The 57,671-nt window shown below is 70.1% G+C and carries 47 protein-coding genes and 1 pseudogene (1 of these 48 running past the window's edge); 15 read left to right on the forward strand and 33 right to left on the reverse strand.

Annotated elements, in window-relative coordinates; all coding sequences use genetic code 11:
• Positions 1-145 precede the first annotated feature (145 nt).
• Both ACGFIO_RS15905 and ssd read right to left on the reverse strand, forming a co-directional pair.
• Positions 146-1,306, reverse strand: a pseudogene (locus tag ACGFIO_RS15905) (TadA family conjugal transfer-associated ATPase); the annotation flags it as partial.
• Complete coding sequence (gene ssd, locus ACGFIO_RS15910) at positions 1,303-2,355, reverse strand: septum site-determining protein Ssd (RefSeq protein WP_392826827.1); 1,053 nt, start codon at positions 2,353-2,355, stop codon at positions 1,303-1,305. The gene ssd and the pseudogene ACGFIO_RS15905, both read right to left, overlap by 4 nt.
• Positions 2,356-2,531: 176 nt before the next feature.
• On the opposite strand from ssd, the gene ACGFIO_RS15915 reads away from it, so the two are divergent.
• Together ACGFIO_RS15915 and ACGFIO_RS15920 are read left to right on the forward strand one after the other, a co-directional pair.
• Complete coding sequence (locus tag ACGFIO_RS15915) at positions 2,532-2,897, forward strand: STAS domain-containing protein (RefSeq protein ID WP_392826828.1); 366 nt, start codon at positions 2,532-2,534, stop codon at positions 2,895-2,897.
• A 293-nt stretch (positions 2,898-3,190) separates the two neighbouring features.
• On the forward strand, positions 3,191-4,042 hold the full coding sequence (locus tag ACGFIO_RS15920; protein ID WP_392826830.1) for an HAD family hydrolase: 852 nt from the start codon (positions 3,191-3,193) through the stop codon (positions 4,040-4,042).
• Positions 4,043-4,325: 283 nt separating this feature from the next.
• Here the strand turns inward: ACGFIO_RS15920 and ACGFIO_RS15925 are convergent, their stop codons facing one another.
• Together ACGFIO_RS15925 and ACGFIO_RS15930 are read right to left on the reverse strand one after the other, a co-directional pair.
• Positions 4,326-4,829 carry a PH domain-containing protein gene (locus ACGFIO_RS15925; RefSeq protein ID WP_392826831.1) on the reverse strand — a complete coding sequence of 168 codons (504 nt, stop codon included), beginning with the start codon at positions 4,827-4,829 and terminating at the stop codon, positions 4,326-4,328.
• A gap of 83 nt (positions 4,830-4,912) precedes the next feature.
• A complete protein-coding gene (locus ACGFIO_RS15930; RefSeq protein WP_392826833.1) occupies positions 4,913-5,650 on the reverse strand; it encodes an oxidoreductase in 738 nt (245 codons plus the stop codon).
• Between the two features lie 252 nt (positions 5,651-5,902).
• Between ACGFIO_RS15930 and acs the strand changes: the two genes are divergently transcribed.
• From acs to ACGFIO_RS15945, 3 genes are all read left to right on the forward strand, one after another.
• Complete coding sequence (acs, locus tag ACGFIO_RS15935; protein ID WP_392826835.1) at positions 5,903-7,954, forward strand: acetate--CoA ligase; 2,052 nt, start codon at positions 5,903-5,905, stop codon at positions 7,952-7,954.
• Between the two features lie 80 nt (positions 7,955-8,034).
• Entirely contained in the window at positions 8,035-10,353 is a 2,319-nt protein-coding gene (locus ACGFIO_RS15940; RefSeq protein WP_392826837.1) for an immune inhibitor A domain-containing protein, read from the forward strand.
• A 68-nt stretch (positions 10,354-10,421) separates the two neighbouring features.
• Positions 10,422-11,339, forward strand: a complete 918-nt coding sequence (locus tag ACGFIO_RS15945) for an alpha/beta fold hydrolase (protein WP_392826839.1) — start codon at positions 10,422-10,424, stop codon at positions 11,337-11,339.
• Here the strand turns inward: ACGFIO_RS15945 and ACGFIO_RS15950 are convergent.
• The 4 genes from ACGFIO_RS15950 to ACGFIO_RS15965 all read right to left on the reverse strand — a co-directional run bounded on the left by ACGFIO_RS15950 (position 11,336) and on the right by ACGFIO_RS15965 (position 16,085).
• Positions 11,336-11,701, reverse strand: a complete 366-nt coding sequence (locus tag ACGFIO_RS15950; protein ID WP_392826841.1) for a hypothetical protein — start codon at positions 11,699-11,701, stop codon at positions 11,336-11,338. The two genes, ACGFIO_RS15945 and ACGFIO_RS15950, sit on opposite strands and share 4 nt — an antisense overlap.
• Positions 11,698-15,180 (reverse strand): SseB family protein, encoded by a 3,483-nt coding sequence (locus ACGFIO_RS15955; protein ID WP_392826843.1) that lies wholly within the window; start codon positions 15,178-15,180, stop codon positions 11,698-11,700. The genes ACGFIO_RS15950 and ACGFIO_RS15955 overlap by 4 nt, the downstream gene beginning before the upstream one ends.
• A gap of 259 nt (positions 15,181-15,439) precedes the next feature.
• Positions 15,440-15,733, reverse strand: coding sequence for a WXG100 family type VII secretion target (locus ACGFIO_RS15960; RefSeq protein ID WP_392826845.1), 294 nt, complete (start codon positions 15,731-15,733; stop codon positions 15,440-15,442).
• A 19-nt stretch (positions 15,734-15,752) separates the two neighbouring features.
• The gene (locus ACGFIO_RS15965; RefSeq protein WP_392826847.1) at positions 15,753-16,085 is read right to left on the reverse strand and encodes a WXG100 family type VII secretion target; all 333 of its coding nucleotides are present in this window, start codon (positions 16,083-16,085) and stop codon (positions 15,753-15,755) included.
• Positions 16,086-16,416: 331 nt separating this feature from the next.
• Here ACGFIO_RS15965 and ACGFIO_RS15970 point away from each other — a divergent pair, with 331 nt between their 5' ends.
• From ACGFIO_RS15970 to rarD, 3 genes are all read left to right on the forward strand, one after another.
• The gene (locus ACGFIO_RS15970) at positions 16,417-18,282 is read left to right on the forward strand and encodes a type VII secretion protein EccE (protein WP_392826849.1); all 1,866 of its coding nucleotides are present in this window, start codon (positions 16,417-16,419) and stop codon (positions 18,280-18,282) included.
• A 290-nt stretch (positions 18,283-18,572) separates the two neighbouring features.
• Complete coding sequence (locus ACGFIO_RS15975) at positions 18,573-18,953, forward strand: phage holin family protein (RefSeq protein ID WP_392826851.1); 381 nt, start codon at positions 18,573-18,575, stop codon at positions 18,951-18,953.
• Between the two features lie 702 nt (positions 18,954-19,655).
• The gene (rarD, locus tag ACGFIO_RS15980; protein ID WP_392826853.1) at positions 19,656-20,606 is read left to right on the forward strand and encodes an EamA family transporter RarD; all 951 of its coding nucleotides are present in this window, start codon (positions 19,656-19,658) and stop codon (positions 20,604-20,606) included.
• Between the two features lie 34 nt (positions 20,607-20,640).
• Here rarD and ACGFIO_RS15985 read toward each other — a convergent pair whose 3' ends face one another.
• The 3 genes from ACGFIO_RS15985 to ACGFIO_RS15995 all read right to left on the reverse strand — a co-directional run bounded on the left by ACGFIO_RS15985 (position 20,641) and on the right by ACGFIO_RS15995 (position 22,731).
• A complete protein-coding gene (locus ACGFIO_RS15985) occupies positions 20,641-21,360 on the reverse strand; it encodes an anti-sigma factor family protein (RefSeq protein ID WP_392826855.1) in 720 nt (239 codons plus the stop codon).
• Positions 21,357-21,872, reverse strand: a complete 516-nt coding sequence (locus tag ACGFIO_RS15990; RefSeq protein WP_392826857.1) for a sigma-70 family RNA polymerase sigma factor — start codon at positions 21,870-21,872, stop codon at positions 21,357-21,359. Before ACGFIO_RS15990 ends, ACGFIO_RS15985 begins: the two co-directional genes overlap by 4 nt.
• 61 nt (positions 21,873-21,933) lie before the next feature.
• Entirely contained in the window at positions 21,934-22,731 is a 798-nt protein-coding gene (locus ACGFIO_RS15995) for an IclR family transcriptional regulator (protein ID WP_392826859.1), read from the reverse strand.
• 152 nt (positions 22,732-22,883) lie between these two features.
• Between ACGFIO_RS15995 and ACGFIO_RS16000 the strand changes: the two genes are divergently transcribed.
• Positions 22,884-24,050, forward strand: a complete 1,167-nt coding sequence (locus tag ACGFIO_RS16000; RefSeq protein WP_392826861.1) for an MFS transporter — start codon at positions 22,884-22,886, stop codon at positions 24,048-24,050.
• Here the strand turns inward: ACGFIO_RS16000 and ACGFIO_RS16005 are convergent.
• The gene (locus ACGFIO_RS16005) at positions 24,047-25,060 is read right to left on the reverse strand and encodes a polyprenyl synthetase family protein (RefSeq protein WP_392827085.1); all 1,014 of its coding nucleotides are present in this window, start codon (positions 25,058-25,060) and stop codon (positions 24,047-24,049) included. The genes ACGFIO_RS16000 and ACGFIO_RS16005 overlap by 4 nt on opposite strands.
• A 419-nt stretch (positions 25,061-25,479) precedes the next feature.
• Here ACGFIO_RS16005 and ACGFIO_RS16010 point away from each other — a divergent pair, with 419 nt between their 5' ends.
• The gene (locus tag ACGFIO_RS16010; protein ID WP_392826863.1) at positions 25,480-26,070 is read left to right on the forward strand and encodes a GrpB family protein; all 591 of its coding nucleotides are present in this window, start codon (positions 25,480-25,482) and stop codon (positions 26,068-26,070) included.
• A gap of 247 nt (positions 26,071-26,317) precedes the next feature.
• Here the strand turns inward: ACGFIO_RS16010 and nuoN are convergent, their stop codons facing one another.
• From nuoN to mqnC, 18 genes are all read right to left on the reverse strand, one after another.
• Complete coding sequence (gene nuoN / locus ACGFIO_RS16015) at positions 26,318-27,850, reverse strand: NADH-quinone oxidoreductase subunit NuoN (RefSeq protein WP_392826865.1); 1,533 nt, start codon at positions 27,848-27,850, stop codon at positions 26,318-26,320.
• A 2-nt stretch (positions 27,851-27,852) separates the two neighbouring features.
• Positions 27,853-29,391, reverse strand: a complete 1,539-nt coding sequence (locus tag ACGFIO_RS16020; protein WP_392826867.1) for an NADH-quinone oxidoreductase subunit M — start codon at positions 29,389-29,391, stop codon at positions 27,853-27,855.
• Between the two features lie 65 nt (positions 29,392-29,456).
• Complete coding sequence (nuoL, locus tag ACGFIO_RS16025) at positions 29,457-31,376, reverse strand: NADH-quinone oxidoreductase subunit L (RefSeq protein ID WP_392826869.1); 1,920 nt, start codon at positions 31,374-31,376, stop codon at positions 29,457-29,459.
• 13 nt (positions 31,377-31,389) lie between these two features.
• On the reverse strand, positions 31,390-31,689 hold the full coding sequence (nuoK, locus tag ACGFIO_RS16030; RefSeq protein WP_392826871.1) for an NADH-quinone oxidoreductase subunit NuoK: 300 nt from the start codon (positions 31,687-31,689) through the stop codon (positions 31,390-31,392).
• Positions 31,686-32,462: an NADH-quinone oxidoreductase subunit J gene (locus ACGFIO_RS16035; RefSeq protein WP_392826873.1), complete on the reverse strand. Its 777-nt coding sequence runs from the start codon at positions 32,460-32,462 to the stop codon at positions 31,686-31,688. The genes nuoK and ACGFIO_RS16035 overlap by 4 nt, the downstream gene beginning before the upstream one ends.
• Complete coding sequence (gene nuoI, locus ACGFIO_RS16040) at positions 32,459-33,058, reverse strand: NADH-quinone oxidoreductase subunit NuoI (RefSeq protein WP_392826875.1); 600 nt, start codon at positions 33,056-33,058, stop codon at positions 32,459-32,461. Before nuoI ends, ACGFIO_RS16035 begins: the two co-directional genes overlap by 4 nt.
• A 2-nt stretch (positions 33,059-33,060) precedes the next feature.
• Positions 33,061-34,431, reverse strand: a complete 1,371-nt coding sequence (nuoH, locus tag ACGFIO_RS16045) for an NADH-quinone oxidoreductase subunit NuoH (protein WP_392826877.1) — start codon at positions 34,429-34,431, stop codon at positions 33,061-33,063.
• Complete coding sequence (locus ACGFIO_RS16050) at positions 34,428-36,905, reverse strand: NADH-quinone oxidoreductase subunit G (RefSeq protein WP_392826879.1); 2,478 nt, start codon at positions 36,903-36,905, stop codon at positions 34,428-34,430. Before ACGFIO_RS16050 ends, nuoH begins: the two co-directional genes overlap by 4 nt.
• On the reverse strand, positions 36,905-38,221 hold the full coding sequence (gene nuoF, locus ACGFIO_RS16055) for an NADH-quinone oxidoreductase subunit NuoF (protein ID WP_392826880.1): 1,317 nt from the start codon (positions 38,219-38,221) through the stop codon (positions 36,905-36,907). The genes ACGFIO_RS16050 and nuoF overlap by 1 nt, the downstream gene beginning before the upstream one ends.
• Positions 38,218-39,345 (reverse strand): NADH-quinone oxidoreductase subunit NuoE, encoded by a 1,128-nt coding sequence (gene nuoE, locus ACGFIO_RS16060; protein WP_392827087.1) that lies wholly within the window; start codon positions 39,343-39,345, stop codon positions 38,218-38,220. Before nuoE ends, nuoF begins: the two co-directional genes overlap by 4 nt.
• A gap of 36 nt (positions 39,346-39,381) precedes the next feature.
• Positions 39,382-40,707 carry an NADH-quinone oxidoreductase subunit D gene (locus ACGFIO_RS16065; RefSeq protein WP_392826882.1) on the reverse strand — a complete coding sequence of 442 codons (1,326 nt, stop codon included), beginning with the start codon at positions 40,705-40,707 and terminating at the stop codon, positions 39,382-39,384.
• Positions 40,704-41,420, reverse strand: coding sequence for an NADH-quinone oxidoreductase subunit C (locus ACGFIO_RS16070; RefSeq protein WP_392826883.1), 717 nt, complete (start codon positions 41,418-41,420; stop codon positions 40,704-40,706). The genes ACGFIO_RS16065 and ACGFIO_RS16070 overlap by 4 nt, the downstream gene beginning before the upstream one ends.
• A complete protein-coding gene (locus ACGFIO_RS16075; protein WP_392826885.1) occupies positions 41,417-42,088 on the reverse strand; it encodes a NuoB/complex I 20 kDa subunit family protein in 672 nt (223 codons plus the stop codon). The genes ACGFIO_RS16070 and ACGFIO_RS16075 overlap by 4 nt, the downstream gene beginning before the upstream one ends.
• A 6-nt stretch (positions 42,089-42,094) precedes the next feature.
• On the reverse strand, positions 42,095-42,460 hold the full coding sequence (locus ACGFIO_RS16080) for an NADH-quinone oxidoreductase subunit A (RefSeq protein WP_392826886.1): 366 nt from the start codon (positions 42,458-42,460) through the stop codon (positions 42,095-42,097).
• A gap of 79 nt (positions 42,461-42,539) precedes the next feature.
• The gene (locus ACGFIO_RS16085) at positions 42,540-43,829 is read right to left on the reverse strand and encodes a geranylgeranyl reductase family protein (RefSeq protein WP_392826888.1); all 1,290 of its coding nucleotides are present in this window, start codon (positions 43,827-43,829) and stop codon (positions 42,540-42,542) included.
• Between the two features lie 109 nt (positions 43,830-43,938).
• Positions 43,939-44,196 carry a hypothetical protein gene (locus ACGFIO_RS16090; protein WP_392826889.1) on the reverse strand — a complete coding sequence of 86 codons (258 nt, stop codon included), beginning with the start codon at positions 44,194-44,196 and terminating at the stop codon, positions 43,939-43,941.
• Positions 44,197-44,256: 60 nt separating this feature from the next.
• Complete coding sequence (locus ACGFIO_RS16095; protein WP_392826890.1) at positions 44,257-44,952, reverse strand: demethylmenaquinone methyltransferase; 696 nt, start codon at positions 44,950-44,952, stop codon at positions 44,257-44,259.
• A gap of 317 nt (positions 44,953-45,269) precedes the next feature.
• The gene (gene mqnC, locus ACGFIO_RS16100) at positions 45,270-46,511 is read right to left on the reverse strand and encodes a cyclic dehypoxanthinyl futalosine synthase (RefSeq protein WP_392826891.1); all 1,242 of its coding nucleotides are present in this window, start codon (positions 46,509-46,511) and stop codon (positions 45,270-45,272) included.
• Between the two features lie 151 nt (positions 46,512-46,662).
• On the opposite strand from mqnC, the gene ACGFIO_RS16105 reads away from it, so the two are divergent.
• From ACGFIO_RS16105 to ACGFIO_RS16115, 3 genes are all read left to right on the forward strand, one after another.
• Positions 46,663-49,671 (forward strand): DEAD/DEAH box helicase, encoded by a 3,009-nt coding sequence (locus tag ACGFIO_RS16105; protein ID WP_392826892.1) that lies wholly within the window; start codon positions 46,663-46,665, stop codon positions 49,669-49,671.
• Position 49,672: 1 nt separating this feature from the next.
• Positions 49,673-50,494 carry an SWIM zinc finger family protein gene (locus tag ACGFIO_RS16110; protein ID WP_392826894.1) on the forward strand — a complete coding sequence of 274 codons (822 nt, stop codon included), beginning with the start codon at positions 49,673-49,675 and terminating at the stop codon, positions 50,492-50,494.
• Between the two features lie 123 nt (positions 50,495-50,617).
• The gene (locus tag ACGFIO_RS16115; RefSeq protein ID WP_392826896.1) at positions 50,618-51,433 is read left to right on the forward strand and encodes an SGNH/GDSL hydrolase family protein; all 816 of its coding nucleotides are present in this window, start codon (positions 50,618-50,620) and stop codon (positions 51,431-51,433) included.
• Between the two features lie 125 nt (positions 51,434-51,558).
• Here ACGFIO_RS16115 and ACGFIO_RS16120 read toward each other — a convergent pair whose 3' ends face one another.
• Positions 51,559-53,145, reverse strand: a complete 1,587-nt coding sequence (locus ACGFIO_RS16120; RefSeq protein ID WP_392826898.1) for a beta-1,3-glucanase family protein — start codon at positions 53,143-53,145, stop codon at positions 51,559-51,561.
• A gap of 105 nt (positions 53,146-53,250) precedes the next feature.
• Between ACGFIO_RS16120 and ACGFIO_RS16125 the strand changes: the two genes are divergently transcribed.
• On the forward strand, positions 53,251-54,201 hold the full coding sequence (locus tag ACGFIO_RS16125; RefSeq protein WP_392826900.1) for an aldo/keto reductase: 951 nt from the start codon (positions 53,251-53,253) through the stop codon (positions 54,199-54,201).
• Positions 54,202-54,219: 18 nt separating this feature from the next.
• Here the strand turns inward: ACGFIO_RS16125 and ACGFIO_RS16130 are convergent, their stop codons facing one another.
• A complete protein-coding gene (locus ACGFIO_RS16130; RefSeq protein ID WP_392826902.1) occupies positions 54,220-55,068 on the reverse strand; it encodes a menaquinone biosynthetic enzyme MqnA/MqnD family protein in 849 nt (282 codons plus the stop codon).
• A gap of 168 nt (positions 55,069-55,236) precedes the next feature.
• Here ACGFIO_RS16130 and ACGFIO_RS16135 point away from each other — a divergent pair, with 168 nt between their 5' ends.
• Positions 55,237-57,246 carry a HelD family protein gene (locus tag ACGFIO_RS16135; RefSeq protein ID WP_392826904.1) on the forward strand — a complete coding sequence of 670 codons (2,010 nt, stop codon included), beginning with the start codon at positions 55,237-55,239 and terminating at the stop codon, positions 57,244-57,246.
• Between the two features lie 16 nt (positions 57,247-57,262).
• Here ACGFIO_RS16135 and ACGFIO_RS16140 read toward each other — a convergent pair whose 3' ends face one another.
• Positions 57,263-57,671 carry the 3' portion of an HIT family protein gene (locus ACGFIO_RS16140; RefSeq protein WP_392826906.1) on the reverse strand. 65 nt of this gene lie beyond the right edge of the window, so only the last 409 of its 474 coding nucleotides appear in the window; its start codon lies off the right edge, out of view — the gene reads right to left on this strand; the stop codon is at positions 57,263-57,265.

Here is a 57,671-nt window from a genome sequence, read left to right on the forward strand (position 1 = left end):
CGATCTGCCGCCGGGCGACCGGCCCAGCCTCCGAGTCGTCCGTGGTCTCGACCAGATCCGCCCAAGGTCGGGCCGGCCGACCGCCAGCCGCCGAAGAAGACCCACGCAAAGGAGGAGGAATCCGCGGGAGGGACGGAGCGGACGCGAGGAGGGGTGGGACCTTGACGCCGCGGGAGGTGAGGAGGTGGGACAAGGACTCGGCGGCCGGGCCTCGGCCGGTGGTGCGGTGCCAGGCCGGGACCACGGTGGCCAGGTGGTCGTCGCCCTTCGGGGCCAGGACACTGATCGATTCCAGGGTGCGGCCGGATTGCGTACGCCGGACCTGCAGCACCACCTGCAACGCGGCCAGAACCTGCGCGTGCAGCGCCACCCGCGGCAGCCCACCCAGCAGCCCCAGCGCCTCCAGTCGGGCCGGCACGTCGCCGGGCGCGTTGGCGTGCAGGGTGCCGGCGCCGCCCTCGTGGCCGGTGTTCAGCGCACCGAGCAGGTCGACGATCTCGGCGCCCCGGCACTCGCCGACGACCAGGCGATCGGGGCGCATGCGGAGTGCCTGCCGGACGAGATCGGTCAGGCCGACCGCGCCGGCTCCCTCGACGTTGGCCGTGCGCGCCTGCAACGTCACCACGTGCGGGTGGGTGGGCCGGAGCTCGGCCGCGTCCTCGACCAGCACGATGCGCTCGGTCGGCGGCACCAGGCCGAGCAACGTGCCGAGCAGCGTGGTCTTGCCGCTGCCGGTGCCGCCGGTGACCAGGTAGGCCAGGCGGGCGGCCACGATCGCGGCCAGCACCTCGGCCGGGCCGGGCGGCACGGTGCCGTCGGCGATCAGGTCGTCGAGGGTGAAGGGGCGCCGGCGGAAGGTCCGCAGCGAGAGGTACGGGCCGGCCGTCGCGACCGGCGGCAGCACCGCGTGCAGGCGGGTGCCGTCGGGCAGCCGGGCGTCGGCGAAGGGCTGGCCGTCGTCCAGGCGCCGGCCACACGCGGCCGCGAGGCGCTGGGCCAATCGGCGTACCTCATCGGGGGTTCCGACCGGCACCGCGGCCCGGACCAGCCCGGCACCGCGGTCGACCCACACCTCGGTGCCGTTGACCAGCACGTCGGTGACCGAGGGCTCGGCCAGCAGCGGGGCGAGCGGCCCGGCCCCGACCAGCTCGTCGTGGACTCGCCCGGCCAGCCGCCGCACCGTCGTGTCGCCGAGGACCGCGTGGGGCGTCTCCGACCGCACCGCCGTGACCACGGCGGCCGGTGTCGCCTCCGTACCCTCCAAGGCCAGCTGTTGCCGCACCCGGGCGGCCAGTTTCGCGCTCATGCCGCACCGATCAGGTCGCGGCACAGTGCGGCGAGCCGGCCTTTGCCGTTGAGCGCGGGTGGCTCGCCGCGTTCCAGCGCCGCGCACATCGCCGGTTCCGGATCGAGTGCCCCGGCCAGGGGCAACCCCACCGCCTGGGCCACGTCTTCCGGCCGGAGCCCGCCGGGCGCCGGGCCGCGCACCACCGCCGCCTGGTCGTCACAGTGGTGGCCGACCATGCTCCGGACCCGGCGGGCGGCGGCGGCCGCCCGCACCTCGGCCGGCACCACGAGCAGGGTCTGGTCGGCGGCGTCGAGGGCCAGCGCGGCAGCGTCGTCGAGATGCCGGGGCAGGTCGACGACGACCAGGTCACGACCCCGGCGGGCGGCGTCGAGCGCGGCCGCCATCGCCTCGGCCGGCACCTGGACCAGCGCGTCGTCCTGGGTGAAGGACAGCAGCACCAGGTCGCCCTGGCTGGGCAGGGCCCGCATCAGGGCGGGCGGGTCGACCGGTCCGTCGGCGCCGGCCAGGGCGGACCAGCGCAGGCCGGGCTCGTGTTCCCAGCCGAGCGCCAGGTCGAGCCCGCCGCCGAGCGGGTCGGCGTCGACCAGCAGGGCCCGCCGGCCGCAGCGCACGCCGGTGACGGCCAGCGCGGTGGCGAGGATGCTGGCGCCGGCACCGCCGCACCCGCCGATCACGGCCAGCACGCGGGCGCCCGGCGGTTCGTCGGACCGGGGTGCGGCGAACCGGTCGACCACCCACGGCTCGGCCGCCGGCAGGGCGGCGCCGTGCTCGGCGCCCAGCAGTTGAGCGTGCGTCCATGTCTCGGGCGGCATGCCGTGCGGCCCGACGACGACCACCCGGCGGCGGCGTGGGAGGTGGGCGCGCAGGCACGGCTGGAGCTGGTCGGCGCCGATCATGACGATCGACGCGGCGGAGTAGCGCGGACGGGCGGCGACCGGGTCGGTGGCGACCTCGACCTCGGTGCCGCCGGCGGCGGCGAGGCGCAGGAGATCGTCGAGCAGGCGGGGGTCGGCGGTGACCACGAGCGGAAGACGCGATGCGGGCATCGAGGGGCCTCCAGGTGAGCGGTGGGCTCACACGGTGGCTCGCCCGCGACGGGCACGGCGGGCGAAGATCATCTTCTTGTGGATAACTCCCAGGCCTGTGGATAACCCGTACGGGAAAGAGTGGAGTTCGCGGGTCTTGGGTATGTTGTTGCCGACCTGGAGCGATGGAGATTGGCATGGAGAACGCGATCCGGAGCGCCTCGGCCGGGGACGGCACGGCGACCGTCACCGTGATCGGCGAGGTCGACTTCGCGAACGCCGACGACGTCGCCACCGGCATTCGCGAGGCGGTCGCCAACCTGCGGCCGTCCGTTCTGTATGTCGACCTCGAGGGCGCGTCGTTCGTCGACTCGACCGGTTTGGGCGCGTTGATCGAGGGCTATCACGCCACCGCCGAGCGCGACTGCCGCCTCGTCGTGGTCAACCCGACCCACAGTTTTCGCCGGGTGCTGGCCGTGACCGGGCTGACCGAGTTGTTCGGCCTGTCCGAAAGCGATGACACCGCCGACGGGTTCGAGGCAACCGAGGCCACCGGCGCTTGAGCCGCAGAGAAGACGACCCCCGTCGGGGGAGACGGGGGTCGTCCCTGGATTCGGCTCCGGGGGGGTCGAGCCGAATCGACCCGGTGATCGCGGGGGGCGCAACCACCGAGAGTCTCAACGAGATGACTCAGCCAGGGATGCAACATGAATCTCTGTCGCAACACAAGTCTGCCTCAGCATAGGCCGACCGTCGAGTACCGCGTGTAACCGAGTAGGCCGTTCTTGCCAGTTTCTTTGCGTCAGCTGTGCGGGATGGCCGGCGTGGCCGACGCGAACCGTTACACTTTCGGCCCGTGGGGCGCAGCGCCGCGTTTTTCGACCTCGACAAGACCGTCATCGCCAAGTCCAGCGCGCTGGCCTTCGGACGGCCTTTCTATCGTGACGGCCTGATCAGCCGGCAGGATGTCGTCAAGAGCGCCTATTCGCAGTTGATCTTCCGGCTGGGCGGCACCGACGAGCAGACCATGGCCCGCATGCGCGACTATCTGGCCGCGCTGTGCAAGGGCTGGCGGGTCGAGCAGGTGCGCCAGATCGTCGCCGAGACCCTGGACGAGCTGATCAACCCCTATGTGTACGCCGAGGCCGCCACGCTCATCGGCGAGCACCAGGCCGCCGGCCGCGACGTGGTCCTGGTGTCCGCCTCGGGCGAGGAGATGGTCCGCCCGATCGGCGCGCTGCTCGGCATCACCGACATCATCGCCACCCGCATGGGTGTGGTCGACGGGCGCTACAGCGGCGAGATCGAGTTCTACGCGGCCGGGGAGAACAAGGCCGATGGGGTACGCGAGATGGCCGGCGACCGCGGCTACGACCTGTCCGAGTGTTACGCGTACTCCGATTCCAGCAGCGACCTCCCGCTGTTGCAGACGGTCGGCCACCCGAGCGCGGTCAACCCGAGCCGCAACCTGCGCAAGGTGGCGATCGAGCACTCGTGGCCGATCCTCGAGTTCCGCCACCCGATCCCGCTGGGCCGCCGTCTTCGCGAGCGCCCGGCCGTGCCGGTGGCCGCGGCCGCCCTCAGCCTCGGCGTCGGCGTGGCCATCGGCCTGGCCATCTACGGCCGCCACCGCAGGGCCCGCGCGGCCATGGCCGGACAGCCGCGGGCCCGCGCACGAGCAGCCGGACAGGCCCGGTCCGCTCGGTGACTCCGAAGTGTCTGACTGATTAGGGTAAGTCCAACTTTGCGGGCCGAACCCATGGCGATCATGCGGCGGCGGGCGTAGAAAGAACGAGCGGGAGTTGAGAGATCGGATCCCGTGCACGGCCACCGGGAACCCACGCGCGATCAGCCACGGCAGGCACGTTGCGGCGGGACCTCAGCCACCGAGAGGCGGCTTCAGGACTGCCGACAACGACCCAGGTGCACGCTTGATATCCCGGTCCGGACGCGCGAAAGAACGGCGCCCATCGAGGCGCCGTTCTTCAATTTCAGGGGCGAAGCGCTCGGGCGTTGACCGCGGCGAGGTGGCGGTTGCGGAGCTCGTGGTAGACGGCCTTGAAGACCTTCGGGCGCGAATGGAAGTCGACGCCCTGGGCCCACAGTTCGGTGTTGACCGTCGTGCCGTCCGGGCGTTCGATCAGCACGGTCATGCCGCTCTCGATCTCCCACGGGCCGAGGCGGTGGGTGGCCTTGTGCAGGCGTACGTGGGCGATCTCCTGCCAGGTCAGCGTCCGCGACCGCACCAGGCCCTGTATCCGCAGCCCGCGCGAGCTGACGTAGGCGCCCATCAGCAGGATCCGCCACGACCCGACGACCCAGACGATGGCCAGGACGGACGCCATGATCCTGATCCCGTGCCAGTCCAGGCCGAACGTATCGACGCTGGTCCAACCGAGGATCCCGAGCGCGATCACCTCCCAGCCGATGACCAGCCAGCGGCCGTTGCCGGGAGTGTACGGACGCACCCACGAATCGGATTCGGCAAAGTTCACGCGCGCAAGTATGCCAAGTCGATACACGATCGCCGGGAAAACGACGCAGAACGGCACCATCCGGGTGAGTGGCATCTAGCCTGTTAGGCCGTCGCGAGCACCCCATCACCGACGGCCACCAGTTCGTCCGCGCCGGCCCCCACGGCGGTCGTGTAGTGCCTCAGCCAGGAACGGAGGCCGTCCGGCGTACCCGTGGCGTAAGCGTTGGACGCACCCACGTACTCAGGCTCGCGGGAAGCGTGACCCACCTCGGCCGCGACCAGACCGCGGGGGTCGAAGCCGCGGGCGATGAGCGCGAGGCGCGCCGCGGCCCGGGCCACCACCCCGGCCGGGCCGGCGAACGGACGCACCGTGAGCAGTTCGGCGTGCACGATCGCGGCGAGCAACATCGGCGACGTGGTCTCGTTGCCGGCCACCAGGGCGGTGAGTGCGTCGATGCGGTCGGCGCCGGTGAGCGGGCGACCCAGGTCGGCGGGCGGCACGACGTCGCGGGCGGCCAGCACGTGCAGCCGCGCCAGCACCTGCCGGGGCGCCCTGGGCCAAAGGTCGACCAGGCCACCGAGTCCCTCGTAGACACGCAACGCGCCCTGCACGACGGGGTCGGTCACGGTTCCGGCGCGTACGTCCTCCAGGTCGTACCCGTGACCCTCGAGACCAGCGGAAGCCACCGCCGAGCGCAAGCTGATCTCGGCCGCGACCCGTCCGCCCTGGCGGCGCAGCGCCCGGTGCCGCATCGCGGCGTCCACCCGGGCCTGCGCCTCGGCCAGGGCGGGGGCGACGTCGGCGAGCTCGAGCAGGGGCGCGAGAGGATCGGTGGGCACGTGACCACGGTATAGGTGGGCCACCGGCCGGTTCGAGCTGCGGTTCAGGGCAAAACCAGCGCGGCGAACAGCCCGGATGATGCGCCGATGGGCTCGAATACGGCAGGATTCGAGCAGTAACACGCACCAACCCACCAACCGGCGCGCACGGCCAACCACAGGGCGCGTTATCCACAGCCACCCTCGCCGGGTCCGCCCGGCAGAACTAGTGTCGTACGAGAAATCCCCGGTCACGGCAGAGGAGCCGCCCTCATGAGCAAGAGCCTGGAGAATTTGTACTCGGAGACGCGGCAGTTCCCGCCGCCGGAGGCGCTCGCCGCGGAGGCCAACGTCAAAGCCGAAGCGTACGAGCGGGCCGCCGCCGACCGCATCGGTTTCTGGGAGGAGCAGGCCCGCCGGCTCACCTGGTCGAAGCAGTGGGACCAGGCGGTCGACTGGTCCAACCCGCCGTTCGCGAAGTGGTTCCTGGGCGGCGAGCTGAACGTCGCCTACAACTGCGTCGACCGGCACGTCGAGGCCGGTCACGGCGACAAGGTCGCGATCCACTGGGTCGGTGAGCCCGAGGACGACACCCGCACGGTCACCTACAACGACCTGCTCAAGAGCGTCAGCCAGGCGGCCAACGCGCTGACCGAGCTGGGCGTCACGGCCGGCGACCGGGTCGCGATCTACCTGCCGATGATCCCCGAGGCCGCGGTCGCGATGCTGGCCTGCGCCCGGATCGGCGCTCTGCACAGCGTGGTCTTCGGCGGCTTCTCGGTCGACGCGCTGTCCACCCGCATCCAGGACGCCGACGCCAAGCTGGTGATCACCGCCGACGGTGGCTACCGCCGCGGCAAGCCGTCAGCGCTCAAGCCGACCGTGGACGAGGCCGTGGCCCAGTGCCCGAGCATCGAGCACGTGCTGGTCGTCCGCCGCACCGGCCAGGACGTGACCTGGGGTGAAAAGGACCTGTGGTGGCACGACACGGTCGAGCAGGCCAGCCCGGAACACACCCCGCAGGCCTTCGACAGCGAGCACCCACTCTTCATTCTCTACACCTCGGGTACTACCGGAAAGCCCAAGGGCATCCTGCACACCACCGGCGGTTACCTGACTCAGGTCTCGTACACCCACAACGCCGTTTTCGATCTGAAGCCCGAGACCGACGTCTACTGGTGCACGGCCGACATCGGCTGGGTCACCGGCCACTCGTACATCGTCTACGGACCGCTCTCCAACGGCGCCACCCAGGTGATGTACGAGGGCACGCCGGACACCCCGCACAAGGGCCGCTTCTGGGACATCGTCGACAAGTACAAGGTGTCCATCATGTACACCGCACCGACGCTGATCCGCACCATGATGAAGTGGGGCGACGACATCCCGGCCAAATACGATCTGTCGTCGCTGCGCGTGCTCGGCAGCGTCGGCGAGCCGATCAACCCCGAGGCCTGGATGTGGTACAGGGAAAACGTCGGCCGGGAGAAGAGCCCGATCGTCGACACCTGGTGGCAGACCGAGACCGGCGGCATCATGATCTCACCGCTGCCCGGTGTCACCGCGTCCAAGCCCGGCTCGGCGATGACCCCGCTGCCCGGCGTCTCGGCCGACGTCGTCGACGACACGGCCGAGCCGGTGCCCAACGGCGGCGGTGGCTTCCTGGTGCTGACCGAGCCCTGGCCGTCGATGCTGCGCACGATCTGGGGCGACGACAAGCGGTTCATCGACACGTACTGGTCGCGCTTCGGCGCCGGCGCTGCGTCGCAACCGGCGCCTGGTCCTTCGGACGGCGCGGAGAACCAAAACCGCTCCGCGGCCCAAGGGCACGGCGACAAATGGATCTACTTCGCCGGTGACGGGGCCAAGAAGGACGATGACGGCGACCTGTGGCTGCTCGGCCGGGTCGACGACGTGATGCTGGTGTCCGGCCACAACATCTCGACCACCGAGGTCGAGTCGGCTCTGGTGTCGCACCCGTCGGTGGCCGAGGCGGCGGTGGTCGGCGCGACCGACCCGACGACCGGCCAGGCCATCGTGGCGTTCACCATTCCGCGCGGCAACGTGGACACCGCGGGCGACGCCGGCGAGGAGCTGATCAAGGAGCTGCGCAACCACGTGGCCAAGAAGCTCGGGCCGATCGCCAAGCCGCGACAGATCATGCTCGTACCGGAACTGCCCAAGACCCGATCCGGCAAGATCATGCGTCGCCTGCTCAAGGACGTGGCCGAGCACCGGTCCCTCGGCGACGTGACGACGCTGCAGGACTCCGCGGTGATGGAACTCATCTCTTCTGGCATGAAGGATCGCAAGTCGGAGGACTGACAGGTCTTCTTTTGATTGAGACATGCGCATACGTTGGCGGGAGCCCCTGACCGGGGGCTCCTGTCAACGGAGGTATAGACGTGCGCAAAGTGGTCGCAGGACTGCTTGGCGCCGCGGTGGTCACCGCGATCGGCGCAACCCTGCCGACCGTGGCCTCAGCGGCACCGCCGGACGGAACGGTCACGGCCGCCAAGCGGACCGGGGTCGACGATTACCCCAACGCCCTCGAGGAAAAGCGTCGCGACAAGCGCCAGAAGGCGATCAACGACGTCCTCAAGGGCAAGCTCAAGACTCAGAAACGTGGCGCCAGCACGGTGGCGAGGCTGGCCGACGGCACATATGTGGAGCTGGCCCGGGAGAAGACCGATCGGATCTTCGTGATCCTGGCCGAGTTCGGCAACGAGCGGCACCCGGACTTCCCCGATGTGGACACCGACCCGAACACGGCCGGCCCGGCCACCTTCGACGGCCCGACGCACAACAGCATCCCGGCCCCGGACCGCTCGGTCGACAACAAGACGATCTGGCAGGCCGACTACAACCGCGAGCACTACCAGCAGCTCTACTTCGGCTCCGGTGCCGGCGTCGAATCGCTGAAGACCTTCTACGAGGCCCAGTCGTCCGGGCGCTACAGCGTCGACGGCGAAGTCACCGACTGGGTCAAGGTGCGCTACAACGAGGCCCGGTACGGCCGCGACTGCGACGCCAACGGCGACTGCGGCACGTACACCTGGTTCCTCATCCAGGACGCGGCCAACCAGTGGGTGGCCGACCAGAAGGCCGCCGGTCGCACCGACGCGCAGATCAAGGCCGACCTGGCCTCGTTCGACACGTACGACCGCTACGACTACGACAACGACGGCGACTTCAACGAGCCGGACGGCTACCTCGACCACTTCCAGATCGTGCACGCCGGCGGTGACGAGGCCGACGGTGACCGCCAGCAGGGCGAGGACGCCATCTGGTCGCACCGCTCGTACGCGTTCCAGGACCTGCGCGGCGGCAGCACCGGCCCCGAGGGCAACCTGGACGGCGGCGCCCAGATCGGCGACACCGGCTTCTGGATCGGCGACTACACCGTGCAGCCGGAGAACGGCGGCCTGAGCGTCTTCGCCCACGAATACGGCCACGACCTGGGCCTGCCGGACGACTACGACACCTCCGGCGGCGCCAACAACAACACCGAGTACTGGTCGCTGATGGCTCAGAGCCGGCTCAACGCGGCCGGCGAGCCGGTCGGCAGCCGCCCCGGCGACCTCGGCGCCTGGAACAAGCTGCAGCTCGGCTGGCTGGCCTACGACGTCGTCCCGGCCGGCCGCAAGAAGACCATCGTCCTCGGCCCGGAGGAGTACAACACCGACAACGCGCAGGCCGCGGTGGTGGTGCTGCCCGACATCGTGCGGACCGAGGACCTCGGAGCGCCGTACGCCGGTGCCAAGCAGTGGTTCTCCGGCAACGACGACAACCTGCAGAACACCCTGACCAAGGCGGTCGACCTGACCTCCGCGACCAGCGCGTCGTTCGATCTCAAGGGCCGCTGGAACGTCGAGGACGGCTTCGACTACCTGTACGTCGAGGTGTCCACCAACGGCAAGAACTGGGCCCCGGTCGGCGGCACCATCGACGGGCAGCCATTCGGAAAGGACACCTCGAAGCGGCCGGCCATCACCGGTGAGCACCCGGCCTGGGCCAACCTGTCCGTACCGCTGGACGCCTTCCTCGGGCAGCAGATCCAGCTGCGCCTGCGCTACGCCACCGACCTCGGGGTGGCCGAGGGCGGCTTCTTCGGCGACGACCTGACCATCAAGGTCAACGGCGAGACGCAGTCCGTCGACGGCGCCGAAGGCCCCCTGACCTGGACGGCCAAGGGCTGGACAACGGTCGGCTCGACGACCACCGGCTCGTACGACAACTTCTACATCGCCGGTTACCGAACCCACACGTCGTTCGGCAAGTACCTGCTGACCGGTCCGTACAACTTCGGCTGGCCGGCCAAGCCGCTGTGGGCCGAGCACTTCGCGTACCAGAAGGGTCTGTTGATCTCGTACGCCAACTCGGCCTGGCGCGACAACAACGTCAACGTTCACCCCGGCTCCGGCCGCAACCTCTACGTGGACGCGCACCCCGACGCGATCTACAACATCGAGGGCAACCCGTGGCGGTCCCGGATCATGCTGTACGACGCACCGTTCAGCCTGACCAAGGCCGACTCGATGACCCTGCACGTCAACGGCAAGCCGTCGCTGATCCGGGGCAAGGCCGCCGTGCCGCTGTTCGACGACACGCGTTCCTACTTCGACCCGGCCATTCCGTACGCCGGAGTGAAGCTGCCTGCGGTCGGCGTCAAGATCCGCGTCGTGGAGCAGAACGACACCACCATGAAGATCCGCATCAGCTGACCGTTCGTTCCTGAGCGCCCGGGGGCTGCGGCCTCCGGGCGCTCTTCGCTGCGCGTAGCCTTCTCGGCATGGTCGACGACACGTCCGTGCTGATCGAGGGCCCCTGGACCCACCGGTTCGTCGGCGCCAACGGCAGCCGGTTCCACGTGGTCGAGGCCGGCACCGGGCCGCTCGTGCTTTTCCTGCACGGCTTCCCCGAGTTCTGGTGGGCCTGGCACGACATCATGACCGAGGTGGCCGACGCGGGCTTCCGGGCGGTCGCGATCGACCTGCGGGGTTACGGCGCAAGCGACAAACCGCCACGGGGGTACGACGGATACACGCTGGCCGCGGACATCACCGGACTGATCCGGGCCCTCGGCGAACGCTCGGCGATGCTGGTCGGGGCGGGCGCCGGCGGCATGATCGGCTGGGCCGCGGCCGCCTTCCACCCCAAGATGATCAGCCGGATGGTCGTCCTCGGCGCCGCCCATCCACTGCGCCTGCGGGCGGCACTCTTCGTCGACCCGCGCGGCCAGATGGCGGCCACCGCGCCGATCCTCAAATTCCAGGTGCCACGGTACGAGCACGCCCTGACCAAGGACGACGCGGCCGAGGTGGGCGAGCTGATGGAGCGATGGAGCGGCCCGGCCTGGACTGCGACGCCCGAGTACGCCGACTACGTGGCCAAGTGCCGGGTGGCGATGCAGATCCCGCAGGCGGCGTTCTGCGCGCTGGAGGCGTACCGCTGGGTCTTCCGGTCGACGCTGCGGCTGCAGGGATACCGGTTCGTCAAGGCGATGCAGACGCCGCTGACCACGCCGACCCTGCACCTGCACGGTGAACGGGACACGGCCATCCTGGCGCGCACGGCGCAGGGCTCGGGACGTTACGTGGTGGCGCCGTACGAGTGGCGCCTCGTCCCCGACGTCGGGCACTTCCTCCACCGGGAGGCCCCGTCCATGGTGACCGGCGAGATCCTCCGCTGGGTGAAGACGACGCCCTAGACCCGGTGCTCGTAAAGGTCAGTGACCTCGTGCTGCGGGGCCCACCCCTGGTAGACGCCGTAGTCGAACTCCTCCAGGCCGAGCTGGCGGGCGATCGGGGCGCGGCCGCCGGTGTATTCGACGCGCAGCCACTGCTCGGATTCGGCCAGCACGATGAACGGCTGGCCGCGCCACGAGCAGGTGGTGCGTACGTAGATCAGCTCGTCGAACTCGTGCGGCTGCAGCACCCGGGCGAAACGCCCCGGGCGCACCTCATGGAAGCCGTCGGCCGGCTCGGGCGCGTACACCCGCACGTTGTCGCCGTCCGGCACGGCCTCGAATTCCTGCCCCTGCCAGTTGACCACGTAGCCGTCCCGCATCACTGCTCACCGACCTTGCGCCACTGCGGGGCGTCCGCGTCGAAGATGGCGACCATCTTCTCGGTGCCGTCCGCGTCCATCCGCCACAGCTGCGCGCCGTGCGGCAGCCGGACACTGTCCACCTTGAACTCGGCGACCACATCGCGGCCCTCACCCGGGGCGAAACCGTTGCCCCGGAACGGCGGCCGCTCGATCACCCAGCCGTCCATCGCCCGCAGCGCCTGCTCACTCTGCCCGCCGTACGGGATCCGATACAGGCTCGGCCGGTACGCGGGCCAGCGCAGCACAAACGCCTCCTTGGCGTCCGGCGCGAACGGCGAACCCTCGTACACCAGCCCCAGCGCGGCAAACAGCTCACCCGGTGTCCGCAGATGCTCGACCTCGTTGGCCCGATGCACGAAGCCGGCCACCCGGTCGTACCCCCGGTCCATGAAGAAGTCGACCTGGCTGGGCGGAACCGTCTTCTGCATGACCGTGGCATGCTGGGCGGCGTCGCTGGCCCGCTGCGGAACCGGCGCCGCCTTCTCGGCCCGCTCCTCCGGCTCGACGCCCAGACCGGCCTCGTCGGCCCAGCTGGCCAGCGCGATGATCTGCGAACCCGGATACTTGGCGCCGACCGGCGAGCCCGGGTTGACGGCGAACGACCAGTTCGGGTCGGGCCAGTTGCGGATCAGCTCGAGGAACTTGGTCGGCGCCGTGCGCACCGGGTGATCATGGTGTTCGGCGATCCGGTCCCGGCTGGTGAACACCACCAGGAACGTGCCGCCGTCCATCTCCTCGGTGCGGAAGACGAAGCCCGACTCGCCCGGGGTGCTGCCCGGCCGCGAGTTGTCGGCCACCGGCACCAGCACGGTGGCCAGCAGCAACGTGGACAGGAAGGAGTCGGTGCTGTGCTCGTCGGCCGCGGCCAGCAGGTCACGCTCGACGGCGTTGGCCGGGGAGAAGTCCGAGTCCTGACCCTGCGCCGCCGGGCCGCCCTCCGGTGCCACGGATCCCGGTCGCGTCACGGCCGGTGACTCGAAGCGCGTCGTGACCGCGAGGTCCGGGCGCGGCGCGGACTGGGACGCCGGGCCCGTCGTGGGCTGGAATTCCGGGCGGGTCGTGTCTGGGCGGGTGCCGGCCTGGAACTCAGGCCGCGCCGTCCCTGGGCGCGCGCCGGCTTGGGCCTCCGGACTGATCGTGGCCTGGGACTCCGGGCGGGTGGCGGCGTGGGCTTCCGGCCGGGTGGCGGCCTGGGGCTCCGGGCGGGTCGTGGCCGATGACGCGAACGGGTTACGCGCCGGATGGCCGGCGTCGGCGCCCGGGGTTCCCGGCACGACCGGAGGCATGATGTTGGGGCGCGGCGTCTCGGTCGGCGGCGGCGTGGTGGTGCGGTTGCCGGTCAGCGCCTGCGCGGCGGCCGCCATGCTCGGCGGTGTCTCACCCGGCTGCCGGCGCGGCAGGCCGGTCGGAGCTTCCGGCGTGGTGATATGCCCGGGTACGGGCGGGGTGTGCGCCATCGGAGTACGAGTGGGCAGCGGGCCGCGCAGATCCTGCAAAGGTGGCAGGGCGCCGCCGGTCGGGGCCGGACTGCTCGAAGCACCTCGGCTGCCGGCGCCGGCGGGTGCGCCGCTCATCGGAGCGCCGCTCATTGGGGCGCCGCTCATTGGGGCGCCGCTCATTGGGGCGCCGCTCATTGGGGCGCCGCTCATTGGGGCGCCGCTCACCGGAGGCCCGCTTATTGGGGCGCCGGATGGTGTGCTGCCCGCCGGGCCGCCGCTCGACTGGCCGGCGCCCATCGGGGCGCCACTCGACGCGGTCGCGCCGGTCGGGGCGCCGCTTGCCGGCGCTGAGCCGGCTGGGATGCCGCTCGCTGGCGTGCCGCTGGGCGGCGCGGTGCGTCTGGGCAGCGCGCCGGGCGCCTGGTCGGAGCCCAGCGGGCTGCGGTTGCCGGCCGGACCGTTGCTCAGCGAAGACGGCTGGGTGCTCGGGCCACCGGTGGAGACACCTGGCGCTCCCGGACCGCCCAGGCCTCCCGCGCCACTGGTCGGCGTACCCAGCGCTCCGGCGCCACTCGTCGGCACACCAAACCCACCCGGGCCGCTGATCGGCGTACCCAGGCTTCCCGGGCCGCTGGTCGTACCCAGCGCTCCGGCGCCGCTCGTCGGCGCACCGAGCCCACCCGGGCCGCTGGTCGGCGAGCCCGGTGGGGCCGACGACGGTGCTGTGCCGGGCACGTTCGGGGTGCTGTAAGCGGCCGGGACCTCGGGGCCGGACTCGGCCGCCGTGCTCCCACCCCGCCCGTAGCCACCTGGGACGAAGCCACTGCCGGCCGTGCCGGTGGGCACCTGGCTGGACTGCGGCACCCGCGACGGCAGGCCGCTGGGCAGAACGGCACCCGGCGTACGAATCGGAAGACCACCCGGTCCGACCTGACCGGGCTGTCCGGAAGGGTTGCGCTCCCCGGACCGCGTCGGGAGTTGGGCGCCGGATGGACTCGCCGCCGGCGGCGCACTGGCCGGGGCGGGCGGGAAGTTAGGCGGGGCACTCGTCGGCGCGGGGCCACTCGGGGCGCCGCCCATCCGGGTCCCGGTGATGCCACTCGACGGTGCCGACGCTCCGCCCGAGCCTTCGCTCAGCGAACCACCGAACCCCGAGCCGCCCACCCCCGGGGCACCCAGCCCCGAGCCACCGCCGGAGGAACCCCCGAAGCCAGAACCACCCGGAGCGCCCGGCCCCGAGCCACCACCAGCAGAACCACCGAAGCCAGACCCGCCCAGGGCGCCCGACCCGGAGCCACCACTCGGAGAGCCACCCAGGGCTTCCGGCGAACCACTCCGGCTCGCGGCGCCGCCGGTCGCCGGCGCCATGCCGCCACCAGCCGACGACGGCGGCCGGTTACCGAAGGCGGCGGCCGCCCCCGGCGTACGTTTCTGCAGCTCCGCACCCGGCGGGAAGGCCCCACCACCAGGCCGGAACCCGGCGTCGGCCAGCGCACCCGAGGGCCCCGCGCCACCGGCCGGCGGCATCGGGCCGCCCTGCTGGCTAGAACCGGACTTGCCGCCCAGGGCCGCACCGGCCAGATCCTGCGTCTCGCGCCCGGGACCGCGCTTGGGCAGGCGCACGTCGCCACGGGACAGCTGCGCCACGAACCAGGCCGGCAGGTAGCCCTCGATCGGCAACCCCGGGTTGACGGCGAGCCACCACTCCAGGTTGGGCCACGTCTCGGCCAACTCGGCGTACGCGACCCGCCGCGCCGAGCCGGTGTAGTCGGCCAGGCACGCCTGCAGCGCGGACGGGGAGGTGAAAGCGAGCACGTGCGTCCGCCCGCCGGTGCTCCACGTGCCCCAGCCCAGCGGCGCGAGGCCGGCCAGCGCATCCGCGGAGACGGGCAGGAGCAGGTCGACACCGGCGAGGATGCGGAAGTAGGACTCCTGATCGTCGGTGCGCAAGGCGTCGCGCATCGCCTTTTCGGCGTCCGTCGCCGGCTCCCACTCGGACACGTTCACTCTCCCAACGCGCGCGAACGAGACCATCTCAACGCGTACAACCTACAAGGTCAGGCGACGATCACAATGGGCGGCAGTGGGCAGACAACCAAGTTGGGTGTATGCCGGCGCGGAGAGCTCGTCCCCGCCCGCCACACTGATCACTCTACGATCCATAACCATCACAGAAGGTAGCGGCTTCGGACGCTTCGAGCAATGGATAGACTGCGGCCGGGACCACCCCGCATCGAAGTATGTCCCGGCCGTCGTCAGATCACTGGAAGCGGTTGGTCGCCCGCTTCTCGGTCTCGTGGTAGTTCGACGCGGCATGTTCGACCGCGTTCCTGATCGACTGCAGGATCTGCTTGAGGTCGTTCGCCGAGTTCGTCCAGGTGGTCTGACGCTGGTGGTACGCCGCCTGGGCCTCACCGTTCCAGTGCTGGAGCAGCTTGCTGCCCTGGCTGTCGAGCTCGGCGAGGTCGGCGTCCAGCTTGTTGACCGCCGACTGGATGTTGGCCGCCGCGTTCTGCAGCGCGCCGAAGTTGACGAGAAGCACACCGTCGTTCATCGAATCTCCTCCTCGCCCGTCAGAGCGGCAGCGTGTAGCCGGTGCTACCGGTCTTGGAGACCGACGACGCGGCCTCGGTGTCGGTGGTGTCGTAGCTGGTGGCGGACTCACGGATCGACGTGGCGGTGTCGGTGAGCGCCTTGCTGAGCGTCTTGAGGTCAGCGTCGTACTGCTGCTTGACCTTCTCGAACTCGCCGGCGGCCAAGCCCTTCCAGCCTGCCTGCAGCTCGGACAGCTGCCCCATGAGCGTGCTCAACATGGACTGGATCGAGGAGTTGGTGCTCTCGAATTTGTTGGCGGTATCCGCCATTTGCTGAGACTGTGCTTCCGTCTGGGCCACCCCGGACGTCACCCCGCTTTCTCGTATCGGTCATCTGAGGGGCTCGAGCGGACGCGTCCATGCTGGACCGCACCCACAACCAAGCGCATCGATGCGACATTCAGGTTAACCCCTGCGGCCGAACCATGGGGGGCAGCCTTGAGCAGCTCATCGACGCTTTCCGAGCCACGACGGTAGCCAAGTCGGCGTTACGGCGGAACCCCGCTTGCTCAAACTGTGGACAACGGCTGCCTGTGGATAACTCGGCTCCGCCACCCGCCCCCTGCGAGACTGGATCGCGCCATACGATGTGGCGCACAAGGCGAGCATGTTGGCAGATATGTCGATCTCGGGAGGGGCGCGGGTGACAGCGGAATTGGCCGGCGGCCGTGACTATCCCGGGTTCAGCGCGGGCATTCCAGTGCAAACCCCGCCACGAGTGCGCGCGCAGCGTCGCGGCCGGCTTCTCGGCGTACGCATCGGGCAATGGATCTGCACTCAGATCGCCCTCGTCCTGCTGGTGGTCGGCGCCGTCATCGGACCGATACCGCTGGCCGCCGCCGCGATGCTCGCGGTGATCCTGCTGGCCGGCACCTGGCTGCGGCTGCGTGGCCGGTGGGCGTTCGAGTGGCTCGGCATCGGCCTGCGCTACTCCGGGCGCACGCACACCGTGACGCTGGACAGCTCACCCACCGCGGTGCTCCGGTTCGCGCGGCCCGGCGCCCGCATCGAGCAGACCGAGCTGGCCGGCGACCTGGCCGCCGTGATTGTCGACGGTCGCGGGCTCACCGCGATCCTCGAGCTCGGCGACCCGGCCGGCCTGCTCGTCGAGGACCTGCTCCGGCTACCCACCCCGGTGTCCCTGCTGCCGGCGGCCGGCGCCAACCACCCGCCAACCCGGATCCAGATGCTGTTCACCGGTGTGCCGGCCCCATCGGTCCGGGCCGGCAACGGCACGCCCGCGAACTCGTACCGGCAGCTCACCGAGGGCCGTCTGCTCGGGCACACCCGCGCGCTGATCGCGGTCCGGGTCCTGCACTCCGAGGGCTGGTCCGAGGAGGACCTGCGGCGGTCGCTCTCCGGGCTGGTCCGCAAGATCCCGCGGCGGCTGGGCGACGTGCCGGCCCGGCCGCTGGGCGAGGCCGCCGCGCTGCGGGTGATCGGCGAGTTGGCCCACGACGACGCGATCGGCCCGGCCCAGGAGATGTGGCCCGGGCTGCGGATCGGCGGCCTGGCCCAGGCGACCTACCGGCTGGTCCGCTGGCCCGGCCTGTCCACCGAGACCGGGCGGCGCCTGATCAGCCGGATGCTGTCGCTGCCCGCCGCGGCGACCACGGTCTCGCTCACCGCCGGCCCGCACGCCGAGAACGGGGCGCCCACGGTCGCGGTCGATCTGACCGTCCGGCTGGCCGCACCCGACCAGGCCATTCTCGGCTTCGCCGCGCAGACGCTGCGCAAGCTGGTCGCGGCCGAGAAAGGGCACGTGCGCCGGCTTGACGGCGAGCACCTGGAGGGCTTCGCGGCCACGTTGCCGCTGGGCGGTGGCCCGCTGGTCGAGGTGCCCGGGCGGCCCGCCGACGGAGCGCTGCCGCCGACCGTGATGGACGGCCTCGAGCTGACCATCGGCTCGGCCGGCATGATGGTCGGCCGCAACCGCAGCGGCGACCCGGTGGTGACCCGGCTTTTCCGGCCCGAGCAGACCAGGGCGCTGCTGGTCGGCGGGGTCCGCTGCGCGCAGTTGATCTCGCTGCGGGCGATGGCGCTGGGCGCCCGCGTGGTGGTCCAGACGGCCCGGCCGCAGGCGTGGGAGCCGTTCGTGCGGGGCGCGGCCGTGCCCGGCGAGGCGATCGCCGTCGTGCCGCCCGGGCGTGCGGTGGAAATCCCGCCCGGTTCATCGCTGCAGCCGCTGCTCGTGGTCGTCGACGTCGGCCCGGTCGGCGCCGACCCGCGCCCCGGCTCCGGCTGGCAGGCGACACTGGTGGTACGCGACGACTTCAGCGCGGCCGACGTCGACGTGGCCTCCCGCGCCGACCTCCTCATCGTGCAGCCACTCCGCGCCGACGAGGCCAACCTGATGGGCACCGCGATCGGCCTGGGCGAGACGGCCCAGTGGCTGACCCGCATCCGCCCCGACATGGTCGGCCTGATCAACCGCCGAGCCGTCCGCTGGGCCGCCCTGGCCCAAACCCCCATCGAGGCCCAGCTGATCGGCCCACCCAGCCGAGGCTGACCCCACACCCGATCGGGCCCAGGCCCAGAGCAGGACGAGCCGGGCGGGGACAAACGCGGCGGAGATGAGCAAGGCGGGGACGAGCGCGTCGCGAGCACAAGCACAGGCGGGGCGGGGGACGAACACGGCGCGAGCACAAGCACAGGCGGGGCGGGGACGAACACGGCACGGGGACTAACACGGCACGGGGATGAGTGGCGCGTCGGGCGGTGGCGTTGGCGGCATAGACGTCGATGAGATCGCGGAGTGTCGGCTGGACCGGTAGCGCGATCGTGACACCATCCGAAGCCATGGGAATCCTCATCCGGCTGGTGATCACCGCGGTGTCGCTCTGGATCGCGACGCTGCTGATCAGTGGCATCGAGCTGACCACCGACTCCCTGCCTGCCAAGGTTGGGACGCTGCTCGCCGTGGCAGTCATCTTCGGACTGGTCAACGGCATTCTGCGGCCGATCATCAAGGCGATCGGCTGTGGCTTCTACGTTCTGACGCTCGGACTGATCGCGATCGTCGTCAACGGCGCACTGTTCCTGCTGACCAGCTGGATCGCCGGCCGGTTCGACCTGCCCTTCCACGTTGACAGCTTCTGGCCGTCGGCCGTGCTCGGCGCCCTTCTCGTCGGCGTCGTCAGCTGGCTCCTCAACGCCCTCGTCCCCGACGGCGACGACTGACCCCGAGCGCGAGCAGAGGCACCCAACCGAACAGGGACACTCGAACGGCCTTGGACACACGGGCGTCCGGGGAACCAGGGCGGGCCAGAACACCCCCACGCGGGAAGACACCCGGGCGCAGGCCAAGACACCCGGGCGCAGGCCAAGACACCCGGGCGCAGGCCAAGACACCCGGGCACAGGCCAAGACACCCGGGCGCAGGCCAAGACACCCGGGCACAGGCCAAGACACCCGGGCACAGGCCAAGACACCCGGGCGCAGGCCAAGACACCCGGGCGCAGGCCAAGACACCCGGGCACAGGCCAAGACACCCGGGCACAGGCCAAGTCACCCGAGAACAGGCTAGGAGGACGCCCGGGCGCGGGCTAGGACACCCGAGCACAGGCTAGGAGGACACCCGAATGCGCGCCGGAACACCAGAACGAGTGGTAGGTCTGGGCGGCACCCGGCGCCCGAATACCGCCCAGGGCCACCACCGTCAGAGGCCGCAACCACTCGCATTTCGCCCGCCGATGAGCTGGGCGCCGAAAAGGACGAGGCGCAGCCGTGGTTCTTTTCGGCGCCCAGCTCATCGGCTCCTCGGGGCGAAATGCCGCGAGCGAAGCGACGCCGGTAAACACAGCCGGTAAACACAGCCGGTGAGCGCAGTGACGTCGAACATATGCAAGGGGCTGAGGACCCGACGGCCCTTACCGTGGGGGCATGGGTGAGGAGCGGCGCGGATATCTGTACGGGCTGGCGGCGTATGTGCTGTGGGGGTTCTTCCCGATCTACTTCAAGCTGCTCAAGCCGTCGTCGCCGTTCGAGATCCTCGCGCATCGGGTGATCTGGTCGGTTGTCTTCGTCGCGCTGGTGCTGGCCGTGATGCGCAACTGGCGGTTTCTGGGGCGGCTGATGCGCGACCGGCGGCGGCTGGGCGGCGTGGCCCTGGCGGGGCTGTTGATCGGCGTCAACTGGGGCACGTACATCGTCGGGGTCAACTCGTCGCGGGTGGTCGAGACCGCGCTCGGGTACTTCATCACGCCGCTGGTCGTGGTGCTGCTCGGCGTCACGGTCATGCGGGAGCGGCTGCGGGTGTGGCAGTGGGTCGCGGTGGCGATCGGTGCCGTGGCCGTGGCGGTGCTGACCGTCGACTACGGGCATCTGCCGTACATCGCGCTGATGCTGGCGGCCAGCTTCGGGTCGTACAGCCTGATCAAGAAGCGGTTGAACCTGCCGCCGGCGGAGAGCCTCTTCGTCGAGTCGGCCGTCCTCGCGGTCCCGGCCCTCGGATACCTGACCTGGCTCAATGTGACCGGCCAGGGCACTGTGGGGCACGTCAGCGTGGCTCACACCGTACTCATCGTGGGGTCTGGAATTGCCACCGCCATCCCGTTGATCCTCTTCGCGGGCGCGGCCAACCGGGTGCCGCTGGTCGGGCTGGGCATCCTGCAGTACGTGGCGCCGATCATCCAGCTGTTCGTCGGCGTGCTGATCTACCACGAGCCGATGCCGGCCGCCCGCCTGGCCGGGTTCACGCTGGTCTGGGCGGCGCTGATCATCTTCACGGCGGACGGCATCCGCAGCGCCCGCCGGTCCGCACGAGCGAAGAGGGCGGCGGCCGAACCGACGGCCGCCACCGTCGAACCGGCCGCCGCCCTGCCGCCACGCTGACGAAGACCCGAAGGCCCGGAGCCGGAGGCCCTCGTCAGGGGACGTCGTAGGCGAGCAGCACCTTTCCGTCGCCGCGCACCAGCTCGAGCCGCGCGAGGCTCCCGTCGCCGATGTACGTGTTGCCGCTCATCGTGAACTCCTTGCCCGGCGAGGCCGTCCAGGAGCCCAGCTGGTCCTGCTCGTCGTCCGCGCCGAGGGCCACCAACCGCACCGTGTACGGCTTCAGGTCGGGCGCGTTCTTGTTGTAGACGCACTTCAGGTCGATCTTCGTGCCGCCGGGCGCCTTGGTCAGGCCGACGTCCGCGGTCAGGGCGACGCCGTCGGCGACCGGGCGCATCTGCTGCATCGCCACGGTCACGGCCGGCGGCCGGCCGGGCGGCGTCGACGAGCCACCCATGACGAACATCGCGCCGACGCCGACGATCAGCGCCAACACGGCCGCGGCCAGGGCGGTGCTCAGGACGCGTACCCGAGTCTTCTTGCGCTCCTTGTATCTGGTCCGCTGCGCGGCGCTGACCAGATGCGAGGTGCGGCTGGGGGGCGGCGGCGCCGGCTGGGTCAGGGTCGGGTCGAGGAGCTTGGCGAAATCCGCCGGGTCCAGCCGGCCCAGCAGCCCGGGCAGGACCGCGATGTCGGCGACCGCCTCCCGACAGAACGAGCAGGTCGCGAGATGACGCTCGTACGCGGCCCGTTCGGCGGGCGAGAGGGCACCGAGGACGTACGCGCCGTCGTCGTGCTCGTGCTCGCACCTCATGCCGTCACCCCCATCTCGTTCAACGCCATCTTCAACGAGCGCAACGCATAGTGCGTGCGCGACTTCACCGTGCCCGGGGGCACTCCCAGCCGTGCGGCGGCCTCGGCCACCGAATGTCCTCGGTAGAAACACTCGACCAGGACGTCACGATGCTGCTGCGACAGCCGCCCGAGTGCCTCGGCCACGGTCCATGCCTCCACCGCGCGATCCGCCTCGTCCGTGTCCGGTGGTGGTTCGGGCATCACGTCGGTCATCACCTCACCCACCCGCACCGACCGGCGTCGCCAGGCGTCGATGGCCAGGTTCCGCGCGGTGGTGAACAGCCATGACCGCACCGCACCGCGTTCCGGGTCCAGCGCCTCGGGATACCGCCACGCCCGGAGCAGAGTTTCCTGCACCAGATCCTCCGCCTGCTGCCGGTCCCCGCCGGAGAGCCGGACGGCGTGGGCGTAGAGAGCATTCCCGTGTTCGTCGTGCAGAGCGCGAAGTAGTTCGGCGTCCTGATCGTCCAAGAGCTTGCCCTCCCTCGCGTTCCACCCGTTCTTACGTGTGGGGCGAGGGAGCGGTTCAAACTCAGGCGGTAGCCGCGTCACCACCCGACGACAGGGCCTCGGCGACGTTGCGCGCCGCCGCGGTCAGCTTGGCCCGGACGACCCGGGCCGAGGTCAACATCTCGGCCGCCGGGAGGGAGCAGGCCAACACCAGACGGCGTTCCATGTCCCGGTCGGCGATCACGGTCACCGCCGCGCAGGCCACACCCTGGCGGAACTGGCCCATCTCGAGCTGCATGCCGCGACGCTCGCCGGCGGCCAGGTCGGCCTCCAGCGCCTCGCCCGTGATCAGTGTGGCCGGCGTGAACGGCCGCATCCCGTAGTCGCGCAGGTAGCGGGCCCGCTGGTCGGCGGTGAGGGTGGCGAGCAGCGCCTTGCCCAGCGCGGTCGCGTGGCCGCCCTCGTCGAAGCCGGGCGCCATGTCGTCCATGAACGGCGAGCGGGCGCCGTCGGCCGACGCGGTGACCGCTATCCGGCCGCCGACGAACCGGCCCAGGTAGTGGCTGTAACCGGTGTCCACCGCGGCCCGGCGCAACGCCTCGCCCACGGCCGGGGGGCCACGGAACGCGGAGACCAGCTCACGGTAGCGGTCGGCGATCTCCAGCCCCACGATGTACGTGCCGTCCTCGCGACGGATCACATAGCCCTCGTAGGCGAGGGTACGAACCAGGTGATACGTCGTCGCGACGGTGAGCTCGCACCGCCGAGCGATCTGTTTCACGGTGAGTCCGCGCGGAGCCCGTCCTACCGACTCGAGCACACGCAACGCGCGTGACACGCTCCGGATGAGATCCGACGGCTCCGCCAGAGGGTCGCGCACAGCCACCTCCGACGCCGGGGACTTACACCATATGAATAATCTTCCGCCGACGGAATGCCAAAAGCGTGTGGATCGTGGTCGATTTGCACAAGCCGTGTGGTCCTTCCCACTCACCGTGCGTAAATGCATCACACAGGCTTAATCTGCGATCGATGGCCTCCACCTCTCCGGCGCTCGTGCAAGGGCGGCCCGTCCGCGCCGCGGTCGGGGCGCTGACCACCACGATCGCCGTTTCCATCCCGGTGTTCCTGGTCGGCGGGCTGGCCGTGCAGATCGGTGGCGACCTGCACTTCTCACCGGCCGGCCTCGGCCTCGCGGTGTCCGCCTACTTCGGCGCCAGCGCACTCGCCTCGGTGCCGGCCGGCGCCCTGGCCGAGAGATTCGGCGCCACGAACGTGTCCCGGGTGGCCATCGTGCTGGCCGCCGCCGCCCTGCTCGCCGTCGCCGTCGGCGCCCGGTCGCTGTGGAGCCTGATCGCGATCCTGGCGCTGGGCGCCGCGGCCAACGCCATGGGCCAGCTGGCCAGCAACAGCAGCCTGGCCGAACACGTGCCGCCGCGCCGCCAAGGCCTGTCGTTCGGGGTGAAACAGGCCGCGATCCCCGTGTGCACGCTGCTGGCCGGGGCGGCGGTGCCCGCGGTCGCGTTGACGGTGGGTTGGCGCTGGGCGTTCGTATTCGCCTCGGCGTTGGCCATTGGTGCGCTCACGCTCGTACCCCGGGCAAAAGACGCGAAGCGCAAGTCGCGCGGCGACAGCGGGAACCGGGCGACCGCGGCGCTGATCGTGCTCGGATTGGCGGCGACCCTCGCGGCGGGCGCGGCCAACGCGCTGGGCACCTTCCTGGTCGACTCGGCGGTGGAGCGCGGCATCGCCCCCGGACCGGCCGGGCTGGCCCTCACGCTCGGCGGCGCGGTGTGCGCGATCGCCCGGATCACCGGCGGCTGGCAGGCCGACCGATTCCCGGCCCGGCAGGTCGGCATGATCGCCGTGCTGCTGGCCACCGGGGCGATCGGGCTCGGGCTGCTGGCCGTGCCCGGCACGATTCCGCTGGTGCTGGGCGTAATGATGGGCTTCGGGCTGGGGTGGAGCTGGCCCGGCCTGATGAATTTCGCGGTGGTCCGGCTGCACCCGCAGGCGCCGGCCGCGGCCACATCGATCACGCAGACCGGGGTGTACGCCGGCGGCTGCATCGGGCCGCTCGGCCTCGGCGCCGTCGCGACAGTGGCCGACTATCCGACAATGTGGACGGTGGCGGCCGTGGCGATGCTGCTGGCGGGCGGTCTCATGCTCGTCGGCAGCCGGATGTTGGCGCGGTTTTAGCTGTTCCTGTCCGCGATGAAGTCACAGAGGGCCTCCATCGCGGCCCGGGGCGGCCCCTCCGGCAGCGGCGCCAGGCTCGCGCGTGATTCCTCCGCATACGACCGGACCGTCTCCCGTGCCCGTTTCATCGCCGCCGACTCGCGCAGCAGACCCAGAGCCTCGGCGTGCAGATCGTCGTCGGTCACCGGCCCGGTGGCCAGGATCTCGCGCAGCCGCACCGCCGACGCGTCGGTGTCGTCGCCGGCCAGCGCATACAGCACCGGGAGGGTCGGCACGCCCTCACGCAGGTCGGTGCCCGGCGTCTTGCCCGACTGCACCGAATCGGACGCGATGTCGAGCAGGTCGTCGGAGAGCTGAAAGGCGATGCCGATCGTCTCGCCATAACCCGCCAGGGCTTCGACGTGCTCCGGCGCAGCGCCCGAGAACATCCCCCCGAAACGGGCCGACGTCGAAATCAGCGACGCTGTCTTCTCGGAGATGACCCGCAGGTAGTGATCGATCGGGTCGGTGCCACGCGGCCCCGCCGTCTCGGCGATCTGCCCGTGCACCAGCCGGGCGAATGTGCGCGCCTGCAGCCGCACCGCCTCGGTCCCCAGCGACGCGGCGATGTCGGCCGCCCGCGCGAACAGATAGTCACCGACCAGGATGGCCAGCGAGTTGCCCCAGCGGGCGTTGGCGCTGTCGGCCCCGCGCCGCACGGCCGCCTCATCCATGACGTCGTCGTGATAGAGCGTCGCCAGGTGGGTGAGCTCCACCACGAGCGACGCATCGATGATCTCGGCCCGCTCGGCCTGACCGAACTGCGCCCCCAGCGCCACGATCATCGGCCGGAACCGCTTGCCGCCGGCATCCAGAAGGTGCCGCGCGGCCTCGGTCACCAGCGGGTCAGCGCTGGCCACGTTGCTGCGCAGCGCCTCCTCCACGCGCGCCAGCGTCGCTGTCACGGCCTCGTCGACGCCCGCGTCAATTTCCAGGCCGAGCCCCGCGAGCGCACTGTCACCGGTGCTCATCACGCTTTCACGATGCCATATGCCTCCGACACTTCCCGTGCCAGGGTTATCAAGATCATTCCATGGGTACGGGCACAGCCCCTGCTCACCACACAGACCGGCCGGTCGATGGTGACGCTCCCCACCCGCCGCCGGGTTGTCCCGACCGGTCCGGCCAGCCGCCCGCCCCACCCACCGTCCCACCTCACCGCGTCACGCCCTCGCTCCGCGCCGCACCCAGACAGTGGTAGTCGAGCACGGCACCCGCCGCCCACACACCGCCCGCACCCACCACCAACCGGCACAGCGGTAGCCGAGCACGGCACCCGCCGCCCACACACCGCCCGCACCCACCACCGCCCGACACGGTGATAGCCGAGCGCGGTATCGCCCTGCTGTCAGGAGCGGGCCTGTGGAACCCGGGCGCTAACCTGCCGCACATGCGCCTGCCTCCGCTGCCGACACCGGTCCCACCGCTGACGCCCGAGCAGATGGCCATGCGCGCCGTGGGCGACCGCCCCACCGAGGTCAGCCAGCCGATTACGGTCAGCGAGTACGACCCGTCGTGGCCCGCACGCTTCGAACGCGAGGAGCAGCGGATCCGGGCCGCACTCGGCCCCGGCGTGCTGGCGCTGGACCACGTCGGCTCCACGGCCGTACCCGGATTGGCGGCCAAAGACCGCGTCGACATCGACCTGATCGTGGCTGATCCCGCCGACGAGGACGCCTACGTGCCCGCGCTGACCGCAGCCGGTTACCGCCTCGCGACCCGGGAGCCGCACTGGTATGAACATCGCGCCCTCTGGACCGCCACCCACGACGTCAACCTGCACGTCTTCGGCCCCGATTGCGACGAACACCTGCGGCATCTCGTCTTCCGCGATCACCTGCGCGCCAACCCGGCCGATCGCGAGCTCTACGCCGCCGCGAAACGACAGGCGGCCACCGACCACCCGATGAGCATGGCGAACTACGTAGCCGCCAAGGCCACCGTGGTGATCGCCATCCTCACTCGCGCCGGGCTGACCTGACACCACAGTGGACAGGCTGCTCGTCGGCCTGTCCCACACCCGGCTCGACGGCACCGACGCCGAGTGCGACCGTGTCGTCGCCGAGATGGCCACTGCGGTCGGCGCGTCGCAACGCGCCGGGCGGGCGCGGTTTTGCCGCTGCTACGACGGCGCGGCGAGCTTACGTTTCGATGGGCAGAAAAGGCTCTTGAAACAGAAGAACCCCGGCCGAGAGCGACCGGGGTCCTTCCGTAAGCGAAACGAGCAGCTATCTCACGAACTGCGCCGCGTTGTTGGTGAGGTCGATCAGGGGGGCGGGCGCGACGCCCAGCGCCAGCGTGGCCAGGAAGCCGATCGCCAGGGCCGCCGACGTCATCGCGCCGGGCAGGGACACCGTGGGGGTCGTCTCCCCGGGCTCGCTCAGCCACATCATCACGACGACCCGCAGGTAGGGGAACGCCAGCAGCATGCTGGTGATGACGCCGACGATGACCAGCCAGGTTTGTCCGCCCTCGATGGCCGCGCCGAAGACCGCGAACTTGCTGGTGAAACCGCTGGTCAGCGGGATGCCGGCGAAGGCCAGGAGGATGAATGTGAACAGGCCGGCGAACAGCGGGCTCTTCCGGCCGAGGCCGGCCCAGCGGGAGAGGTGGGTGGCTTCGCCGTCGGCGTCGCGGACCAGGGTCACGATGCCGAAGGCGGCCAGGACCGAGAAGCCGTACGCGACCAGGTAGAACATGGTGCTGGAGAGGCCGCTCTTGTTCAGGGCGACCGCGCCGACCAGCAGGTAGCCGGCGTTGGCGATGGACGAGTAGGCCAGCAGGCGCTTCATGTCGGTCTGGGTGACCGCGAGGATCGCGCCGACGAGCATGGTGAGGACCGCGATCGCGCCCAGGACGGGCTGGAAGTCCCAGCGGACGCCGTCGAAGGCCACGTAGAGGATGCGCAGCAGGGCGCCGAAGGCGGCGACCTTGGTGCAGGCCGCCATCAGGGCCGTAACGGGGGTGGGGGCACCCTGGTAGACGTCCGGTGTCCAGACGTGGAAGGGCGCCAGCGCGCCCTTGAAGAGCAGGCCGATGGCGACCAGGGCGAGGCCGGCGAACAGCAGCACCTGACTGCGCTCGGGGGTGGCCACCGCGTCGTGGATCTGGCTGAACTGCACGCCCCCGGAGAAGCCGTAGATGAGGGCCACGCCGAACAGGAAGAACGCCGAGGCGTACGAGCCGAGCAGGAAGTACTTGAGCGCGGCCTCCTGGCTGAGCAGGCGCCGGCGGCGGGCCAGCGCGCACAGCAGGTAGAGCGGCAGCGAGAAGACCTCGAGCGCGACGAACATGGTCAGCAGGTCGTTAGCGCCGACGAACAGCAGCATGCCGCCGAGCGCGAACAAGGTCAGCGGGTAGACCTCGGTGGCGCCGGGCTCGCTGCCGGCCTGCTTGAGGTCTTTCTGGGAGCCGACCGTGATCGCCGCCTGGGAGACGAACGCGCCGCCCTTCTCGACCGTCCGTTCGCCGATCAGCAGCAGCGACACCAGGCCGAGCAGCAGGATCGCGCCCTGCAGGAACAGGGTGGGGCCGTCGACCGCGACCGCGCCGCCGATGGTGACGGTGCGCTTGTCGCGGAAGACGATCACCACGACGAAGGCGGCGACGGTGGCCAGCAGGGCCAGGCCGAGCTGGATCGGGTGACGGGACCGCTTCGGGGCGAGCGCCTCGATCAGCACCCCGACGCAGGCGGCCCCGAAGAGGATCAACATGGGCGCCAGGGCGCCGTAGTCGATCGCGGGCAGTTTGAGGTCTCCCATGGCTACGGAGCCGTCCTTCCGTTTGCGACCGCCGTCGGGCCCGGATCTTGCGCGCCGACGTCCTGCATGGTCGCCTGAACCGCCGGGTTGATCACGTCGGTGATCGGCTTCGGGTAGAAGCCGAAGATGATGAGCAAGGCCACCAGCGGCGCGACGACCACCTTTTCACGCAGCGTGATGTCGGAGTGCATGGCCGGCACCGCGGTCAGGGCCGGGTTCAGGGTGCCCTGGGTGGTGCGCTGGACCATCCACAGCACGTACGCCGCGGCCAGGATGATGCCCGCAGTGGCGACCACGGCCCAGGCCTTGTGCACGGTGAACGTGCCGATCAGGACCAGGAACTCGCTGACGAACGGGGCCGTGCCGGGCAGCGCCAGCGAGGCCAGACCGGCGAAGAACAGCACGCCGGCCAGCACCGGGACCAGCTTGCCGGCGCCGCCGAAGTCGCTGACCAGGGCGGAGCCGCGTCGGCTGACGAACATGCCGACGACCAGGAACAGCAGGCCGGTGGCGAGGCCGTGGTTGACCATGTAGAGCACCGAGCCGGTGCCGCCCTGCGTGGTGAAGGCGAAGATGCCGATGCCGATGAACCCGAAGTGCGCGATCGAGGTGTACGACACCAGGCGCTTCAGGTCGTTCTGCCCGACCGCGAGCAGCGCCGCGTAGATGATGCCGATCACCGCGAGGGCGATCGCGACCGGTGCGAACCAGCGCGACGCCTCGGGGAACATCGGCAGGCAGTAGCGCAGGATGCCGAAGGTGCCGACCTTGTCGAGCACGCCGACCAGCAGCGCCGCGGCACCGGCCGGGGCGGCGCCACCGGCGTCCGGCAGCCAGGTGTGGAACGGGAAGAACGGGGCCTTGATCGCGAAGGCGATGAAGAAGCCGAGGAACAGCCAGCGTCCCGCCTCGGTGCCGATGTCCGCGTTGACCAGCGTCTGCCAGTCGAACGAGTTCTTACCGGCGACGATCCACACGCCGATCACCGCGGCCAGCATGAAGAGGCCGCCGACGAGCGAGTAGAGGAAGAACTTGACCGCCGCGTACTGCCGGCGCTGGCCGCCGTAGCTGCCGATGATGAAGTACATCGGCACGAGCATGACCTCGAAGAACACGTAGAACAGGAAGATGTCGGAGGCCGCGAAGACGCCGATCATCGTGCACTCGAGGGCCAGGAGCAGGGCGAAGTAGGTGGGCACGCTGCGCTTGGTCTGCTCCGCGTCGTGCCACGAGGCGAGGATCACCAGGGGTACGAGCACAGCGATCAGCATCAGCAGGACCAGCGCGATGCCGTCCACCTCGAAGGTGAAGCGCACACCCCAGTTCGGGATCCACGGGTACGACTCGCGGAACTGGAAACGCTCGCCCTTCGCCTCGAAGGCGATCCACATCAGGACGCTGAAGACCAGCACGACCAGCGACCAGGCCAGGGCGACGACCTTGGCCAGTTGTCCCTTGGACTTGGGGATGAGCGCGACCACCAACGCACCGACCAGGGGCAGCAGCGTGAGGATCGACAGGAACGGGAAGTTAGCGAACATTTATTCGGCCTCTCGCCCTCTCAGAACTGCACGCCTTGCCCGACTATCGGACCGAAAAACATTCGTCACGCCAGCCACCCCAACTGAACGGCGAGGAAGGCACCGACGACCAGGACCGCGCCAGTGAGCATCGAGAGGGCGTACGAGCGCACGAAACCGGTCTGCAGCCGGCGCAACCGGCCGGAACTGCCGCCGACCCCGGCCGCGATCCCGTTGACCACGCCGTCGATGCCCTTGTTGTCCAGGTAGACCAGCGCCCGGGTCAGGTAGATGCCGGGCTTCTCGAACACCGCCTCGTTGATCGAGTCGGTGTACAGGTTTTTGCGGGCCGCGGTGACCACCACGCCGGCCGGCTGCGGCGCGAGGGCGGTGCCCCGGCGGAACATCAGCCCGGCGATGGCCGCACCGAGCACGCTGACCACGATCGTCGCGGTGCTGACGAGCCAGGCCCACTTCCAGTCCGAGTGCTCCGCCTCGCCGGTGACCGGTGCGAGCCAGTCGGGCACGCTGGTGCTGAGCAGGAAACCGGCGCCGATCGAGCCCACGGCCAGCAGCATCAGCGGCACGGTCATGACGAACGGCGACTCGTGCGGATGCTTGTTGTCCTCGGTGTAGCGCTCCGGACCGTGGAAGGTCAGCACGAAGAGCCGGGTCATGTAGAAGGCGGTCAGACCGGCGCCGGCCAGTGCGGCGAGGCCGTAGAGCCAGCCCGTCCAGCCCGGCCGCTCGAAGGCCGCCTCGATGATCGGGTCCTTGGAGAAGAAGCCGGACAGCGGCGGGATGCCGATGATCGCCAGCCAGCCCATCATGAAGGTGAGCCAGGTCCACTTCATGTATTTGCGCAGGCCACCGAAGCGCCGGATGTCGACCTGGTCGTGCATGCCGTGCATGACCGAGCCGGCGCCGAGGAACATGTTGGCTTTGAAGAAGCCGTGGGCCAGCAGGTGGATGATCGCCAGCGCGTAGGCGGCGCCGCCGAGACCGACGCCGAGGAACATGTAGCCGATCTGGGACACCGTCGACCAGGCCAGCACCCGCTTGATGTCGTCCTTGGCCGCGCCAATGATGCAGCCCATCAGCAGCGTGAGCGCGCCGACGCTGACCACGACGGTCTGCAGCACCTCGTTGGCCGAGAAGATGGCGTTGGACCGGGCGATCAGGTAGACGCCGGCGGTGACCATGGTCGCGGCGTGGATCAGGGCCGAGACCGGGGTCGGGCCCTCCATCGCGTCCGGTAGCCAGGCGTGCAGCGGGAACTGACCGGACTTACCGGCCGCACCGAGCATCAGCAGCAGGCCCATGACCAGCACCGTGGTCGCGGACAGCGAACCCACGCCGTTGAAGACCTCGGAATATTGAGTGCTGCCGAGCTGCGCGAACATCAGGAAGATGCCGATGGCCAGGCCGGCGTCGCCGACCCGGTTCATCAGGAACGCCTTCTTGCCCGCGGTGGCCGCCGACGGCCGGCTCGTCCAGAAGGAGATCAGCAGGTACGACGCCAGACCGACGCCCTCCCAGCCGAAGTACAGCATCACGTAGTTGTTGCCGAGCACCAGCAGCAGCATGGCCGCGACGAACAGGTTGAAGTATCCGAAGAACTTCCGCCGGCCCTCGTCGTGCTCCATGTAACCCACCGCGTACAGGTGGATCAGGGAGCCCACCCCGGTGATCAGCAGGACGAACACGCCGGACAGCGGGTCGAACAGCAACCCGAAGTCGACGTGCAGCTTGCCGACCGCGATGAAGTCGAACAGGCTCAGCTCGGCCGACCGGGCGTTGTCGGCCAGTCCCCGCAGGGCGAAGAAGTTGACCAGGCCGAGCACGAACGTGACGGCGACAGCCAGCACGCCGAGCCAGTGGCCCCACTTGTCGGCCCGCTTGCCCAGCAGCAGCAGGATCGCCGCGCTGGCCAGCGGAATCGCCACCAACAACCAGATACTGCTCAGCGTCCCCGTGGCCGGGGCATAGTGCACTGTCGCTTCCACTCCAAAGCCCCTTTTAGTACTTCAGCAGGTTCGCGTCGTCGACGCTCGCCGAACGTCGCGTCCGGAAGATCGACATGATGATCGCGAGGCCCACCACGACCTCGGCCGCCGCGACCACCATCACGAAGAACGAGATGATCTGACCGTCCAGGCCGCCGTTGATCCGGCTGAAGGTGACCAGCGCGAGGTTCGCCGCGTTGAGCATCAGCTCGATGCACATGAACAGCACGATCGCGTTGCGCCGGATCAGTACGCCGGCCGCGCCGATCGTGAAGAGGATCGCCGCGAGGATGAGGTAATAGTCGGGAGTCACTTCTTCTCCGTGTTCTTGAGCTCGGCCTCGCGCTCCGTCAGCTCACGTACGGGCAGGATCGGCGAGATGCTCCGCTCGGATCCGTTGCCGTCGGGCAGGCGGGCCGGGGCGGCGACCGACATCGTGTTGGCGTAGACGCCGGGGCCGGCCTTCGGGCCCGGGTAGTTGCCCGGGCGGAACCGGGCGGTCATCCGGGTGAGCTGGTCGGCGATGTCCGCCTTGGTCCGCTCGACGTGGGCCAGCACCATCGCGCCGACCGCCGCGGTGATCAGCAGCGCCGAGGTGACCTCGAAGGCGAACACGTACCGGGTGAACAGCAGCGAGGCCAGGCCGGGCACGTTGCCGTTGGCGTTGGCGGCGGACAGACCGACCGACTCGGTGTCGCCCAGCGCACGGGCCAGACCGGTCGCGACCAGCGCGGCGAAGCCGACGCCGAGCACGATCGCGGCGACCCGCTGGCCGCGCAACGTCTCGATCAGCGAGTCGGACGCGTCCCGGCCGACCAGCATCAGCACGAACAGGAACAGCATCATGATCGCGCCGGTGTAGACGATGATCTGCACCGCGCCGAGGAACGGCGCCGAGTTCATCACGTAGATGAAGCCCAGGCAGAGCATGGTGACGACCAGCCAGAGGGCGGAGTGCACCGCGTTGCGGGCGATGACCATGCCCAGGCCGCCGATCACGGCCAGGGTGCCGAGGATCCAGAACCCCCAGGCCTCGCCGGTGGACACGTGGTCCGCGGCGGCGGCGAGGATCGTGTCGGTGGTCATTTCCCGTCACCCCTTCCGCCGCCACCCGCCGTGCTCGCGTCCTGGGTGCCGGAGTCCGACCAGGGCGCGCGCTCGGCGCCGGCCGAGGTGCCCGGGTTGGTCAGCGCGCCGACGTAGTAGTCCTTGTCGGTCTCGCCGAGGCGCATCGGGTGCGGCGGCTGCTCCATGCCCGGCAGCAGCGGCGCCAGCAGTTCCTTCTTGGTGAAGATGAGGTCCTGCCGGCTGTCGCGGGCCAGCTCGTACTCGTTGCTCATGGTCAGCGAACGGGTCGGGCAGGCCTCGATGCACAGGCCGCAGAAGATGCACCGGGCGTAGTTGATCTGGTAGATGCCCGCATAACGCTCGCCCGGCGAGAAACGCATCTCGTCGGTGTTGTCGGCGCCCTCGACGTAGATCGCGTCGGCCGGGCAGGCCCAGGCGCACAGCTCGCAGCCGATGCACTTCTCCAGGCCGTCCGGGTGCCGGTTGAGGATGTGCCGGCCGTGGTAGCGCGGGGCCGGCTTGGGCGGCGAGAACGGGTAGTCGGTGGTGATGACCTTGCGGAACATGTGCGCGAAGGTCACCCCGAAGCCCTTGAAGGAGCCCGTGAACGACACCGTCACACCTCCTTCTCGGAAGATCCGTCGCCGACCGTGGCCGGGGCCCGTTCGGCGACCGCACGCCGGGCGCGCGGGCTCGGCGGTACTTGCAGGTCCATGGGTGGCACCGGGAAACTGCCCGGCGGCCGGTTGGCCAGCTGCTCCTCGATCGAGAGCTTGCGGGCCTTCTTCGCCGACGGCCAGAACAGCGCGATCAGCAGCACCACGATGACCACGCCGCCGATCACCAGCCACCGCGTGGTGTTGGAGAGCTCGTTGTTGGCGACCTTCACGCCGGCCAGGAACAGGATCCAGACCAGGTTGACCGGGATCAGGACCTTCCAGCCGAACCGCATGAACTGGTCGTAGCGCATCCGGGGCAGCGTGGCCCGCAGCCAGATGAAGCCGAACAGCAGGATCAGGACCTTGCCCAGCCACCACAGCAGCGGCCACCAGCCCTGGTTGAACATGCCGTCGTTGATCGAGCTGATCGGCCACGGCGCCCGCCAGCCGCCCAGGAACAGCGTGGTGGCGAAGGCCGAGACGGTGATCATGTTGATGTATTCGGCCAGGAAGAACAGCGCGAACTTGAACGAGGAGTATTCGGTGTGGAAGCCGCCGACCAGCTCGGACTCGGCCTCGGGGAGGTCGAACGGCGCCCGGTTGGTCTCGCCGACCGCGGCGATGCAGTAGATCACGAAGCTGGGCAGCAGCAGGATCGCGTACCAGCTCGGTGCGGTCGGGTTCCAGCCGAAGATGTCGAAGCCCGCCGCGCCGTTACCGGCCTGGGCCTTGACGATCTGCGAGGTGCTCATCGTGCCGGCGGTCATGAAGACCGCGACGATCGACAGACCCATGGCGACCTCGTACGAGATCATCTGAGCACTTGATCGAAGACCACCGAGCAGCGGGTACGTCGACCCGGACGCCCACCCGGCCAGCACCACGCCGTACACCGCCATCGACGAGCAGGCCAGCAGCACCAGCACGGACACCGGAACGTCGGTGAGCTGGAGCGCCGTCTTGTGCCCGAACATGGAGACGACCGGCCCGAACGGGATCACCGCGAACGCCGTGAACGCCACCGTCGCGGAGATCACCGGCGCGATGAAGTAGACCACCTTGTCGGCGGTCTTCGGGATGATCTCTTCCTTGAACGGCAGCTTCACGCCGTCGGTGAGGCTCTGCAGCCAGCCCTTCGGGCCCACCTGGTTGGGGCCCGGCCGGACCGCCATCCGGGCCACGACCTTGCGCTCGTAGTTGATCGTGAAGAGCGTCAGGAGGAGCAGGACGACGAAGACCCCGAGCAGCTTGATCAGCGCGATCCACCACGGCGTGTCTTCGAACGACTGCAGCGTCGGGTCCTGAGCGAGGACGGTGAGTCCGGTCATGAGGAAAGAGCCCCCTCGGCGAGGATCGGGCCCGGCACCCCGGCCGACAGCCGGACCACCGCTCCCGCGTTGACCCCCAGGCTGCGGCGGACCGTCGAGCCTGGCGAGTTGGTGGGCACCCACACCACCTGCGGGGGCAGGTCGGTGATCGCGGCCGGCAGCGTCACGCCACCGCGGTCGGTGCTGACCGTGATCAGGTCACCGTCCGCGACGCCGAGCGCGTCGGCCAGGTCCTTGCCGATCCGGGCCAGTGGGGGGCGGGCCGTGCCGGCCAGGGCCTCGTCGCCGTCCTGCAGCGAACCGAGGTCGATCAGCTGGTGCCAGGTGGCCAGCACCGCCTCGTGCGCACCGGGCCGGGCCGCGGCGGCCGCGGACACGGTCGGCAGCGCCGTACGCTCCGAGCGGCTGGCCGGCATCGCGCCCAGCTCGCGGCGGATCGTGGTCACGTCGCCGGTGCCCAGCGTCACGTCCATCAGCGCGCCGATGGCCTCGAGGACCCGGCCGTCGGTCATCGCCGTATTCGGCAGGACCGCGTCGAACGACCGCAGCCGGCCCTCCCAGTCGAGGAACGTGCCGGCCTTTTCCGCCGCCGGGGCGACCGGCAGCACGACGTCGGCCCGGCGGGTCACGGCACTCTGCCGGATCTCCAGGCTGACGACGAAGCCGGCCGCGTCCAGCGCTTCCTCGGCCGCCCGCGGGTCGGCCAGGTCGGCCGGGTCGACCCCGGCCACCAGCAGGCCGCCGAGCGCACCGGACCGGGCCGCGGCGACGATGCCGTCGGTGTCCCGGCCGACCGCGCTGGGCAGCACGCCGGAGGCGAGGTCCCAGGCCGCGCCGAGCTCGGCGCGGGCCGACGGGTCGGTGACCGGACGGCCACCGGGCAGCAGGTTGGGCAGGCAGCCGGCGTCGACCGCGCCTCGGTCACCGGCCCGCCGGGGCACCCAGGCCAGCCGGGCGCCGGTGCGGGCGGCCAGGGCGGCCGCCGCTGACAGCGCGCCGGGCACGGTGGCCAGACGCTCGCCGACGATCAGGAGCGCGCCCGGGGCGGCCAGCGCGGCGGCGACGGTGGCGTCACCGGCCAGCAGGCCGGTCTCGGCGCCGGGCACGGCCGCCACCAGCGTGGCGCCGAGCTTCTCGAGGCTACGGGTCAGGAACGGCGCCACCGCGGTGACCTTGAGCTTGCGCTTGCGGCTGCCCTTGCGCAGCCGCAGGAAGAGGATCGGGCATTCTTCCTCGGGCTCCAGGCCGGCGATCACGACCGAGGGCGCGTTCTCGACGTCGGTGTAGGTGACGTCGGTGACCCCGGCGACCGTGGCCGCCAGGAACTCGGCCTCCTCGGCCGAGTGCGGGCGGGCCCGGAAGTCGATGTCGTTGGTGCCGAGCGCGACGCGGGCGAACTTGGCGTACGCGTACGCGTCCTCGACCGTCAGCCGGCCGCCGGTCAGCACGCCGACGCCGGTCTTCCGGGCGGCGGTCAGCCCCTCGGCCGCGGCGAGCAGCGCCTCACTCCAGGCGGCGGTGCGGTACTCGCCCGTTTCCTGGTCGCGGATCAGCGGCTCGGTGATGCGGTCGGCCGCTGTCGCGTACCGGAAGCCCCAACGGCCCTTGTCGCAGTTCCACTCCTCGTTGACCTCCGGGTCGTCGCCGGCCAGGCGGCGCAGCACCTTCCCGCGGCGGTGGTCGGCCCGCATGTCGCAGCCGGCCGCGCAGTGCTCGCACGCGGTCGGCGTGGAGACCAGGTCGAACGGGCGGGCCCGGAACCGGTACTGCTCGCCGGTCAGCGCGCCGACCGGGCAGATCTGGATGGTGTTGCCGGAGAAGTACGAGTTGAACGGTACGTCGCCCTCGCCCTCGCCGACCTGCCCGTCGCCGGTGAGCTCGCCGCCGAAGAAGTCGTCCCGGTAGACGTTGATCTGCTCGCCCGACGAGCGGTCCATCAGGTCGATGAACTTGTCGCCGGCGATCTCCTCGGAGAACCGGGTGCAGCGCTGGCACAGGATGCAGCGCTCGCGGTCGAGCAGCACCTGGCTGGAGATGTGGATCGGCTTCTCGTATTCCCGCTTGTGCTCGTGGAAGCGGGAGTCGGTGCGGCCGTTGGACATCGCCTGGTTCTGCAGCGGGCACTCGCCGCCCTTGTCGCAGGTCGGGCAGTCCAGCGGGTGGTTGGCCAGGAGCAGCTCCATCACACCGTGCTGGGCCTTGTCGGCCACCTCGGAGGTGAGCTGGGTCTTGACCACCATGCCCTCGGCCACGGTCTGGGTGCAGGAGGCGACCGGCTTGCGCTGGCCCTCCACCTCGACCAGGCACTGGCGGCAGGCGCCGGCCGGGGCCAGCAGCGGGTGGTCGCAGAACCGCGGGATCGCCGTGCCCATCCGCTCGGCGACCCGGATGACCAGCTCGCCCTTCTCGGCCTGGACCTCGACGCCGTCAATGGTCAGCGTGACGAGATCAGCCTTCTTAGCCACGTCCGTCATCAGTGCGCTCCTACCAGGGCCTTCTCGGACAGCCGCGGAGCGGTCCGGCCCTCGATGTAGTCCAGGTAGTCCTGGCGGAAGAACTTGAGCGTGGACACCACCGGGGTCGCCGCGCCGTCGCCCAGGCCGCAGAACGACCGGCCGAAGATGTTGTCCGCGGTGTCCTGCAGGGTGTCGAGGTCCTGATAGGTGCCCTGGCCGGAGAGGATCCGGCGGTACGTCCGCACCATCCAGTAGTTGCCCTCGCGGCACGGTGTGCACTTGCCGCACGACTCGTGGTGGTAGAACTCCAGCCACCGCCAGGTCGCGTAGACCGGGCAGTCCTGGTCGGAGAAGATCTGCATCGCCGTGGTGCCCAGGATCGACCCGGCCGCCGCCACGCCCTCGAAGTCCATCGGGGTGTCGATGTGCTCGGCCGTCAGCAGCGGCGTGGACGAGCCGCCCGGCGTCCAGAACTTCAGGTTGTGGCCGGGCTTCATGCCGCCGGCCAGCTCGATCAGCTCGCGCAGGGTGATGCCCAGGCCGCACTCGTACTGGCCCGGGTTGGCGATCCGGCCGGACAGCGAGTAGATCATCGGGCCGGACGACTTCTCGGTACCCATGCTCTTCCACCAGTCGGCGCCACCGAGCACGATGTAGGGCACGCTGGCGATGGTGCCGACGTTGTTGACCACGGTCGGGCTGGCGTAGAGGCCGGCCACGGCCGGGAACGGCGGGCGCAGGCGCGGCTGGCCGCGGAAGCCCTCGAGCGAGTCGAGCAGCGCCGTCTCCTCGCCGCAGATGTACGCTCCGGCCCCGCTGTGCACGACCAGGTCGAGGTCGAACCCGGTGCCCAGGATGTTCTCGCCGAGGAAGCCCTTGGCGTACGCCTCCTTGACCGCGTTGCGCAGCCGGCGAGCCGCGTGCACCGCCTCGCCCCGGATGTAGATGAATGCCCGGCTGGCCCGGATCGCGTACGAGGCGATGATCGCGCCCTCGATCAGCGAGTGCGGGTCGTAGGTCATCAGCGGCAGGTCCTTGCAGGTGCCCGGCTCGCCCTCGTCGGCGTTGATCACCAGGTAGTGCGGCTTGCCGTCGCCCTGGGGGATGAAGCCCCACTTGAGACCGGTGGGGAAGCCGGCGCCGCCGCGGCCGCGCAGGCCCGAGTCCTTGATCAGCTGGATCAGGTCGTCCGGGTGCACGTCGAGCGCCTTCTTCAGCGCCGCGTAGCCGTCCAGCCGCTGGTAGACGTCGATCTTCCAGGCGTCCGGCGACAACCAGCGCTTGGTCAGCACCGGGGTCAGCTTTTCCAGCACCTCACGCCGTGGCTGAGTCACTTCTTCTCCTCGGTGCCGGGCTGGGCGCTCTGCTGACCCGGGTTCACCCGCCGGGTGCGGCCGCGCTTCTGCCCGGCGTTGCTCTCGCTCACGATGCTTTCGCCGCGCTGGGTGTCGCCGGCGGGCTTGCCGTCACCGGCGGTGGCGTTCTGCGCGACGCCCGACGCCTCGGCCGGGTTGGTCGGCACCGGCTGCTCGGCCGTGGTCGTACCGGTGCGATCCGGTTCGCCCGTGGTCGGGTTGCGCTGCTCGGCCGTACGCGTCTGGGGGTCCTTGACGTCCTCGCCCGCGGTCTCGGCACCGGCGTGCCGGGAGGTGACCGCCTCCTTGACCGCTCCGACCGCCTTCTTGGCCGCGGTCTTGAGCTTGCCGTCGTGCGGTGCGCCGTCCCGGGCCGGCGACGGGTCCTTGACCGCCCGCGCCGACTCGTCCTTGGGATCCTTGGTCCGGGTGATCGGCGTGTCCAGGTTGAAGTCGGCCACCGCCACACCGTGCTGCTGGGCCAGGGTCACGCCGCGCAGCGTCGGCGCGCCGGCGACACCGTCGGCCACCGCGCCGTCCCGCTCGTCGGCGAAGCCGGCCAGCTGGAACTGCATCTCCTTGAGCGAGCAGACCCGGGCGCCCCGGGACGGGGTGACCGGCTCGCCGCTACGCAGCTTTTCGACCATGCCGACGGTGCCCTCAGGGGTGGCCTCGTCCAGCGTGAAGTCGTAGTTGACGGTGACCACCGGCGCGTAGTCGCAGGCGGCCAGGCACTCAGCGTGCTCCAGGGTGACCCGGCCGTCGGTGGTGGTCTCGTCGTGGCCCACGCCCAGGTGCTCGGAGAGCTGGTCGTAGATCTCCTGGCCACCCATCACGTTGCACAGCGTGTTGGTGCAGACGCTGACCAGGTATTCGCCGGTCGGGCGGCGCTTGTACATCGTGTAGAACGTGGCGACCGCGCCGACCTGGGCCTTGTTGATGCCCAGGACCTCGGCGCAGAAGGCGACACCCCGCGGGCTGACGTGCCCCTCCTCGGTCTGCACCAGGTGCAGCAGCGGGAGCAGGGCCGACCGGCTGCGGCCGATCGGGTAGCGCGCGATGATCTCGAGCGCGGGTTCCAGCAGCTTCTCAGCGAGCGGCAGAGCGGCCGGGGAGAAGTCGGCAGTCGTTACGGTCATTTAGCGGTCACACCCACCCATCACGGGGTCCAGGGAGGCGCCGCCGGCGATCACGTCGGCGAGCAGCGCACCCTCGGCCATCGCGGGGATGGCCTGGAGGTTCACGAAGCTGGGGTCGCGGTAGTGCACCCGGTAGGGGTGAGTGCCGCCGTCGGACACCGCGTGCACACCCATCTCGCCGCGCGGGTGCTCGATGCCGACGTAGACCTGGCCCGGCGGCACCCGGAAGCCCTCGGTCACCAGCTTGAAGTGGTGGATCAGCGATTCCATCGACTGGCCCATGATCTTGGCGACGTGCTCGAGCGAGTTCCCGAGCCCGTCGACGCCCAGGGCCAGCTGGGACGGCCACGCGATCTTCTTGTCCTGGACGTAGATCGGACCCGGGCGGAGCCGGTCGAGGGCCTGCTCGACGATCTTCAGCGACTCGCGGATCTCGGCCACCCGGACCAGGTAGCGGCCCCACACGTCGGCGGTCTGCGCGGTCGGCACGTCGAACTCGTAGTTCTCGTACCCGGAGTACGGCATGGTCTTGCGCAGGTCCCACGGCAGGCCGGCCGAGCGCAGCACCGGCCCGGTGATGCCCAGCGCCAGGCAACCGGTCACGTCGAGGACGGCCACGCCCTGCGTACGCTCCTGCCAGATGACCTGGCCGGAGAGCATCGCCTCGTATTCCTTGAGCTTCTTGGGCATGTACTTCAAGAAGTCACGGATCTTGCGGATGGCTGATTCCGGCACGTCCTGCGAGAGCCCGCCCGGCCGGATGTAGCCGTTGTTCATCCGCAGACCGGACGTCTCCTCGAAGATGTCCAGGATGTACTCGCGCTCGCGGAAGCCGTACAGCATCATCGAGATCGCGCCGAGTTCCATGCCGGTGGTCGCCAGCCACACCAGGTGCGAGGCGATCCGCTGGAGTTCCATGAACATCACGCGGATGGTCTGCGTCCGCTCGGTGATCTGATCGGTGATCCCGAGCAGCTTCTCCACCGCGAGGCAGTAACCGGCCTCGTTGAACATGTTGGACAGGTAGTCCATCCGCGTGACGAACGTGACGCCCTGGGTCCAGTTGCGGTATTCCAGGTTCTTCTCGATGCCGGTGTGCAGGTAACCGACCACCGGGCGGGCCTGGGTGACGGTCTCGCCCTCGAGTTCCAGCACCAGCCGGAGCACGCCGTGCGTGGACGGGTGCTGCGGGCCCATGTTGACAACGATCTTCTCGTTGCTGAGTGGGTCGATGCTGCCGGTGATCGAGTCCCAGTCCCCACCGGTGACGGTGAAGACCCGGCCCTCGGTGGTCTCGCGTTCGGTCGCGTATTGAGAGGAAGTCACTGGTAAACCCTCCGCTGGTCGGGCGGCGGAATCTCGGCGCCCTTGTATTCCACGGGCACGCCGCCGAGCGGGTAGTCCTTGCGCTGCGGGTGGCCCTCCCAGTCGTCCGGCATGAGGACCCGGGTGAGGTTGGGGTGGCCGGTGAAGACGACTCCGAACATGTCGTAGGTCTCCCGTTCCTGCCAGTCGGCGGTCGGGTAGACGCTGGTGACGCTCGGAACCGTCTGGCCCTCGGCCACGGCCACCTCGAGGCGGGCCCGCCGGCGATAGGTCATCGAGGTCAGTTGGTATGAGATGTGGAACCGGCGCGGGTCGCTGCCGAGGTAGTCGACGCCGTCCACCGAGGAGCACAGCTCGAACCGCAGCGCCTCGTCGTCGCGCATGATCTGGGCGACCTCGGCGATCCGTTCCGCCTTGATGTGCAGGGTCAGCTCGCCGCGGTCGACGACGACCCGCTCGACCGCGTCGGCGAAGCCCGGGTACGCCTCCTCCAGCGCGTCGTAGACCTCGTCGAAGTAGCCGCCGAACGGCCGCGACGAGTCCGCCGTGGTCGCCCGCTTGCGGACCAGGCCGCCGAAGCCGGAGACGTCACCGCTGCCGGTGACGCCGAACATGCCCTTGTGCGGGCTCGGCGGCACCTGGGCCGGTGCGTCGATGTTCGCGCCGACCGGCTGGGTCGCCGGCACGCCGCCGTCGGACTCGGGGTTCGTCACTTTCCGTCCTCCCGCAGGTGCGGCTGCAGCTTCATCCAGTTCTCGATGCGCAGCTGCTCCTCACGGCCTTCCTTGACCGCCTTGGTCCACTCGGCCCGGCGGACCTTGTCGACCCGGTACGACGAGGGCATCGCGCCCGGCGCCACGACCGGCATCTTGCCCTCGGCCTTGCGGGCCTCGAGCATCTTGCGGCCGTTCGGTCCCAGCGGCTGGGCCATGACCTTCTCGCGCATCTTGAGGATCGCGTCGATCAGCATCTCGGGCCGCGGCGGGCAGCCCGGCAGGTAGATGTCGACCGGCACGATGTGGTCGACGCCCTGCACGATCGCGTAGTTGTTGAACATCCCGCCGGACGACGCGCAGACGCCCATCGAGATGACCGAACGCGGCTCGGGCATCTGGTCGTAGATGGTCCGGACCACCGGCGCCATCTTTTGACTGACCCGGCCGGCCACGATCATCAGGTCGGCCTGGCGGGGCGAGGCGCGGAACACCTCCATGCCCCAGCGACCGAGGTCGTAGTGCGGGCCGCCGGCCGCCATCATCTCGATGGCGCAGCAGGCCAGCCCGAACGTGGCGCCCCAGAACGACGACTTCCGGGCCCAGTTCGAAAGCTTCTCGACCGAGGTGAGCAGGATGCCGCTCGGCAGCTTCTCTTCGATTCCCATTGGTGATCAGTCCCAGTTGAGGCCGCCACGCCGCCACACGTACGTGTAGGCGATGAAGACGGTGACGATGAACAGGACCATCTCGATGAACCCGAACAGGCCGAGCGCCCCGAAGGAGACGGCCCACGGGTACAGGAAGATGGTCTCGATGTCGAAGATGATGAAGAGCATCGCGGTCAGATAGAACTTGACCGGGAAGCGGCCGCCGCCGATCGGCTGCGGCGCGGGCTCGATCCCGCACTCGTAGGCGTCCAGCTTGGCGCGGTTGTAACGCTTGGGTCCGACGATCGGTGCGATCGAGACGGAGAACAACGCGAACAGTGCGCCGAGGATCAGCAGCCCGACGATCGGGACGTACGGATTGACCGTCATGCTCTCTCCAGCTCGGGTGTCGTCCAGCTCACACTATTGATCCCGGATCCTCCGGTCGCGTCCGGGGTGGCCTGCGTTTTCATACCGCCGGAGCCACCTTGGTCAGACCGTTGATGATGCGGTCCATGGCGTCCCCGCCCCGCGGATCCGTCAGGTTCGCCAGCAGTTTCAGAACGAATCGCATGAGCGTCGGATGCGGCATGCCGTGCTTGGTCGCGATCCGCATGATCTGCGGGTTGCCGATCAGCTTCACGAAGACCCCACCCAGGCGGTAATACCCCCCAAAACGGATCTTCAACTCGGCCGGGTACGCCCGCAGCGCGCGCTCGCGGTCTGGCCCGGCCGGCCGGGCCAGCGCCTGCACCGCCACCTCGGCGGCCAGCTCGCCGGACTCCATCGCGTAGGCGATGCCCTCGCCGTTCATCGGGTTGACCATGCCGCCCGAGTCGCCGACCAGCATCATGCCGCGGGTGTAGTGCGGGACCCGATTGAAGCCCATCGGCAACGCCGCGCCCAGGATCGGGCCGTCGGCGTTGGTCTCGTCGGTCATGCCCCAGTCGGGCGGCGTGGTGGCCAGCCAGTCGTTGAGCATCGCGCGGTAGTTGGTCTTGCCGAAGGCGCTGGACGAGTTGAGGATGCCCAGCCCGACGTTCACCCGGCCGTCGCCGAGGCCGAAGATCCAGCCGTACCCGGGCAGCAGCCGCTCGCGGTCGGCGGCGCTGCGCAGTTCGAGCCAGGACTCCAGGTAGTCGTCGTCGGCCCGGACCGGCGAGTGGTAGTAACGCCGGACGGCCACGCCGATCGGGCGGTCGTCGCGCTTGGTCAGGCCCATGGCCAGCGGCAGCTTGCCGGACACGCCGTCCGCCGCGACGATCAACGGCGCGCGAAACTGGACGGGTTCCTTGGCCGGTCCGCGCCTGGCCTCGACGCCGATCGCGTGACCGTCGTCGTCCAGCACCGGGCCGGTCACGTTGACCTGGGTGTGCAGAATGGCGCCGGCCTCGACGGCGCGCTTGGCCAGCATGTCGTCGAAGTCGAGACGGGTACGGACCAAGCCGTAGCCGGGGAAACTGGCCAGCTCGGGCCAGTCGAGCTCGAGCCGCACGCCCCCGCCGATCACCCGGAGGCCCTTGTTCTGCAGCCAGCCGGCCTTTTCCGAGGTGTCGACGCCCATCCGGATCAGCTGCCGGGTAGCCCGTGGGGTCAGGCCGTCACCGCAGACCTTCTCGCGGGGGAACTCGGTTTTCTCCAGCAGGAGGACACGGAGCCCGTGCCTGGCCATGTGGTACGCGGCCGCGGAGCCGCCCGGCCCCGCGCCGACGATGATCACATCGGCCTCGTCGACGATCGCTGTCAGCTGCTCGTGCACGGCCTCACCTCCGTTTCGCGCTTGCTCGTGAAACAGTTCACAAGCCAGCCCACCCGGAGTCTAAGACGGCCATCGAGGCGCTTCGGGGTTAGGGAACCCTAACCAGGCGTCACGCCGCCGAACCGTCAGCCAGTGCCCGATCTGCCACCAGCCGGGCCGCTCCGTCCAGGTGTTTCCGAAACGTACCGCCCATCGCCCGGTCGAGCGCGACGATCAGCTGATCAACCAGATCCTGAGCCAGGCCCGGATCCTCGGCCGCGACCAGCCGGATCCGGTTGGCCAGCTCCAACGCGCGGCGTTCGCCCTCTTCCTGGTCGTCGATGGCGACATCGATATCGGTGTCGTCAAGATCCCCGAGTGTGCGCATACTTCCGTACGCTAGGCAGGGTTTCGAAGGTTTTTGGGGGTTTGGCCGGTTTTCATCAGGCTACTGCTTGGTCGCCCGATGCAGCGCCACCACCCCGCCGGTGAGGTTGCGCCAGCCGACCCGGGTCCACGGCCCGGCCTCGGCGATGCGCCCGGCCAGACCCGTCTGGTCCGGCCACGCGCGAATCGACTCGGCCAGATAGACGTACGCGTCGGGATTGCTGCTGACCCGCCGGGCGATCCGCGGCAGCGACCGCATGACGTAGTTGAAGTAGACCGAGTTGAACGGCCGGTTGACCGGATGGCTGAACTCGCACACCACCAGGCGGCCGCCCGCCCGCGTGACCCGGCCCAACTCACGCAGCGCGGCGCCGGTGTCCACGACGTTGCGCAGCGCGAACGAGATGGTCACCGCGTCGAAGGCGCCGTCCGGGAAGGGCAGGTGCAGCGCGTCACCGGCCACCAGCGGGATGGTGCGCCCGGTGTGCCGGCCCGCCGCCAGCATGCCGGTGGAGAGATCGGCGCCCACCGCGTACGCCCCTGAGCGCGTCAACTCCTCGGTGGAGACCCCGGTGCCGGCGCCGACATCGAGCACCCGCTCGCCCGGGCGCAGCGCCAGCGCCGAACGGGTGGCCCGCCGCCAGCCCCGGTCCTGGCCGAACGACAGGACCGTGTTGGTCAGGTCGTACCGCCGGGCCACGCCGTCGAACATCTCGGCGACCTCGTGCGGCTGCTTGTCCAGATCTGCGCGCGTCACGGGTCCACTCTGCCAGGCCCCCAAATATGAAACGGGCGGGATGGTCACCCATCCCGCCCGCCTGTGTTGCGTTATATATACGACCGCCATCGGTCGGGTCCCAGAGGCGCCGCCGTGGTTGATGGCAACCGGCGGCGTCGGAGTGTTGCTCAGTGTTACTAGAGGCACGATATCCAGCACAAACGCGGCCGGTACAGAAGGACACGGCGCTCGTTACGAAGGAGCAACCAGCCCCTCACCGACCCGCTGAACCGCGCCTGCCCGAACAGGTGAACAGGACGGCTGTACGGCCTACCCGACCCCCTCACGGCGACGCCTCAGGAGGCGTCGACCAACGGAAGCTCGGTGCGGGCGGCGCCGCCACCGGGCATCGCGATCGAGGAGAAGTGCGAGACCACGCGGTCGTCGGTCGGGTCGTCGGCCTCGGTGCGGTGCACGGCCAGGTGGGAGTACAGGGTGTCGCGCTGGGCCGGGACGCGGCCGGCCGTGCGGATCATCCAGATCAGCTCGTGCAGGTTGGAGCGATGACGGGCGCCGGCCGAGGAGATCACGTTCTCCTCCAGCATGATCGAGCCCAGGTCGTCGACGCCCAGGTGCAGGGACAGCTGACCGACGTCCTTGCCGGTGGTCAGCCAGGACGCCTGCAAGTGGGCCACGTTGTCGAAGAACAGCCGGGACACCGCGATGAACCGCAGGTATTCCATGGTGGTGGCCTGGGTGCGGCCCTTGAGATGGTTGTTCTCCGGCTGGTACGTCCACGGGATGAAGGCCCGGAAGCCGCCGGGGCCGCCGGCCGCCTCGACCGGGGAGTCGACGTAGCCGTTGGCCACGGCGAGGTCCTGGACCTCGCGGATCATCCGGATGTGCTCGACGCGCTCGGCCGCCGTCTCGCCCGTACCCATCATCATCGTGGCCGTTGAACTCAGACCGTTGCGGTGCGCGACCGCCATCACCTCGAGCCAGCGGGCCCCGCTCTCCTTGAGCGGTGCGATGGCCTTGCGCGGCCGGTCGGGCAGCATCTCGGCGCCCGCGCCGGCGATCGAGTCGAGGCCCGCCGCCTTGATCCGGACCACCGCCTCCTCGATCGAGACGTCGCTGACCTTGGCCATGTGCAGGATCTCGCTGGGGCCGATGGAATGGATCGCGAGCTGCGGGTACGCCTTCTTGACCGAGGAGAAGAGCTCCTCGTAATACTCGACGCCGTAATCCGGGTGGTGACCGCCTTGGAGCATCACCTGGGTGGCGCCGAGGTCGACCGCCTCGCCGCACCGGCGCAGGATCTCCTCCATCGGGTGCGACCAGCCCTCGGCGTGTTTCGGCGCGCGATAGAAGGCGCAGAACTTGCAGGCCGTGACGCACACGTTGGTGTAGTTGATGTTGCGGTCGATCAGGTAGGTGACGATGCCGTCGGGGTGGCGACGCCGCCGGACCGCGTCGGCCGCCTCGCCGAGCGCGTGGAACGGCGCATCCGTGTAGAGCAGGAGCGCCTCCTCGGCGCTGATCCGGCCGCCGTCGGCGCCGCGCTGCAGGATGCTGTCGATCTCGGTCAAGGCAGTCACGGCCCCAAGCGTACGTGCCGTTTCCGGGGGTCGTCAGCGGCGCGTGTCACGGGAGACCGGTTTTGTCGGGCCTCTTGGCTTGCCTGGTTTCAAATCACTCTCGGGGCGTTGAACTGGGGGCGAATTCGGAACTGGGCATAAGGTCGTCGGCGTGCTTGTCGTTCACGGTTCCTGGCTGCCGGGCTCGGGCGGTCCTGGGCAGCTCGCCCTCTGGGCCGAGGACGCGGATCTGCCGCTGACCGTGACCTCGCGCGCCCGGGTGAAACAGCACCCCTTCGCGGTGCCGGCCGGCACGCTGCTGGCGGCGCTCGGGGAAGATTTCGCCAAGGCGGTGGAGAGCACACTCACACTGCGGCTTCCGGGTACGGCCAAAGGGCCGCTGCCGTCACCCGAGACGGGCAGCGAAGCCCCGGGCCGGGGACTGCGGCTGACCGAGTGGGAGACGCCCGCGTTGCTGCTGCCGGGCGCGGCCGCGATGGCCGTGCTGGGTGCGCTGGCCGCACCCGACCCGAGTGGACCGTGGACCTCGGCGGCGTCGTTGCGCTATCTCTGCGTACTCGCCGGATATGCCTGTGACCTGGCCAAACGGGGCCGAATGCTGCCGCAGCTGAGCACCGAGGCGGCAGAGGCGGCCGCGCGCTGGCGGCCGGTGCTGACCGGGGCCGACGCCGCCACCTATCGAGACTTCGCCGCGGCCATGCCTCCGGTCTGCCGAGCGGCTCACGAGGGCGGCGAGGGCGTCACGCTGCGGGACGCGCTGGATGCGCTGGTCGACGCGGCGGCCCGAAATCTACTGCCCGAGCGGCTGCTGCTCGGCCACCGGCCCGGACCCAAGGCGCCGCTGCCCGACCGGTGGATCCTCGCGCTGACCGCCGAGGACCCGGTCCTGCCGGGCGCGCCGCCGGGCGAGGTGGCCGAACTACAGCGGGTGTTGGAGTCCTGGCTGGCCGCCGCGCACGAGGCCAACGGGCCGATCCGGGTCAGCTTCCGGCTCAGCGAGCCACCGCCCGGCGAGGACGGGTGGGGCCTGGAGTTCGCGCTGCAGTCGGCCGACGACCCCAGCCTCTACGTCACCGCCGCGGCGCTCTGGGACGGCGGCCGGATGCCGGGGCTGCCCGCCCGGCCGGACGAGACGCTGCTGGCCGGGCTGGGCCGGGCCGTGCGGCTGTTCCCGCTGCTGCACGTCGCACTGCGTGACCCGCGGCCGGCCACGATGACGCTGGACACCGGCGAGGCGCACGAGTTCCTCCGCCAGGCGGCGCCGTTGTTGCAGGCCGCGGGCTTCGGGGTGCAGCTGCCCAAGTGGGCCGGGCGCAAGGCGGTCGGTCTCAAGCTGACCACGCGTACGCGTAAGAAGGAATCGTCCCGGGCCGTCGCCGACTCCGGATTCGGGCTGGACGAGCTCGTCGGGTTCCGGATCGACCTGGTCGTCGGGGACGGCACGGTCACCGCCGAGGAACTGGCCGAGCTGGCCCGGCTCAAGGTGCCGCTGGTCCGGATCCGCGGTCAGTGGGTCGAGCTGGACGACCGGCAGCTCAAGGCCGCGCTGCGGGCGGTCGACCGGCGGCGCGAGGGCGAGCTGACCGCGGCCGAGGTGCTGCAGACGGTGGTCGACGGCGGCGACGAGGATCTGCCGCTGGTCGAGGTCGACGCCGACGGGATGCTCGGTGACCTGCTCGGGGGCGCGGCCGAACACCTGGCCCCGGTGGCCACCCCGGATGCGTTCCACGGCGTGCTCCGCCCGTACCAGGAAAGGGGTTTGTCGTGGTTGCACTTTCTGTCGCGGCTGGGCCTGGGCGGGATCCTGGCCGACGACATGGGCCTCGGCAAGACCGCGCAGACGTTGTCGCTGCTCCTGGCCGAGCGGACCGCGGGCGAGGAGGTCGCGCCGACGCTGATGATCTGCCCGATGTCGCTGGTCAGCAACTGGCAGAAGGAGGCCGCCCGGTTCGCGCCGAGCCTCCGGGTGTACGTGCATCACGGCGGCACCCGGCAACGCGACTCGTTGTTCGTGGAAGCGGTGGCCGCCGCCGATCTGGTGATCACGACGTACGGGACCGCGCTGCGTGACCTGGCGGCTCTGCGCGACGTGAAGTGGGGGCGGGTGGCCTGCGACGAGGCTCAGGCGATCAAGAACGCGGGTACGCGCCAGGCGCAGGCCGTCCGTGCGATTCCCGCCCGTACCCGGCTGGCGCTGACCGGCACGCCGGTGGAGAACCACCTGGCCGAGCTCTGGTCCATCATGGAGTTCGCCAACCCGGGACTGCTCGGGCCGGCCAAGCGGTTCCGGCGCCGCTTCCAGGAGCCGATCGAGATCCGGCAGGATGCCGACGCCACCGCCGCGCTCAAGCGGGCGACCGGGCCGTTCGTGCTGCGCCGGCTCAAGACCGACAAGTCGATCATCTCCGACCTGCCGGAGAAGGACGAGATGAAGACCTGGTGCACGCTCACCGCCGAGCAGGCGACGCTCTACCAGGCCGTGGTCGAGGACATGATGGACGTCATCGAGGGCTCGGAGGGCATCCAGCGCCGGGGCAACGTGATCGCCGCCATGACCAAGCTCAAGCAGGTCTGCAACCACCCGGCGCACCTGCTCAAGGACGGTTCCCGGCTGCCCGGGCGGTCGGGCAAGCTGGCCCGGCTGCAGGAACTGACCGAGGAGATCATCGACGACGGCGACAAGGCGCTGATCTTCACGCAATATTCCGAGTTCGGATCGATGCTGCAGCCCTATCTGGCCGCGCACCTCGACCGCCCGGTGCTCTGGCTGCACGGCGGCCTGACCAAGGCCAAGCGCGACGAGCTGGTCGAGCGCTTCCAGACCGACGACGAGCCGATGCTGTTCCTGCTGTCGCTCAAGGCGGCCGGCACCGGCCTCAACCTGACCGCGGCCAACCACGTCATCCACTACGACCGCTGGTGGAACCCGGCGGTCGAGGACCAGGCCACCGACCGGGCGTTCCGGATCGGTCAGCGGCGCAACGTCCAGGTACGCAAGTTCATCTGCACCGGCACGCTCGAGGAGAAGATCGACGCGATGATCGAGCGGAAGAAGGCCCTGGCCGCGTCCGTGGTCGGCACCGGCGAAGACTGGATCTCCGAGCTGAACACCGACCAGCTGCGCGACCTGTTCGCGCTGGACCCGGCGGCGGTGAGCTGACATGCCGGTCGACCCCGACGGACGGTTCTTCGAGGGCGGGCCGCCGATCAAGGTCGACGGCGGCATCGCGGTGCGAGCCCAGCGCGGCAACATCGGCTCGCAGTGGTGGTCGCGGCGGTTCGTCGACATCCTCGAGGAGATCTGCCCGCCCGGCCGGCTCGCCCGCGGCCGCACCTACGCCCGCAAGGGCCAGGTCATCGACTTCACGCTCACACCTGGGCGGGTGACCGGCCGGGTGCAGGGCTCCCGCCCCGACCCCTACGTCGTCACGCTGACCATCTCCTCTTTCGACGCGCCACAGTGGACATCGATCATGGATGCGCTGGCGGGTCAGGCGTTGTACCGCGCCTCCCTGCTCGCCGGGACGATGCCGCAGGAGATCGTCGACGTGTTCGACGAGGCCGGGCTGCCGCTGTTCCCGGACCAGGTCGGCATGGTGTGCAGCTGTCCGGATTGGAGCGTCCCGTGCAAGCACGCCTCGGCCGTGCTCTACGTGCTGGCCGAGGCGTTCGACGATGACCCGTTCCTGGTCCTGGCCTGGCGAGGGCGCAGCCGCGACGAACTGCTGGACGCCCTGCGGGCCACGCCCGAGCCGGCCGAGGTGATCGACCCGCTCGCGGTCGAGGAGACGGCCCTGAACGAGCGGCTGGGCGACTTCTATGCCCCCGGCATCTCGCTGAGCCGGCTCCGGGAACGCCCGGCCCGGGTGACGGCGCCGCCCGAGTTGCTGCTGCGGGCGCTGGACGCCCCGAAAATCAAGGTACGGCACATTCCGCTGACCGACCTGCTCCGGCCGGCCTACCGGGACCTCGGCGCCGACTGAGGTTCCTTTCCAGGGCAGACGTTCGGCGTCTTCGGGCACGGTGGAGTTCTCTTCCGTTGCCTGGCCCCCGGTCGCCATCCATGCTGCCTTCGGTTCCGGATATGAAGGTAGATAAGGACAAGAATGCGAAAAGCGGCAAGGATTCTCGCGGCGGCACTGGTCGCGGCCACGGCGTCGGTGATGGTCGCGGGCTCGGCGCAGGCGGCGGCGACCACAACGGGTGAGTACGTGGCGCTCGGTGACTCGTACGCCTCCGGTGTGGGCGCCTACCCGTACGACCCGGCCAGCGGCGACTGTCAGCAGAGCCCCGACAGCTACCCGCGCACCTGGGCGAAGAACCACGCCGGCTGGACGCTGCGCGACATGACGTGCAGCGGCGCCACCATCGCCGACGTGCGTAGTAAGCAGATGGGCGCCCTGAGCGCCGAGACCAAGCTGGTGAGCATCACCGTCGGCGGCAACGATGTCGGCTTCCGTAACATCGTGACCGCGTGCCTGACCGGCACCGACGACGACTGCCAGTTCGCCACCAACCTGGGCGCCTACTACTCCCGGACGCAGCTGGTCGACGATCTGGCCGCGCTGTACACCGACGTCAAGGCCAAGGCTCCGAACGCGCGGGTCTTCGTCATGGCCTACCCCCGGCTGGTCGACGCGGGCACGGGCAGCTGCGGCGTGATCACCCCGAGCGCGACCCGGCGTTCGCAGCTGAACTTCACCGCCGACAACGTGGCCGCCGGCATCAGCGAGGCGACCCAGCGCGGCGGCGTGAAGTTCGTCGAGATGCGCCTGCCGTTCGAGGGTCACGAGGCGTGCAGCGCCGACCCGTGGATCAACGGTGTCGACGCCGCCCACATCAACGAGATCTTCCACCCGACCAAGTACGGCCACTCGGTGGTCTACACCTTCATGCTCCAGGCGGAGACCGACCTCCACTGAGGCCGGCCTCGGCCTCGGCCTCAGCCACGGCCTGGGCCTGGGCCTGAGCCGAGGCCCAGGCCGACGATGCGCCGGTGTGCTCAGAACGCTCTGAGCACACCGGCGCATCACCGCACCGCTTGCGCTCAGCCCTTGCGCCACTTCTGGTTGGCCGAGCCGGCACAGTCCCACAGCTGGAGCTTGGCGCCGTTTCCGTTCACCCAGTCCTTGATGTCGACGCACCGGTTGGACTGCGGATTCACCAGGTCGCCGGAGGCCGACAGGGCGAACTGCTGCGCACCGCTGTTGTTGCAGGTGTAGATCTGGATGACCGCGCCGTTGCCGGTGGCGCCGTCGGCGACGTCCATGCACTTGCCGCCGCCGGTCTTCAGGGCACCGCCCTCGAAGGTCCACTTCTGGGCGGCCGACTGGTTGCAGGTGTACGTCTGCAGCGCCGCCCGGTCGTTGAAGTTGCCCCCGGGGACGTCGACGCAGAGGTTGTTCCAGTTGCTGATCACCGGCACCCCGGACGCGGGCGGCGGGGTGGTGCCACCGGCGCCGAACGGGCTGAGGATGATGCCGGCCGAGCGCGGGTCACCGTTGTGCACCAGCGATTCCTGGTTGGCGACGTCGTCGAACGGGAACCCGTAGGCCTTACCGTCGACCATGTTCGCGTGGATGATCCGCGAGTAGTGGTTGGTCGGGTTGGACTTGTAGAAGTCGCCCGGGTTCGTGGTCGGCTGGGTGTCCAGGGTGCCCAGCGTGCCGCGGTTGAGGGCGGCGCAGATGCTGCGCGAGATCGGGCCGACCACCAGGTCGTTGGGGGCGGGCAGGTCGCCCGCGCAGCCGAAGACGCTGCCCGACGAGGGGCGGTTGAACGACGCCACCTGCTGACCCGAGCTGTTGGTGAAGTTCATGACATTCCCCGACGTACGCCCAAAGTATTTGGTGTTGGGCTGGTCCAGGAACGGCGTGACCGTGAGGGTCTTGCCGGCGTAGGCGTTCCAGGCCGTGTTGACGTACGAGTCGAGGTAGTTGGCCGGCAGCGCACCCGACTCGATGGCCTTGCCGGGGGCGAGGGCCCGCAGCACGGTCCCGTCCGAGCGGGTGTAGATGGTGTTGGCCCAGCCGGACTGGGCCCGGATCTGGTCGAGGATCGTCTGGCGTCCGTTGTTGACCACGTCGCCGGTGCGCGAGGTGGCGCCGTTGGAACCGGTCACGGTGACCGCGTGCGGGATAGCGAACATGTCCACCTGGGTGCTGTTCAACCACAGGCCGTCGGCGTTGTAGGTGAACTCGGACCAGTCGAACAGGATGTTCCGGTTGGGGTCGCCGGACGCCCACGGCGCGGGCTGCACGAACCCGTCCGGGGTGATGAACAGCTTGAGCTTCTCGCCGAAGGAGAAGTAGACCCGGCCGGAGAAGCCGAGCGGGAAGTTGATCGTGGTGCTGCCGCCGTTGCCGGGGCCGCCGATGGACACGTCGGGCGCCGGTGAGGGCGGGATCTGGCCGCCGGTCCAGGGCGTGAACGTGCCGCCCTGGTTGACGTAGCCGAGCCGGCCACTGGACAGCTGAACACCTATGACATAGAGGTACGTGGCCTCGCCGCGCCCGGTGTTGTTGGTGACCGTGACGGGGAGGATGTTCGGGCCGACCGCCTGCGCAGGGGTGGCGACGGCGGCCGTGACCGGGATCACGAGGGATAGGGACAGAAGCAGACTTCTCAGCTTCACGAGAGCCTCCAGGGGGACGGGAGAGCGCTCTCACAGCGTGCGGCGTAACTGTAAACAATGTCAATAGATAATGGCCGATCTATTACGCGGCATAGGCTCGGCCCCATGAGCGACATGAGCTACCGCCGCCTCGGCGACTCCGGCCTGCTGGTCTCCGTGGTCGGGCTCGGCTGCAACAACTTCGGCCGCAAACTGGACGCCGACGGCACCCACGCGGTCGTGTCGGCCGCCCTCGACGCCGGGATCACCCTGTTCGACACGGCCGACATCTACGGCACCACGCACGGCGCGTCCGAAGAGTTCCTGGGCGCGGCACTTAAGGGGCGGCGGGACGAGATCGTGCTGGCCACCAAGTTCGGCATGGACATGGAGGGGCTGAACGGCAACGACCGGGGCGTACGCGGATCACGGTCCTACATCGTCCGTGCCGCCGAGGCCTCCCTGCGCCGGCTGAACACCGACTACATCGACCTGTACCAGATGCACGAACCGGACCCGGGCACCCCGATCGAGGAGACCCTCTCCGCCCTGGACGACCTGGTCCGCAGCGGCAAGGTGCGCTACCTGGGCAACTCGAACTTCAGCGGCTGGCAGATCGCCGACGCCGACTGGACCGCGCGGGCCGGCGGCCTGACCTCGTTCATCAGCGCGCAAAACCAGTACAGCCTGCTCGACCGCGAGGTCGAGACCGAGGTCGTACCGGCGGCCGAACACTTCGGGCTCGGCCTGCTGCCGTTCTTCCCGCTCAACAGCGGCCTGCTCAGCGGCAAGTACTCGCGCGACGAGAAGCCGGCCGCGAATTCCCGGCTCTCGCTTCCGCGTTACCAGCGGTGGCTGGACAACGCCGACTGGGACACCATCGACGCGCTCACCGCCTTCGGTGCCGAGCGTGGCCACGGCCTGCTCGACGTCGCCATCGCCGGCCTGGCCGCCCGCCCGGCCGTGACCAGCGTCATCGCCGGCGCGACAACGCCCGAACAGATCCGGCAGAACGTGGCCGCCGGCACCTGGGAGCTCACCGCCGAGGACGTCGCCGCACTGGAGGGAATCCTGTAGACGATCGTCCGGACCGCATCAGACCTGCGCGAAAACCGGTCCGTCCGGCGGCAGAGCGGGCGCCGCACCCCGCGCCGCCGCCCGGCGGGCGAACTCGCGCAGGCCCTCGACCTGGCGCCGGCCCAGCGAGAAGTCCAGCGCGCGGAAGTAGTTGGCCAGGGTCAGCGCGTCGAACGGCTCCCATCGGGCGGCCGCCTCGGCCACCGTGTCCAGTTCGTCCAGGCACAGGTCACGAGAACGCTGGAACGCCTCGTGCACCTCCTTGACCACGCCCGGGTGGGCGGCGGCGAAGTCCTTGCGAACCGCCCAGACCGCGAAGACCATCGGCAGCGAAGTCCACTCTCGCCACGCCTGACCCAGGTCGATCACGGTCAGGTCGCGCGGCGTCTCGTGCATCGCCCGTAGCGCCGGATCGCCGATCAGCACGCCGGCGTCCGCCTCCATCATCATCTGGGTCAGATCGGGTGGGCAGCGGAAGTACTCCGGCTCGGCGCCGTACTTGTCGGCCAGCAGCATCTGGGCCAGCAGCACACCGGTGCGCGACGTGGACCCGAGCGCGACCGGGCGGCCGTCCAGCTCGGCCAGGGGACGGCTGGTGACCAGGTTGACCGACAACACCGGCCCGTCGCTGCCCACCGCCAGGCCGGGCAGAAGCAGCAGCTCGTCGGCGTGGCGCAGGTATTCGACCAATGAGATCGGGCCGATGTCGAGGTCACCGGCGACCAGCGCGGCGTTCAGCCGGTCGGGGGTGTCCTTGCGCAGATCGACGTCGAGCAGGGCGCCCGAGCGCATCAGGCCCCAGTAGATCGGCAGGCAGTTCAGGAACTGGATGTGCCCGACCCGGGGACGCTCGACGCGATCACTCATGCGATCGAACGTATCCTGGCATTTCACCCCGCCGGTAATTCGGTGGCGTATCCCACGTCCCGGCGTAAGCTGATTGGCCGCGTGACGGCCGAGGTGAAAGCACCGAAGCGGACGTCCCCGCGCCGAGCTCTGGCGGCCATCCGCCCTCGGACACGCGGAGCGAGCAGCATGCGAGCGATAGGAACCAGCGTGCCCGCACCCGACCTCGATCATGAACTCGAAGCCGAACGAACCCATCTGACCGAATCCCGGGCGGCGTTGCGCCGGATGCGCGGCCGGGCCGAGGCGCTCTACTCGGCCGGCAGTGAGGTCGCCGGCGACCCGTACGGCGCCGAAGCCCTCGGCCGCACCCTCTCCCGCCGGGTCGCCGAGCTCGCCGACGACCCGGACACCCCGCTCTTCTTCGGGCGCCTGGACATCGACGACGCCGAGTTCCACGTCGGCCGGCGGCACGTCACCGACGACGCCGGCGAGCCCATGGTGCTGGACTGGCGGGCACCCATCTCCCGCTCGTTCTACCGGGCCAGCGTGCGCGACCCGCAGGGCGTGGCCGTCCGCCGCCGGTTCGGCTTCGTCCGGGGCGAGCTGACCAGCTTCGAGGACGAGCGCCTGGACCGCGGCGAGGAACTCGGCACCAAGAGCCGGATCCTGACCGCCGAGATCGAACGCCCGCGCGTCGGCCCGATGCGCGACATCGTCGCCACCATCCAGCCCGAACAGGACGAGCTGGTCCGGGCCGACCTGGCCGACTCGATCTGTGTGCAGGGTGCGCCCGGCACCGGAAAGACGGCGGTCGGGCTGCACCGGGCGGCGTACCTGCTCTATCTGCACCGGGAACGACTGCGCCGGTCCGGGGTGCTGATCGTCGGCCCGAACAGCGCCTTCCTCTCGTACATCTCGGCCGTCCTGCCCGCCCTGGGCGAGATCGAGGTGCAGCAGGCGACGGTCGACGAGCTGATCGCCCGGGCCCCGGTACGCGCGGCCGACACCGAGGCGGCGGCATTGGTCAAGCACGATCCGCGGATGGCCGACGTGCTGGCCCGGGCCCTGTGGCGCAAGCTGGTCAAGCCGACCGAGCCGATCATGGTGTCGGACGGGTCGTACCGGTGGCGGATCGACACCGAGCCGCTGCGCCGAATCGTGGACGAGGCGCGGCGGCAAGGGCTGCCGTACGCGGTCGGGCGCGACCGGGTGCTGGCCCGGGTGGTCGGGCTGTTGCAGCGGCAGTCCGAGTACCGCACCGGCAACTCGCCGACCGAGACGTGGCTGCGCAAGATGTCGAAGATCGCGCCGGTCAAGGACTTCCTGGACCGCTCGTGGCCCGCCGTGACACCGGCCGACCTGGTCGTTGACGTGTTGACCGACCCCTCGATCGCCGACGGGATCCTCAGCCCGGACGAGCAGCAGGCGATCCGCTGGGAGAAGGCGCCACGGACGGTCAAGGCGGCCCGGTTCAGCCTGGCCGACCTGGTGCTGCTGGACGAGGCGGCCGGGCTGCTGGAACGAGAGAGCAGCTTCGGGCACGTGGTCGTCGACGAGGCGCAGGACCTGTCACCGATGCAGGCGCGGGCGATCGCCCGGCGCAGCGAGCACGGGTCGATCACGCTGCTCGGCGACCTGGCCCAGGGCACGGCGCCGTGGGCCGCCGCCGACTGGCGGGACACCCTCGGCCACCTGGGCAAGCCGGACGCCGCGGTGGTGCCGCTGACCGTCGGGTTCCGCGTACCCGAAATGATCATCGAATTGGCCAACCGCCTGCTGCCCGCCCTGGGCGTGGACGTGCCCGAGGCCGAGTCGCTGCGCCGGGACGGCGACCTGACCGTCGTGCCGACGTCCGACGTCGACGCGGCGATGCTGGTCGAGGTGACCGCGGCACTCGAACACGAGGGTTCGGTCGCGGTCATCGCGGCCGACGCGGACGTCGACCGCCTGGGCAAACACCTGACAACGGCGGGCATCGAGACCGCGACCCCGTTCGAGGTCGACTCGCCGGCGCGCGTCACGGTGGTGCCGGCCACGGTCGTCAAGGGCCTCGAGTACGACCACGTCATCGTCATCGAGCCGGCCGACATCGTGGCGGCCGAGCCCCGCGGCCTGCACCGCCTCTACGTGGTCCTGACCCGGGCCGTCTCCCGCCTCTCGGTTCTGCACAGCCGCCCCCTTCCCCCGCCGCTGTGAACGCCGCCCAGCGCGGTCAGCCGCCGGCCGCCTCCCGGATCCGCGCGGCCAGCGCGGACTGCCCGGCGTCGTCGACCCGCAGGACGCCGTTCTCGGCCATCAGCGCGTGGTACTGCTGCTGGTCGTAGGGCACGCCCGGGGGCAGTGGCGCCAGGTGCCAGTGCAGGTGGGCGTTGCCCTGGCGGCTGCCCAGGGACAGTGAGTACATGCGCTCGGCCGGCACCACCCGGGCGATCGCCGACGCGACCCGCTGCACGACGGACTGGAAGGTCAGGAACTCGGTCGGCGGGAGCGACACCCAGTCCTCGACGTGCCGTTTCGGGCACACCAGGGTGTAGCCGCGCAGGGTCGGCCACCGGTTGAGGAAGGCGATCGTGGTGTCGTCCTCGTACACCACGTGGTGTCGGTAGCCGGGGTGACCGTCG

This window comes from Actinoplanes sp. NPDC049265 (assembly GCF_043197135.1).
Lineage (GTDB): Bacteria > Actinomycetota > Actinomycetes > Mycobacteriales > Micromonosporaceae > Actinoplanes.

Coding starts and splice junctions, on each gene's coding strand:
- ssd (WP_392826827.1), bottom strand. CDS start 2,355: ATGCCCGCATCGCGTCTTCCGCTCGTGGTCACCGCCGACCCCCGCCTG.
- ACGFIO_RS15915 (WP_392826828.1), top strand. CDS start 2,532: ATGGAGAACGCGATCCGGAGCGCCTCGGCCGGGGACGGCACGGCGACC.
- acs (WP_392826835.1), top strand. CDS start 5,903: ATGAGCAAGAGCCTGGAGAATTTGTACTCGGAGACGCGGCAGTTCCCG.
- ACGFIO_RS15945 (WP_392826839.1), top strand. CDS start 10,422: ATGGTCGACGACACGTCCGTGCTGATCGAGGGCCCCTGGACCCACCGG.
- ACGFIO_RS15960 (WP_392826845.1), bottom strand. CDS start 15,733: ATGAACGACGGTGTGCTTCTCGTCAACTTCGGCGCGCTGCAGAACGCG.
- ACGFIO_RS15975 (WP_392826851.1), top strand. CDS start 18,573: ATGGGAATCCTCATCCGGCTGGTGATCACCGCGGTGTCGCTCTGGATC.
- rarD (WP_392826853.1), top strand. CDS start 19,656: ATGGGTGAGGAGCGGCGCGGATATCTGTACGGGCTGGCGGCGTATGTG.
- ACGFIO_RS15985 (WP_392826855.1), bottom strand. CDS start 21,360: ATGAGGTGCGAGCACGAGCACGACGACGGCGCGTACGTCCTCGGTGCC.
- ACGFIO_RS16000 (WP_392826861.1), top strand. CDS start 22,884: ATGGCCTCCACCTCTCCGGCGCTCGTGCAAGGGCGGCCCGTCCGCGCC.
- ACGFIO_RS16005 (WP_392827085.1), bottom strand. CDS start 25,060: ATGAGCACCGGTGACAGTGCGCTCGCGGGGCTCGGCCTGGAAATTGAC.
- ACGFIO_RS16010 (WP_392826863.1), top strand. CDS start 25,480: ATGCGCCTGCCTCCGCTGCCGACACCGGTCCCACCGCTGACGCCCGAG.
- nuoN (WP_392826865.1), bottom strand. CDS start 27,850: ATGGGAGACCTCAAACTGCCCGCGATCGACTACGGCGCCCTGGCGCCC.
- ACGFIO_RS16020 (WP_392826867.1), bottom strand. CDS start 29,391: ATGTTCGCTAACTTCCCGTTCCTGTCGATCCTCACGCTGCTGCCCCTG.
- ACGFIO_RS16035 (WP_392826873.1), bottom strand. CDS start 32,462: ATGACCACCGACACGATCCTCGCCGCCGCCGCGGACCACGTGTCCACC.
- nuoH (WP_392826877.1), bottom strand. CDS start 34,431: ATGACCGGACTCACCGTCCTCGCTCAGGACCCGACGCTGCAGTCGTTC.
- ACGFIO_RS16050 (WP_392826879.1), bottom strand. CDS start 36,905: ATGACGGACGTGGCTAAGAAGGCTGATCTCGTCACGCTGACCATTGAC.
- ACGFIO_RS16075 (WP_392826885.1), bottom strand. CDS start 42,088: ATGGGAATCGAAGAGAAGCTGCCGAGCGGCATCCTGCTCACCTCGGTC.
- ACGFIO_RS16080 (WP_392826886.1), bottom strand. CDS start 42,460: ATGACGGTCAATCCGTACGTCCCGATCGTCGGGCTGCTGATCCTCGGC.
- ACGFIO_RS16090 (WP_392826889.1), bottom strand. CDS start 44,196: ATGCGCACACTCGGGGATCTTGACGACACCGATATCGATGTCGCCATC.
- ACGFIO_RS16110 (WP_392826894.1), top strand. CDS start 49,673: ATGCCGGTCGACCCCGACGGACGGTTCTTCGAGGGCGGGCCGCCGATC.
- ACGFIO_RS16115 (WP_392826896.1), top strand. CDS start 50,618: ATGCGAAAAGCGGCAAGGATTCTCGCGGCGGCACTGGTCGCGGCCACG.
- ACGFIO_RS16125 (WP_392826900.1), top strand. CDS start 53,251: ATGAGCGACATGAGCTACCGCCGCCTCGGCGACTCCGGCCTGCTGGTC.
- ACGFIO_RS16130 (WP_392826902.1), bottom strand. CDS start 55,068: ATGAGTGATCGCGTCGAGCGTCCCCGGGTCGGGCACATCCAGTTCCTG.
- ACGFIO_RS16135 (WP_392826904.1), top strand. CDS start 55,237: ATGCGAGCGATAGGAACCAGCGTGCCCGCACCCGACCTCGATCATGAA.